Genomic DNA, 57,173 nt, shown 5'->3' on the forward strand with positions numbered 1-57,173 from the left:
TCGTACCACCTAACAGAACAGAAATAGCACTTCCTGAAGTATTATTCGCAAATGCATATGTTGCAGTTGTACTAACTCCGGTTACACCCGTTGCTCCAGTCGCTCCGGTTGCTCCAGATCCAATTGGGCCGGTTGGACCCGTGTCCCCTGTTGTGCCTTGTGCACCCGTTGCTCCCGTTGCTCCGGTTAAACCTTGTGCACCCTGTATGCCCTGCGGACCTTGAATTCCTTGGGGACCTGTCGCTCCAGTCGCTCCCGTTGGACCTTGGATTCCTTGCACTCCTTGGGGACCTTGTACTCCGGTTGCTCCTGTATCCCCTGTTGGACCTTGGGGACCTTGTAACCCTTGCACTCCTTGGGAACCAGTTGGACCTATTTCGCCTTGAACGCCTTGAATTCCTGTTGGGCCTTGTGGACCGGTCGGACCCTGTATACCTTGTATCCCTTGAATCCCCTGTGGACCTTGTGCTCCGGTTGCTCCGGTTGCTCCTTGAATCCCTTGGGGACCTTGTTCCCCTTGGATTCCTTGGGGACCGGTTGGACCTTGGATTCCTTGTGGACCTTGAATCCCTTGCGGACCTTGTTCTCCTGTTGCCCCCGTTACTCCTTGGATTCCTTGCGGACCTTGAACTCCTTGTGGGCCGGTTGGACCTATGTCACCTTGCACTCCTTGAATTCCTTGTGGGCCTTGCAACCCCGTAACTCCGGTTGCTCCCGTTTCTCCTGTCGCTCCTGTCACTCCAGTTGAGCCCGTCGCTCCGGTATCTCCTGTTACTCCTGTCGAACCGGTTGCTCCTGTCGGGCCAGGTGGTCCACCTGATGGACCTGTCACTCCCGTCGGACCTGATGGACCTGTTGGGCCAGTCGGTCCGGCGGGTCCTCCAGAAGGACCAGTTATCCCTGTTGGACCTGTTACTCCTGTTGGGCCTGTAGTTCCTTCCCCTGTCGCCCCTGTTATACCGGTATCTCCAGTTACTCCTGTTGGACCTTGGACTCCTTGAATTCCCTGCGGACCCTGGACTCCTTGCGCACCCGTCGGTCCTTGTATCCCTTGAATACCTTGAACTCCCTGTGCTCCCATTGGACCTGTTGGACCTATGTCACCTTGCACTCCTTGAACCCCTTGCGGACCCTCTGGACCTGTTGCTCCTATATTCCCTTGAACACCTTGAATTCCAGTTGCTCCTTGTGCTCCGGTTGCTCCTGTTACACCTTGAATCCCTTGTATTCCCTGTATTCCTTGCTGGCCTTCTGGTCCTGTCGCTCCTACCGGCCCTTGTATTCCCTGTATTCCTTGCTGGCCCTCTGGACCAGTTGCTCCAGCTGGTCCTGGCACTCCTTGTATTCCTTGCGGACCCTGAAGTCCTTCTGGCCCTTCTGGACCTGTTGGTCCTATCTCACCCATCGGACCTTGTATTCCTTGAACTCCTTGTGGTCCCGTTTCTCCTGATGGACCCCGTACTCCTTGGATTCCTTGTGGACCTTGATCTCCAGTCACTCCTGTTGCACCTTGAGGTCCTATAGCCCCCTGAATACCTTGTGGACCTTGATCTCCAGTTGCTCCCGTTACCCCTTGAATCCCCTGAACCCCTTGGATTCCTTGCTCACCAGTTACTCCCGTCGGGCCAGGAATACCTTGAATACCTTGTGGACCTTCTGGACCTGTTGGCCCAATTGGCCCTTGAACCCCTTGGATTCCTTGCAGTCCCTGTGCTCCTGTTTCTCCTGTACTTCCAGTCGGACCTGTATTTCCCGTTACTCCAGTTGCACCTGTACTTCCTGTTGTCCCTGTATTTCCTGTTGCTCCCGTCGCACCTGTACTCCCACTCGGTCCGCCCCCCGGACCTGTCGCACCAGTTGGCCCCGTTGGACCAGGAGGTCCTCCAGATGGACCTGTTATCCCTGTTGGACCTGTTATGCCAGTCGGACCAGTAATCCCCTGACCTGTCGCTCCGGTTGCTCCCGTATTTCCACTCAGTCCTTGTGAGCCTTGTATCCCTTGAGGTCCTTGTATTCCTTGCGAACCAGTTGCTCCTGATATTCCTTGCACTCCTTGGATTCCTTGAGGTCCCTCAGGTCCAGTAGCTCCAATTGGCCCCTGTAATCCCTGTATCCCCTGTATACCTTGTGCCCCAGTCGCTCCGGTTGGACCAATCGGACCTTGTAACCCTTGCACCCCTTGAGGGCCTGTCGCTCCGGTTGCTCCTTCTGGTCCCCTCAATCCTTGTGGCCCCTGCTGTCCTTCTGGACCAGTTGCACCCATTTGTCCAACTGGTCCTTGAATCCCTTGGACACCTTGAGGACCTGTCGGACCCATCTCCCCCATCGTACCTTGCAATCCTCTTGGTCCTTGTGGGCCAGTCGGACCTTGTGGACCGGTTGGACCAGTAATCCCAATGCCAGTAAATCCCGTTGGAACAGGAGGAAAAGTAGGTCCAATAAGATTTGGTGAAATTCTGAAATTAGAGTTTAATGAATTTTGTTTATCGCGCTCTTTCACACTTCCACCACCTACACACCATCTTTTTTACATGAAACAAACCTCTTCTTAATATGTATTTATAAAAACAATCTCAAAGACTATTTTTATTTCAAATAAATAAAAACCCCCTTAATTTCTTAAGGGAGTCCTGCAGTTGAATCCATATTATCTGTATTCGGAACAGCTTGCGCTATACCCGATGTATTTACACTTTGCCCCATATTTGTTCCTGGTACAGTACCAGCAGGAGTACCCCTTGTATATGTTGTCGTCACAGAATCTCCCGGCTGTAAACAAAGCTTCGTCTCCGTCCCTATTACTGTAACAACGTCGATCCAAGTGCACCCCATCGAACCACTATACGATTTCGTAGCAGTAAATGAAGTATCGCTCAAATTATCACCGGTAAATATATTTCCAGTGTTATTCACAATAACAAACTCTTTTATATGAGCAGGCATAATCACACTCTACCTTTCCTCTATGAACCTAATGTACGTGTACTCGTTGCTAATGGCGGAAGAAACACTGATGTTCTAATCACTGCTTCTGACTGTCTTTTCCCATTTAAAAAAATAGCCGCACTCGACCCTCCAGCACCTGCATATACCTTTGCTACAGCTAAAGGTGAGATATCATAACAGTCACCAACATTAACAGCCCCTGTATTATTTATAATTTTTACTTTCCGCAAGTTAATCCCCATTTATCTATCCCCCTTTTGTACACTGTATGCAAAAGAAAAAAACTTGAAACAGACTCGTTTCAAGTTTTTAACTATTAACTATTTCGTTTCACCTTCATATTGAAGCATACCGCCCACCATGTTCACTGTTTTAAAGCCTTGCTCATTTAAATAATGACATACATTTTCACTACGCATTCCCGAACGGCAAATAAAGATATATTCATTCTCTTTATCAAAAAAATCTACTCTATTTGGGATATCGCCCATTTTAATATGTACAGCTTCTGGAATCTTTCCTGCCGCAACTTCTTCATCTTCCCTCACGTCTACTAAAAATAACGTTTCTCCATTTTCTAAACGCTCTTGCACTTCTTCTGTAGTAATTGTTTTAAATTCTGTCATATGTCGTTCCTCCTTATATACAATAAAACCTTTAGTTTCTTCTTTAAATAATCATTCCTCATCAATTTTAGCATGCGAAAGAAAGAACGCAAAGAACTGAGAATTTATTTCTCAATTTTCTCGCAAAACTTATTCTTTACAAACATAACTCTTGCATTGTATCCTCAATATACTTGTTTTATGAAAGGAGCCAATGAAAATGACACTTTTTCTTTTCATTATGGGCATCATTTTCTTAATCATTGCAATTATTGCTCTTAGTATGAAAAATAATAAAAAGATAAAATCACCACAAGAAATGTCATTCTTATTTCTATTACTCAGTATCGCATTCTTCGGTATAGCAATTGCCACATATATTTTCCGCCTACAAATCATGTAAAAAAAGGTGCCTACTACATACATTGCACCTTTTTCACATCATTTATTTTCTACGCAAAACTAGATACTTTCCGATTTAAAAACTCATGCAATTTCTTTTCAAATAAATGAATATCAAATGCTCCCGCCATATGCCCATTTATACTTTCTATCTCATACACTTCCGCATATTTCCCCTGTTTTTGCAAAATGTCTACCATTTTATAATTATAACGTGACGGCTGAAGCAAATCTTGTTTACACGGAATCATAAGTACATTTGCTTCTATATTAGAAAGAGCCTCTTCTAATGAAGAAAATCCATGCGCAATATCATGTAATAAAACTGCCTTCGCAGTGTACATCCACGAATTTGCATCTACTAACTCTATACTTCTATATGTCAGTTTGTTTATCTCTTTCTCAAATGTTGTTAATGCAGAAAACTCTTGATAAGGCGCCATTTCTATACTATTACGCGAGAATGCCGTTTCATAAAAATTCTCATCAAATGCGTTCATGAACATCATTCTATTTGCTAAATGAAGCCCCTTCATTGGCTGCTCTTCTCCATATTTTCCGCCCTTCCAACTTGGATCCAGTTGAATAGCCTCAATTGCATTTTGTGCTACATTTACTGACGTAATAATTGGATTTTGCGGATTCGTAATAACACCAATCATCCGCTCTACCATATGAGGATAGTGAATAGCCCATTGCTGCGCAATCATTCCACCAGCTGACGGTCCCGTTACAGCATATAACCTTGGGATTCCCATATCTTTTATTAACTCGTATTGCATACGAGCTACATCAAGAAATGTAAAAACCGGAAAATCCATTGCATATTCATCTCCAGTTTTCGGATTAATCGATTTCGGTCCTGTCGTAATCACATATGGGTTCTTCACCTGTACATTACAAAGATTATCAGTGCATATAACATAGTATTTATTTGTATCAATTGCTTTTCCCGGACCAATTAAACCATCCCACCAGCCAGATTCCTCATCATGCGCTGTATATTTACCTGCCGCGTGACTAGTTGCACTAAAATAATGACAAACCAAAATCGCATTTGACCTTTCTCTATTTAAAGTACCATACGTTTCATATCCCATTTGAACAGGAATTGCCCTACCGTTTTCAAATGTAAACTCCTTTAAAACAAACTTCTCTTTTTTTACAAATTGCACAGACTCGCCCTCTTCCCGTCATAGTATGTACTGCTTACTAAAGGATTTTTTCTATGCAAACTAATCTCCTCCTTCTTTTCATAAATAAATGAATAATATACAAAATTAGCCACAAAATAGCACTATATTACACAATCAAAGAGGGCATACATATGATTTGGAATTGGCTACGTAAGAAGAAAAAATCAAATACAACAGAGAAAAACGAAACAGGTAACTCGGAGCAACAACCTAGTAATCAAGAGGATGATAACAAAGAACAGACTAGAAGTATGAAACATAATAAAGATAGCAATGACGAGCAACAAAAAGAGGAAAACAAAGAATCTTCCCAGGATAAACAAGGTGACTCGACTCAAGATCAACAGCAACACTCTAAACAAAACAACTCGGATCAGGATCAGCAACAAGATTCTAAACAAGACGAATCTTCTCAAGGGCAACAGCAACATTCTAAGCAAGACGAACCGGCTCAAGATCAACAGCAACACTCTAAACAAAACAACTCGAATCAGGATCAGCAACAAGATTCTAAACAAGACGAATCTTCTCAAGGGCAACAGCAACATTCTAAGCAAGACGAACCGGCTCAAGATCAACAGCAACACTCTAAACAAAACAACTCAGATCAGGATCAACAACAAGGCTCTAAACAAGACGAATCTTCTCAAGGGCAACAGCAACATTCTAAGCAAGACGAATCTTCTCAAGGGCAACAGCAACATTCTAAGCAAGACGAACCGGCTCAAGATCAACGGCAACACTCTAAACATGAAAACTTGGCTCACGATAAACAACAACACTCTAAACAAAATAACTCGGATCAAGGGCAACAGCAAAACTCTAAAGGTAATAGTATTTATGATTTTACAAAACCAGAAAAAGACCGTATTCATTCTCTACAAAATTTAATAGAGAAGCTGAAAAAATCTAGTGATTTTGTTAATTACCATACATCTGACGATGAAACGATGCCTTATTGGATTTCTTACTATCGTCCTTCGCTTGATGGTGAAAAATTGCAAAAGTACTTAATGCCTACTCTTTTGGAACGACCTAAGGCTTCACTAGAAGAGCTGAAAGAACATATTCCGATGAGCGGCATTACAATTACGAACGATTTACAAAAAATTGAGGACATGGTTTTAAAGGGGCATGCGATTGTTCAAGTAAATCAACAAGATCAAAAATGTATGCTCGCAAATATTGCAATTGATAATTATCGTGCACCAACTCCACCTTTAAATGAATCGACTGTTATTGGTCCTCAAGAAGGTTTTGTAGAGGATATTGATACAAATATTAATTTAGTTCGAAAACGTCTTCCTGTTTTAGATTTACAAACAAAAGAAATGATTATCGGTGAGTTTTCCAAAACAAAAGTTGTCATGATGTATTTAGACAATCTTGCTGAAAAAGATAATGTAGATTTTCTCGAGGAATCATTACGCGCTCTTGAATACGATCAAATTAATGATAGTGCTTATATACAAGAATTGATGGGAGAAAAATCGATTTTCCCTCTCTATATCAATACAGAACGTACTGATAGAGTTACAAAAGCACTAATCGATGGGAAAATCGCTATTTTTGTTGATGGTTCTCCAAGTGTTTTACTAACACCTGTATCATATTTCGATTTTTTCATTTCACCAGAAGACTACAACGTCTCTTGGCTATACGCTACATTTTCAAGGATTTTACGCCTTATCGCCGTTCTATTCTCGATATGCGCTACACCGTTATACGTTGCAGTTTTAAATTATCATTATGAACTTATTCCGAGTGATTTACTTGAAACTTTGATTTTATCAAGGGCACAAGTACCATTCCCGCCTTTAATTGAAGCACTCTTTTTAGAACTCGCAATCGATTTATTAAGAGAAGCTGGCGCGAGGTTACCGATGAAAGTTGGTCAAACGCTCGGTATTGTAGGCGGTATCGTAATCGGACAAGCATCTGTACAAGCTGGTTTAACGAGTAACATTTTATTAATTATCGTTGCCTTATCAGCACTTGCTTCCTTTATTACACCTATTTATAAAATGGGTAATGCGGTTCGATTACTACGTTTTCCATTTCTTATCTTCGCGGAAATAGGAGGTCTCTTCGGGATTTCTCTTGGGTTTATCTTTTTATTTACTCATCTATTTAGACTTACTTCTTTACGCAAGCCGTACGCTTTGTTCTATCCAACAAGACAACAATCTGTTAAAGATTCTTGGATTCGTTTTCCTTTAACAATGATTGATACAAGGGATGTACAAGCAAGGCCACAACATGTAAAAAAAGCAGCGAAAGGAATTTCAACAAAACATAGATCGGACTTTGATGATTAAGAAATGAGGTGCATTCGATGAGTAAAGTTCAAGAAAAATATCAAATATCTCCTGTCTTTGTTTTCTTCTTAATTCACGGTGCACAGTTCGGTGCTGGCGTTCTTGGATTCGCTCGAATTATTGCAAAAGCTGCTGGATACGACGGCTGGATGGGAGTTTTAATCACAGGATTCTGTATCCATATTCTTATATGGATGATGTATTTTTTATTAAAAGAAACAAATGGGAATTTAATTGATTTACATCGGCAAACATTTGGAAAATGGCTAGGAAATGGCATTAGTATTATCTTTATGGCTTATTTTTTAATCGTCAGTATTTCCGTCATTCGAACATACGTTGAAATTATTCAAGTTTGGATGTTTCCTACCGCTTCAACTTGGATGTTAACACTATTTTTATGCTTAGTTAGCTACTACATTATTTCTTCTGGTTTTCGTGTCATTACTGGTATTTGTGTTATCTCTGTTGGTGGTACAATTGGGTATTTATTTCTTAGCCTATTTGTTTTGAAATACTCACATTGGGATAATATACTCCCTATATTCACACATTCTTTTTCAGATATTTTAAAATCCGCTCAACTGTCAATCTACAGTATGACCGGTTTTGAGGTTTATCTCATGGTTTATCCGTTTGTAAAAAAACCTATGCAGTCTCATAAATACGCTCAATACGGGGCACTATTTTCAAACCTTCTATATTTATTTAGTACCCTTTTAGCATTTACATTTTTTAGTGAGAAGCAATTATTAAAAACAATATGGGCACAGCTTTCCATGACTCAAGTCATTCAATTACCATTTATAGAAAGGCTCGAATATATCGCAATTTCCGCTTATGTACTCGTTATTATTACAAGTTTTATCCTTCCTTTATGGGCGGCAATGAGAGGAACTCATGAAATATTTCGTGTAAAACAAAGGGGTGTTCTAATCGCCTTTATCCTTATGACCCTCATTGTTTCACAACTTTTAACAAACAGACATGATATTAATAATTTTATTAGTAATGCATCAAAAGTTAGTTTTTGGCTCATTTATGTATACATCCCAATCCTATTTATCATTGTGTGGGTGAAAAGAAAATGGAAAAAATCAAAAGCACAAGCAAATTAATACTTATTTCTTGTATAACATTCTTCAGTCTAACTGGATGTTTACAAAAAAATATTATCGACGATGTACAGCTGATTCAAGGAACCGTTTTTGATGCAGCAAAAGATAATAAAGTAAAAGTAACATTCGTTTGTCCGGTTCAGAAAAAAGGAAATAAAGTTCAAGTTTTTGAAGGAACTGCAAATGCGGTAAAACAAGTAAAAGCAAACACATCTTTAGAGTCTTCTCAACCATTTGCTAGCGGGCAAATGCGTGTTGCTCTATATACGATAAAACTTGCCAAAAAAGGAATGTCTACTTCATTCGATACATTACTTCGAGATGTGAACATAGGGAACGCTTTATATGCTGCTTTATTAGAGGGGAATGGTACTGAACTTTTAAAAGGCAAATATTCGACTTCATACAACGTTGCAATTTATATAAAAAAATTGCTAGAACATAATATGGAGACCGGTCCTTTACCAAGAGATAATCTGCATGTAGGAGCATTCCGTTATTATCAAGAGGGGCAAGACTACTATATTCCAATTTTAAAGAAACATGGTGATAAAATAAAAATCACCGGAATTGGTCTTTTTAAAAAAGATAAATATATCGGTAAAATTGCGCAAGAAGATATGTTCATATTTAAAGGACTATTAGAGAAACATAAATTAGATTCACATGAATTTAAAACGGATTCAGCGTACGTAATGATTAATAATATTCGTTCTGTTCCAACTTACGATATAAAAATTAAAAACGGGAAGCCTTCTTTTTTCATTCACGTTCATCTTGATGCACGTATTCAAGAACTATCAAAACAAATTAACTTAGAAAATAACAAGAACACAAAAAACATTCAAAAGGATGTCCAAAAACAATTAGATATACAAGCAGCTAAATTAATTAAGCAGTTTAAATCTCTAGGCGTTGATCCCCTGGGACTAGGAGCAAAATATAAACACCATTATCGCCCATTCAAATTAGAAGAATGGAGACGAATGTATAAAGATGTTCCAATTCATATAAAATACACCGTAAATATTACAAATTCTGGTGTGATTGAATGAGAAATGATTGAACTCCTCTCTCCAGCATGATACAACGGAAAGAGGAGTTTTTATTTTAGATAGAGAGAGAAGATATTTATGGGGGAGCTTATGTCTAAAAAATTAGTAAAGCCTATTTTAAATGGTATTTTATTTCTCGGCGTCTTTTTATTTGCTCATACATACTTAAAAAATGTTTCCTTCACACGTTATTTACTTGTCGTTATACCAATGTTGCTCGTTGGTATGTTTGGCATCGACCTTATTTTATCCATTTTTATAAAAGAAGAAAAATAACGAGCAGGGCCGTCCCAAAAGTATTCCGGGATGGCTTTCTTTTATTAACAGGTTATGTCATGTTTTGTCGTTAAGTTGATATAGTCTTTTACTATCGCTATCTTAACTAAAAGATAAAACTTTTAGACAGTCCCTTTTCATTTCATAATCACCCTATGTTACAATGAGATTCGGACAAAGCGAGAAAGGATGAAACAACATGACAAACGAAAAAGGTTTAGATAAAGGATACGAACTTGTTGCAAAAATGCATGAAGAGTTCGGACATCCTGTGACAAATACTCCAACAAAACTAACAGAAGAGCGTGCAAAAATTCGTGCTAGCTTTATGCAAGAAGAGCTAGAAGAATTTCTAGAAGCAACGACTGTTGAAGATCAATATGATGCGCTAATTGACCTTATTTACTTTGCATTCGGCACGTTTGCCGAAATGGGCGTACGTCCTGATAAAGGGTTTGAAATTGTAAATAACGCAAACATGGCAAAACTATTCCCTGATGGAAAACCTCGATTCCGCGAAGGCGACGGCAAAATTCTAAAACCAGAAGGCTGGCAAGCACCAGAGCCACAACTTCGTGCTGAAATCGAACGTCAACGCCAAGAAGCTGAAAAAAACTGCTAGGATTTCCTAGCAGTTTTTTATTATGTCTTTTTTTCTGCCATTCATTAATGACCCACGTGTCCAGCGTGCCCTGCTGCTCCACCAATGCTAGCTGCTCCTGCTGCTGCCCCTGCTCCTCCTGCTCCAATTCCACCTGTCCAAGGAGAAGATTGTTGTTGATATTGTTGATATTGTTGGTGCTGTTGACCATGGTGGCCTTGATGACCTTGATGGCCTTGGTGACCTTGGTGGCCTTGGTGACCTTGGTAGCCTTGGTGACCTTGGTGACCTTGGTGGCCTTGGTGACCTTGGTGACCTTGGTGACCTTGGTGGCCTTGGTGACCTTGGTGGCCTTGGTGACCTTGATGGCCTTGATGACCTTGATGACCATGGTGACCTTGATGACCATGGTGACCTTGATGAGTTTGATGAGTTTGATAAAGAACAGCCTGTGGATGTATATGATGATGACCGTGGTGATGTACTTGTTGTTGATGATGTCCATGATGACCATGGTGACCTTGATGGTGGTGATGTCCATGATGTCCATGGTGACCTTGATGGTGGTGATGTCCATGATGATCGTGGTGACCTTGATGGTGGTGATGTCCATGATGTCCATGATGACCGTGGTGGCCTTGATGGTGGTGATGTCCATGATGACCATGAACAACTTGCGGAAACCCACCTATCCCTCCTGCTACAACACCTACTCCTGGTACCGGAAATCCTGTTTGTACTCCTCCAACGAAAGATGGGAATGTAGTTGGTGCTCCTACTGGAATCCCTGTCTGTACGCCAGCTACTGATGTTGGAAAGCCTCCTGTTACTGTAGGCATTCCAGCCCCTGATGTCGAAAAACCTCCCATTGATGTAGGCATTCCAGTTTGCATGCCAGCTACCGATGTTGGGAATCCTCCTGCTGCTCCGCCCATCCAGCTCGGAATTCCGCCATATCCTTGTTGACCTGCCCCTCCCATTAACATCATTTGTTCATAACTATCCGATCCACCTCCGAAAAATCCGTGTGGTGCATTATTGTCCATCCCTTTCATTCCTTTCACCTCTTCTACTCAATTTAGCCTACCTTTTTTATCATATTTCCTATAGAAAAATAGGTGTTTGTCTGTATTGGAATTCCGCTCCTTTTTCTTCATTCATGGTAAAATTAATTAACTGAATATTTTTTCTAGGGGGTGTTTCTATTGAAGAACGTAACAAAAGCTTCTATCAATGATTTAGATTCAATCGTACATATAGATATTGATGTAATCGGAAATGATAGCAGACGAAATTATATTAAGCACACTATTGATGAGGGACGATGCGTCATCGTAAAAGAAGATAATTTTATTTCCGGTTTTCTAACATACGATACAAGTTTCTTTGATTGTACTTTCCTCTCATTAATCATTGTTTCGCCAGTAAAAAGAAGGCGAGGCTATGCAAGCTCGTTACTCTCATATATGTTAAGTCATTCTCCTACTCAAAAAATATTTTCTTCAACGAACGAATCAAATGAAAGTATGCAAAAAGTTTTTAGTGCGAACGGTTTTATACGTAGTGGCATAATTGAAAATTTAGATGAAGGTGATCCAGAGATTATTTTCTACACAAAAAAGCTCAGAGCATAAATACTCTGAGCCTTTATTTAGAATGAATTAGTTTGCAACAACGTTAACAAGTTTGCCAGGAACAACAATTACTTTACGAACTGTTTTCCCTTCAATTTGGTCTTGAATTGCTTCAAGTGCAAGTTCTTCCATTTCGTCTTTTGATGCATCTTTACTCATTGTTAGTTTTGCGCGAACTTTGCCCATAATTTGAACAACGATTTCAACTTCATCTTCTACAAGTTTAGACTCATCAAATGTTGGCCAGCTTGCATATGTGATTGTTTCATTGTAACCAAGCTTGCTCCATAGCTCTTCCCCGATGTGAGGTGCAACTGGTGCAATCATTTTTACGAAACCTTCTACATATTCTTTCGGAAGTGTTTCAGCTTTGTATGCATCGTTGATGAATACCATCATTTGAGAAATCGCTGTGTTGAAGCGAAGCTCTGCATAGTCTTCTGTTACTTTCTTCACTGTTTGGTGGTAAGCTTTTTCAAGCTCTTTATTTGGTGCATCAGTAATTTTCTCGCTTAATTCACCGTTATCTTGAACAAATAGGCGCCATACGCGGTCTAGGAAACGACGAGCTCCGTCAAGACCATTTTCAGACCAAGCGATTGAAGCATCTAATGGTCCCATGAACATTTCGTATAGACGAAGTGTATCTGCACCGTGGCTTGCTACGATATCATCTGGGTTTACAACGTTACCTTTTGATTTACTCATTTTCTCGTTGTTTTCACCTAGAATCATACCTTGGTTGAATAATTGTTGGAATGGCTCTTTCGTCGGAACTACACCGATATCGTATAATACTTTATGCCAGAAACGAGCATATAGTAAGTGAAGTACAGCATGCTCTGCACCGCCAATATAAATATCAACTGGAAGCCATTGTTTTACTTTTTCAGGATCTACAAGTGCTTCGCTATTGTTTGGATCGATGTAACGTAGGTAATACCAGCAGCTACCAGCCCATTGTGGCATTGTGTTCGTTTCACGACGACCTTTTTTACCAGTCTCAGGATCTACAACATTTACCCACTCGTCAATGTTAGCAAGTGGTGATTCACCAGTACCTGAAGGACGGATGTTTTCTGTTTTCGGAAGAACTAATGGTAATTCTTCTTCTTTCACAGCTGTCATTGTGCCATCTTCCCAGTGGATTACTGGAATTGGCTCACCCCAGTAACGTTGACGGCTGAATAACCAGTCACGTAGACGGTATGTTACTTTTTGATTTCCTGCGCTCGTTACTTCAAGCCATTCAATCATTTTTGCGATTGCTTCTTCTTTATTTAATCCATCAAGGAATGCTGAGTTTACGTGAGCACCATCACCTGTGTATGCTTCTTTCGTAATGTCTCCGCCTTTTACAACTTCCTTCATTGGAAGGTTGAACGTTGATGCGAATTCATAGTCACGCTCATCGTGAGCTGGAACCGCCATTACAGCACCTGTTCCGTAAGTTGCAAGAACGTAATCAGCGATCCAGATTGGCAATTTCTCACCATTTACTGGGTTAATTGCGTAAGCACCAGTGAATACACCAGTTTTTTCTTTCGCAAGTTCTGTACGCTCTAAATCACTCTTCATTTTTACAGAATTAATGTAAGCTTCTACAGCTTCTTTTTGCTCAGCAGTTGTAATGTCAGCAACAAGTGCATGTTCTGGAGCAAGTACACAGTAGCTTGCGCCAAATAGTGTATCAGGACGCGTTGTGAAAACTGTGAATTTCTCATCTGTGCCATCGATGTTGAAGTGTACTTCTGCACCTTCAGAACGACCGATCCAGTTACGTTGCATATCTTTTAAGCTTTCTGGCCAATCAAGCTCATCTAGATCTTCTAATAGACGATCTCCGTAAGCTGTAATTTTTAACATCCACTGTCTCATCGGACGACGCTCAACTGGATGCCCACCGCGCTCACTCTTACCATCAATGATTTCTTCGTTTGCAAGTACTGTACCAAGTGCTGGACACCAGTTTACAGGTACTTCATCAACGTAAGCTAATCCTTTTTCAAATAGTTTTAGGAAGATCCATTGTGTCCACTTGTAGTAGTTTGGATCTGTTGTATTTACTTCACGGTCCCAATCGTAAGAGAAACCTAATGATTTAATTTGGTTACGGAACGTATTAATATTATGCTCTGTAAATTCTGCTGGGCTGTTTCCAGTATCAAGTGCATATTGCTCTGCTGGAAGACCGAATGCATCCCATCCCATTGGATGAAGAACGTTATATCCTTGCATACGCTTCATACGAGATAAAATATCTGTCGCTGTATAACCTTCTGGATGTCCTACGTGTAGACCTGCACCTGATGGATATGGGAACATATCTAGTGCATAAAATTTTGGTTTTTCTGTTTCATCTGGCGTACGGAATGTTTTATTCTCTTCCCAGTACCCTTGCCACTTCTTCTCAACTTCTTGATGATTAAAGCTCATGAGATACCCTCCTTGAAATTTCATTTATTTTCACCGCCCAAAATACAAAAAACCTCTCATCCCTAGAAAGGGACGAGAGGTTATAGATTCCCGCGGTACCACCCTAAATTAATGTACAAAAAATATACATTCGCTTAGATCCGTAACGTGGATTAACGGCAATTGCTACTACTAGTTTCACAACCGCAACTCAAAGGCGAGTTCATAACGAAACGTGGATTGACTTGCACCGACCGTCAACTCTCTAAACCAGCTTCTATTACTACTACTCCTTCTCACTGTTATTACAAATATGAGTGAATGTGAACTACCCTCAACTTCGTATCTCATAAGAGCTTACTTAAAGCGGGGCTTCTCGGTTAATCGTTACTCTTAATAACGAACGAATTCGTCTTAAGACAGCCGAGCTATCTCCCTTGTCCCAAAGGTTGTTTTATTTAAATATATTCTAAAACATGTTAACATGTTCCGTCAAACTAAACTGCAATTTTTTCTTCAACTGTTTCTTCTACTTTTACTCGTTTATCATAAATGCTCGTTGCTATAAGCGCTACTACAAGCATTACCATGATTGCTATAAACAATACTTCCATATTGTATAAATCAACAATCGCTCCGCCAACGACTGGTCCGAACATTTTCCCTACAGTCGCCGCACTATTTACAATGCCTTGATAAAAACCTAACTTATCTTTTGGTGCAAGTATATTTGCAATTGTCGGCACTGCTGGCCAAACAAATAACTCACCAATTGTTAAAGTTACCATCGCAACGAGGAACATCGTAAATTGCTGCGCTTGGCTTAGCACAATGAATGACGCCGCAAAAATGAAAATCCCAATCATAATTTGTTGTTTTAAGGAACGCTTCATCCAGCGAATTAACATACTAACTAGCGGCTGCGCACAAACAATCATCGCTCCGTTTATCGTCCACAATAAACTGTAGTGACGAAGGCTAATGTTTAATTCTTGCATATGTGTTGCAATTGCCCCTTGCCACTGTACGTATGTAACCCAGCATAAAGCATATGCTACACATACGATAAGAAGTGCTTTGAATCCTGGCGTAAGTGACCAGCCTTTTTCCGTTTCGCCTTCTTTTTGCGCTCCTGGCTCTTTCTTGTCTTCCATACCACGGAATCCAATAAAAGCAATTAAGAAGAAAACAAAGTATAAAATAAAGTTCGCTAAGAAAATATAATCAAAACGATACGATGCAACTAATCCACCACACGCTGTTCCGATCGCAATACCAACGTTTTGTCCAACATACATCGCATTAAATGCTCGTCTTCCGCCCTCTGGCCAAACCGTACCAACCATCGCATACATCGATGGGAAGACCATTCCAGAACCAAAACCGATTAACGCTAGCCATACAACGTATAAAGGCCAACCGTGGAAGAACACAAGACCTAAAATCGATACAAGTGTAATCACAATCCCTACTAAAGTTGATTTATAACCGCCCCATTTATCAAATAAAACACCGCCGAGCAAGTTTCCGATTACACCAGTAAGCGAGTTGATCATTAATACCATTCCGGCCACAGATAAAGATTTCCCTAGGTGATCATGCAAATAAATTGTATTAAAAGGCCATAAAAAAGAAGCACCCGTGACATTAATAATCATCCCAGCTACTAATAGCCATACTTTCCTTGGCATAGTCTCCCCTCCTATTCTATTTTTTTCGTTCATCTATAACAGTAAAATTGTAGTCGTTTTTAAATAGGAAGGCAACTGATTAATAGTTGATGAAATTCAGATAATGGTTTGTTAGTAAATGAAATGATATTGATTGCCGTTTGAAAATATATCAGCGATTTTGGAAATATATCGACTGCAACTCAACATATATCAGCGATTATCAAATTATATCGGCGCAACTCAACATATATCAGCGATTATTAAAATATATCGACTTACCGGCAAAAAAAACGCCAACAGTAACAATATATAAAAAAGAAGAGACTGCATGAAGTTCATGCAGTCTCTCTTATTTATATTATCCAACTTCTTTTTCTCGCTTTGCACGTTCTTTAGCACTCCATTTAAATATTTTATCTAGTAAGGAGTATATCCTACCAGATTCTTTCGTTAACAAAGGTCCTAACGATGCCAATATTAAAACATATAAAGCCGAGAACGGTTTGATTGTTGCCAGTAAGCCGCCTGCAATTCCAATATTCGCAACAATAATGGAGAATTCTCCGCGTGATACGAGTGTTAAACCGATATTCGTAGAAGCCTTATGGGATAACCCGGCTTTACGTCCCGCAATCATTCCAGCAGTAAAATTACCGATTAGAGTAATGAAAACTGCTCCTAATGCCAACCACACTGCTCCTCCAAGCGAAAATGGATCTATACTTAAACCGAAGCTGAAAAAGAATATGGCTCCAAAGAAATCACGGAATGGGACGACGAGCTTCTCAATTCGATCACTATGCTCCGTTTCAGAAAAGACGAGTCCTAATAATAACGCTCCAATCGCCTCAGCAACGTGAATCGTTTCTGAAAATCCTGCTACGAAGAATAAAATAGCAAATATTACGATAATGAAAATTTCGTTAGACGAAATATCTAATACTTTATTTAAAAACGGCGTAGCTTTTCTAGCGATCACAAAGAATAGTAGCATATACCCTACTGCGAGTAGCACCGATGTAAGAGCACCTACAAATGATGTTGCCCCACCAAGTACTAAACCTGAAACGACTGATAAATATACAGCTAAAAAAATATCATCAAACATAATGATTCCTAATATTAATTCAGTCTCTTTATTACCAGATCTTCTTAAATCAACAATGACTTTTGCAACAATTGCACTTGATGAAATCGTAATGATTCCAGCAATAATTAACGTTTCTAGTAAGGGGAAGCCCATCACATATCCATAAAGCAAACCTAATATGAAATTAAGTGATATGTGGACAGTCCCCCCGAAAGCAATTGATTTTCCTGATTTAATTAATTTTTTTATTGAGAATTCTAAGCCTAAATAGAATAGGAGGAATATGACGCCAACACGTCCGAGGAAGGAAATAACTTCTCCGCTTTCAATAAATCTTAAATCGATAAGTCCTAAATCTGGGGCATGAGGCCCCACTAACATACCGAGTATAATAAGAAACGGAATAATCGAGAACTTTAACTTCGCAGCGAGGATAGCTGCAAAAGCGACTAATACTAACGCAGTTCCAACTTCAAAGATTAAAGTATCCATCGATTATGAATCACCTCCTGCTGAAAGCAATTCATTAATAATTCTTTTCACTTCATGTCTTTCACCCGATAACACGAGCATATCGCCAGCTTCAATAATAGAGTCTGGACCTGGATTAAAGAATTTCTTCATATTCTTTTTTAAAATAGCAATAATCGTTACATTATACGTTTTTCGTACATGTAAGCTACCAATTGTTTTTTGTACGACTGGTGCGTTATTTTCCACCTTAAACCATTCAATTGATAATCCTTCAAAAGCCATCTCAATTGTGTCTAATGCTTGTGGTCTATATACCATTCCGCCTAATATAGCCGCAATTTGTCTCGCTTCAGAATCACGAAGAGAAATGCTTGAAATACTCTCATCATGATCCGCATCAAAATGATACATTTCTCTTCGGCCATCATCATGAATAACGATAACCAGCTTTTCATTACCTTTTGTAATTACTTCAAATTTACATCCAATGCCCGGTAATTCACTCTCTCGAATATTCATATTTTCCGCCTCCTAAAGTTTTTAGTTACGGCTTTTACAAATCTACATCAATCTCTGTTTTAAATTCTTCATCTTTTGAGATTCCCAAATATTTTAATGTCTCTGAAGGTGTCGCATGATGAAAATGTTTTTGCAATAGCGCAATCGCTATCCCTCTTTTGTACGCATGAAATCCAAATGTTTTTCTCATTGAGTTCGTTCCGATTTTACCAACAACCCCAACTGCTTCAGCAGCATTATGAATTACACGATACGCTTGTTGACGCGTAATTGAATTTGCCGTTTTATTAGATTGAAATACGTAGTTTTCTCTTTTCACATTAATAGATTGTACGTACTCTAAAAGTGCTTCTTTTACTTTTGTATTTAAATAAATATCTTGTTTAAACTTTTCATCCTTCACAGGAAGAGAATAAAACTCTTTAACAGTTCCATCTTCATTTAATACCTCTTCAAATTTCATGCTAAGTAGCTCAGTAATTTTTAATCCTGTGTTAATTCCAATAACAAATAAAAGATAATCTCGCTGCGAGTGCTCTTTTAAATACTTTTTCATAGCCTCAATTTGGCTTATATCTTTTAATGCCTCTACAACTTCCATACATGTATTCTCCTCATCTTATGAACGGTAATTTTCTCATCATGTTGTCCATTTTACCTTATCATGCTAGGGGATTTCCATGTATTATCCATTATTTTTTAATATACTTTTAGGTCCGAAAATTTTTCGTTTGGAAATTTATAATTGTGCAAATACAGTGGGGTAGGAAAAATAGGGGGATACAAGTTCAGCCTCTTTCTACAGATCGGATTCCTCCTTTCATTATCCAGCTGCTTCTACTTTAATATTATGTTACTTATTTATATTATATTATATATTTCAGTAACATTAAAGTATTTTTTCTGAAAATAATAAAAACCGAGCAGTTTCGCTCGGTTTTTTTATTAATCTTCCTTAGGTAGTACAATTCCTTTATACAATTGAACTGTAATGAAGTAATAAATCGTGTAAATAACTACGAAAATTACAATTGGTACCCAAATACGGAAGTACGGATCGATTAAAATAAATCCGAAAATATTCATACCAACTAATACGTGTGCAATACCTACAATTGCTGGGAATAAGAATACTAAGAATAATTCTTTATACATGGATTTCGTTAATAATTCACGGCGCACACCGATTTTACGAAGCATTTGATAACGCGTAATATCTTTTGATGCACCAGAAAGAATTTTAAACATTAAACAACTTGCCATCATTGCTAAGAATGCAATTCCAAGGAAGAATCCCATAAACACTGTTCCGCTCGCAACGCCGTAGAACATGTCGTAAGCTTGATATTTACTATTTAATCTTTCAGCTGCTACATTTTTATATTTATCTAGTTGCAACTCGTCAAGTTTTTTCCATTCTTTTATGTGTGCTTCAAAATCATCTGTTTTTCCAGTAAATACGATTCCTTCTTTACCGTTTACAGTATCGTACATTTTTTGATCTACAATTTTAATTGCATGATCTTCATGTACGTAGAATGGCTGGATTGTTCTGAAAGCCTCGTCCCATTCTTCTGGAAGTTCTTTAGCGTTCGCATCTTTTTCATTCATTTCTCGAGAAACTGCACCTACTGGCAGGTCCGCTGAAACTTTCTTTGTATTCATTAAATCCTTCATCGACTTCATATTTGACATATCTTTTACTAAAGGACGATTTTTCTCTAAATCTTCTTTTACATAGTAAACGTATTTATTATCAACTTTGTAACGATATTCATTTTTCTCTTTAAATGTAATACCATTTAAGACTTTCTTTTCTTCAGCTGTTGGATTATGAACAACTGAATCGTAAATTACTAAACCATCAACCATTTTTATAACGTTATTTTTAAACGCCATACCACCTGAAATTGCACCAGCTCCAAGAGCAACTAACATCGCTACTGTTGCAAGTACTTTCGTTAAACTATTAATACGGAAATTTAATTGTGCAAATGTAAAAGCGTTAAGCCCTTTTTCACTACGCTTTTTATTACCTTTTAACTTTTTAATAATAACCGGAAGAAGTGATCCAAATAGCATGTAAGTACCAGCTGTCGTTGTAATTAATGCAATAAGGATTCCCATTTCCCTTAGTTTTTCCATGTAAATCATTGATGCATAGCCAATACCTAATAAAATAACTGCAAGGAATGCAACTACACCTGTCATTTTTCCTTTTACTGCAACACGTTCTGTTTGTGCGTCTGCATGTACAAGTTGCAGTACAGAAATACGTGATAATTTAATACTGTTCATAATTGCTGATAATACAAATAGTGCAAAGAAGAAGATGCACGTAACAGTCATTGATGGTAAATAAAATGCTTTATAGCCTTTACCAGCAAATTCTAATTGTTTCATTAATAACTGTCCAATACCTTCTGCAAGTCCTACACCAACTATAATACCAATTGCAAGAGACGCAGCGCCTAATACGATTGTTTCGATAAACATAAGTAATGTAACTTTATGCTTTTTTGCTCCTAACATCATATACATACCAAACTCTTTTTGACGAAGAGATAGTAAGAAAGAGTTCGCATACAAAATATAGAAGAACGTTATAATAGCGAGTAAAAATGAACCTGCTTGGAATACAAATCCAATTTGACCAATAGTAGAATTTTCCTTAAGGAAGGCTTCGTTTAACGCTAACGTTTGAAACATATAAAAAATTGAAATGGACATGACAAGACCAACAAGTAAGACGATATAATCTTTCAGCTTACTTTTTAGTCCTGACATGGAAAGTTTAAATAACATGCCCTAGACCTCCTTTCTTACGCTTTTTGTGTGCCTAAGTCTGCAAGCACATCTAAAATTTCTTTATAAAACTCTTCACGTGTACCACCACGATGAATTTCTTTATATAGCTCACCATCTTGAATGAATAAAATACGCTGACAGTAACTTGCACTATACGGATCATGTGTAACCATCATAATAGATACGCCTTGATCTTTATTTAAGTTTGTCATCGCATCAAGTAAACTCGCTGCATTTTTAGAATCAAGCGCTCCTGTTGGCTCGTCCCCTAAAATAATTGCTGGCTCATGTACTAAAGCGCGCGCTGCTGCTGAACGCTGTTTCTGTCCACCAGACACTTCAGATGGGTACTTTTGAAGAATAGCTGAAATTCCTAACATATCTGCTACTTTTTCTACTTTCGGTCCAATGTTACGTGATGAAACACCTTGAAGTGAAAGTGGCAATGCAATGTTTTCGTAAATAGATAAGTTCTCTAATAAGTTAAAATCTTGGAAGATGAATCCTAATTTTTGCGAGCGGAAATCAGAAAGCTCACCTTGCTTCATTTTCGTAATATCCGTTCCTGCAATTTCAACAACTCCGCCCGTTGCTTTATCAAGCGTTGAAATTACATTTAGTAATGTTGTTTTACCAGAACCAGATGGTCCCATAATCCCAACAAACTCACCCTCTTGAATTGAGAATGATACACCTTTTAATGCGTGTGATTGATTCTCACCTTTTTTACCGTACACTTTTTGAACGTTTTTCACGTCTACAACTGGTTTCGTCATATATATCCTCCTACACTTGTTTTTCCATTACCTATTCTGCGCTTTTTGGAGCTGAACTGCTATTTGTTAACATTACAATTACCTTACACTTTTGTAAGATAAAAAAGGTGTGCTTGTAAGCTTAGCCTTTTCCTTTAAATACAAATTCGTTCACTTTTTGAAATGGTACGTCGGTAAATGAAATTACATCGACTTACCGACAAAAGCTAAAAATAAAAATAGGCTGTTCCACAAAAGGAACAGCCTACTTCACTCTTTATTTCTTTAAAGGCGTTACCGTCCAGTACGTAATAACACGCCAAATCCATTCTAGTGGACCCATCTTAAAGATTTTCATCCAAATTACACTAAACACAATTTGAATTGCATAAATTGCAATACAAACATATAAAGTCTGCATATACGTTAAGTTTTCTGCGAAGTTAAATACACTGCCTGCAATTAAAATCATTGCAGTTTGTCCGATATAATTCGTTAAAGCCATACGACCGTAGTATTTGAGTGGTGCTAACAATGTTTGAACTGGTTTTAATTGAAGTAATAAAATTAATGCCCCCACATAGAAAGCTGAAATGACTGGTCCAACTGTAACACCAATTTTTAAAAATTGGCCTGCAGCATCCATTGTTCCGTCCTCATTCATAAGTATCATATTTACAAATGGCTCAGCAGGCACGTGCCCGTATTGATACCATACAGCTACGACACTTAAGACAAACATAATACCTGTAAAAATAGCGACTTTCTTTATGTTTTGCGTGAGATTTTCAAATACACGATATTGCCCTGCAGCAAGACCTAATAAAATTAAGCCGAGTGGTAATAGTTCTTTAATCCCCATTACACTAAAAGCAATTGTTAAAATAAGGCCAATAACTAAGTTCACTTGTTTTTTCGCTTTATAAAATGGTAAAACGATTAACCCGCAAATTGCATATAACGTTAATGCCTCTCCAGGCTGAAACATGTAATGAATCAAACCGAAAATAAATAGTGCAACTACCCGGCGTAGAAATAGAACATATCCATTCTTTCCTTTGGCAATTGCTCTCGTTATAAAGATATAGAATCCTACTCCAAATAAGAATGAGAAGATTGAGAAGAAACGACCTTCTACAAATAAGTATAGAAACCTTTGATAACTTGCATCCACTGTATTAGGATCTGGAATTTTAATATTAAGTAGTGCAAGAATATTTACTAAAATAATCCCCAGTAGTGCGAAACCACGAATGTAATCTAACTCATCAATTCGTTTGTTTGTAATATTGTTCCCCATAAAGCAACTCCTTGTCCAAAATTTAATCCTCCCTTACTCTACTGGAGAAGTAGGCTTATAACTATCGGTAAACCTTACAGTAATCTTACATTATTGTCATATAGTAAAATAAAACTTTAATTGATATGTTAACTGTTCATCTCGCACTACTCATCCATTTGCAGTGCAAAATAAAACCAGGTCATAATGCGACCTGGTTTACTCTGATTGCTTCGATTTTTGAGGTTGTCCTTTTTTACTGTTACGCTGTTTTACTTGAACAATCGGATCAAGTTCATTTGAAAACTCAGCGTTATGTCCATTTTGCGTTTTTTGCTCTGGGTTATTTTGATCTGAACGTTTCGCCATTACATTCACTCCTTATTAGTGCGGTGTAATAATCATTTGATGTTGCAGTTGGCGAATTGCCATACGTGCTCTATTTAATTGCTCACGTTGCTCATCATTCGCATGTTGTTGCATCGTTTGTAAATCGTTATACGCTTGTTCTAATTGTAACTGCGCATCTGAATACTCCATCGTATTGTAATGCTCTTGTCTCATACCAAGATCTAATTGTTCTTTCGCATATTCCACCGCTTGTTCCGCTTGTGTAATATAAGATTCAAGTGATTGACGCTCTGCCATAATTGTCCCTCCTTGCTTCAATTCCCCTTTAGTGTGTCCCTTCCATATGAACCTTATGAGTATGTTATAATGGATTTTGTTTCATTTTGACTCGGCTTAGGAGGGAAAGTAATGAAGGTTCAAAACCCTTTTCCATATACGAACGACAATAAACGTTATCATACATGGAATTACCATTTACGAAATGAATTTGGAGAAAAAATCTTTAAAGTTTCATTAGATGCTGGCTTTGATTGCCCAAACCGTGACGGTACAGTTGCTTATGGCGGTTGTACATTTTGCAGTGCTGCTGGATCTGGTGACTTCGCTGGCGATCGCCGCGATGATGTTATCACGCAATATCATGAAATGAAAGAAAAAATGCGCTCAAAGTGGAAAGACGGAAAATGTATCGCTTATTTCCAGGCGTACACAAATACACATGCACCACTTGAAGTGTTAAAAGAAAAATTCGAACCGCTTCTAGCAGAAAAAGACGTTGTCGGTCTTTCTATTGCGACTCGTCCAGATTGTTTACCAGACGATGTCGTTGAATATTTAGCGGACTTAAATAAACGCACGTACCTTTGGGTTGAGCTCGGACTACAAACTGTTCATGAACGAACTGCAAATCTTATTAATCGTGCTCACGATTATCCTTCTTACGTTGAAGGCGTAAATAAATTACGTAAACATGGCATTAGAGTTTGCTCTCATATTATTAACGGTCTTCCTCTTGAAGATTACGACATGATGATGGAAACAGCTCGTGAAGTAGCGAAGCTTGACGTACAAGGAATTAAAATTCATTTACTTCATTTATTAAAAGGAACACCAATGGTGAAGCAATATGAAAAAGGACAATTAGAATTCCTTTCTCTTGAAGATTATGTAAGTCTCGTTGTTGACCAACTTGAAATTATTCCAGAAGACGTAATTGTGCACCGCATCACAGGTGACGGTCCACCTGATTTAATGATCGGCCCAATGTGGAGCTTAAATAAATGGGAAGTATTAAATTCCATCGATGCAGAATTTGTACGCCGCGGAAGCTGGCAAGGAAAATATGCAAATGAGGAGAAACAAAAATGAAATTAGAACGTGTATTACCGTTTGCTCGCACGCTGCTGCAAACGGCAGTAAAAGAAGGCGATTATGCTGTAGATGCAACTTTAGGAAACGGTCATGACACTTGCTTCCTAGCTGAAATCGTTGGAGATAACGGAAAAGTATTTGGATTTGATATTCAAAAAGAGGCAATTGAAAGCTCGACGACTCGTCTAAAAGAAAAAGACCTATTCGAACGTACTGTTTTAGTTCACGATAGTCACGATACACTTCTATCCGTATTACCAGAAGATGCAAAAGGAAAAGTGACAGGCGCGATCTTCAACTTAGGTTACCTTCCAGGCGGAGACAAGCATATCGTCACAAAACCGAACTCAACAATCTCGGCAATCGAGCAATTACTAGACGTAATGGCACCTGAAGGTATCATCGTCCTTGTCATTTACCACGGACATCCAGAAGGACAAGTAGAACGCGACGCTGTACTTAAGTTTGCCGAAGAACTAGACCAAAAACAAGCACACGTACTGCGATACGGCTTCATTAACCAACAAAACAACCCGCCATTTATTGTAGCGATTGAGAAACGATAAAATATCGACAATTTTTCAATTATATCTATCGTAACTTAAAATATATCAACGATTTTTTCGATATATCGACGATTCGACACAACATATCGACTTATCGACAAAAGATAACAAAAAAGACGTGCACTCACTGCACGTCTTTTCGTTATTCTCCTATATAATGGATATATACAATATTTAAAGAAAGAAGGATAGAACTTTGCTAGTAGAACTAAGGGGAATTCAAAAGAAGTATGGCAAATCACTTATACTAGACAACATTGATTTATCCATTCCAGAAGGAGAAGCACTCGCTATTGTTGGCGGGAACGGGACTGGAAAAAGTACGCTACTCAAAATAATTGCAGGCTTTATTTCACCTACGACAGGGACGATTCAAAGGAAAGAACATATACAAATCGGTTATGTACCTGAACATTTTCCTGAAGGGATTCGTTTTACATTAGAAGATTATTTATATCATCTCGGCTGCATTCACGGTTTATCAACAGCATATGTAAGAAATAAAATTCCGATGCTCCTTGAATCTTTTCATTTACTTCATGCAAGGCATTCCGTTGTACGAAACTTTTCAAAAGGTATGAAACAAAAAACAGGCATTATGCAAGCATTACTTACAGACGTCCATTTATTAATTTTAGATGAACCTCTTTCTGGGCTCGATCCTAACTCTCAGCAAGAATTAGAACATATTTTACTCTCATTCAAACAACAAGGTATATCTATACTCTTCACATGTCACGAAAAACAGCTACTAGAAAACTTCGCCGATAGAATTGTGACGTTAGCAAATCATACAATTGCAGAAAATATCTCTGTACAAAAAGGAGCAGAACAAGTCTATATTGAGGCAATCGTTCACGAAACATTTTCAGCGATAGAACTACAGAAACAATTAGGATTTATACACGTTGCACACAATTCAAATCAAAATCTTATTCAATTACAAATCGAAAAAGAATATACAAATGACATACTTCAGTTTTTATTACATAAAAAAGCATCTATCACACTGCTACAACCTAACTTTTAAATCGAAAGAAGGTTTATTATGTTCGCGCTTATTCGTTACCATTTTCTCGACTATACAAAATCATATAAGTACATCCCTCCTATTGCGATGTACTTTATAAGCTTGCTTTTTGTATATACATATAAACCGACTCCTATTGTACCGACATATTTAGAAACAGCACTCGCACTTTATTTATTATCTGCCTGGATTACGGTCACAATTTTTCATACCGAAGACCCTGTACAAGAGCAAATCACTATTTCACACACAAATAACATTTCCGCATTATACGTTGGTAAATATATTACAGCTCTTCTCATTTGTACTGTGTTATCTTTTATATCCGTAATCTATCCCATTATTTTGCAAATGTTTAATGAAAAAATGACAGTTTCTTTATTTCTAATCGGATTTCTCTCTCACATATCTTTCTCTATACTAGGGATTTCAATCGCAACATTATTTACAAGAAATATAATTCAAAAAGCAGGCACTGCTTGGCTTAGCCTTACATTTATATTGCTTATAACGATCGCATCTATCCAGTTTAAAAAAGAGTTACTATGGTTTTTACCACCTGTCGAAAGCTTTCTAATGCTTGGACAGTACAAATATAATATACTGACTCACACGCTATGGCTGACAGCTTGGGCTATCGTATATTCATTTTTATTATTTACTTTATTTCTTTTTATCGTTCGCAAAAAACGTTTTTAATTACATATTAAAGGAGACGAAACAATGATCGGAATACTAGCAGGAATGGGGCCAAAATCAACCGGACCGTTCGTCGATACAGTTGTAGCAGAATGCCAAACAATATACGGAGCAAAGCATGATATGGTTTTTCCTCATATGATGATTTACTCGTGCCCAACACCGTTTTACATGGATCACCCTATTGATCACGAAGCAATGAAAAAAGCGATTATTGAAGGGGCGCAAAAGCTTGAAAGTACTGGTGTAGAATTTATCGCTATGCCGTGCAATACAGCGCATCTTTATTTTGAAGAATTACAGCGATCTCTTTCTATTCCTATTTTGAATATAGTTGATGAGACGTTAAAAGCAATTCCTGAAACTGCCAAAAGAGTCGCTCTTCTCGCAACGGAAGCAACTGTTCAAGCTGGAATTTACCAAGATGGGATTGTAAAACGTAATATAGAGTACATTCATCATGAAAAATGGCAAGAAATGATTAATCAAATTATTTCTTGTATTAAAGGCGGAGAAATTGAAAAAGCTCGCGAATTGTGGAATGAGCTCGTTTTACAGTTGGAAGTTGAAGTAGATACTGCAATTATCGCATGTACCGATTTGAATGTGATCGCGAGTGAGGATTTTGTTGATTCCTCTCAATGTCTTGCTGAGGCGGTTGTTAAGATGTATCTATCAAATACAAAGAGATCTTCATAAACATAGAAAACATCCCTTTTGAAATGTGTTTTTTGTTTGATAAAAATCCCCAAAACTTTTAACTTTCTTCACAATTCTTTCAAAGTAATCACACTTAATCTCGCTATATTAAATAAGTAGTTATTCATATAGGGAAGGTTAGGGGAACTGAAAGTATGAAAGTAAACCGTTCGCTTCATTACATTTTTTGGCGTTGGCATTTTTATGCTGGGCTTTTTATTACGCCGCTTCTTATTACGTTGTCACTGAGCGGAATTGGGTATTTATTTCGGGAGGAAGTTGAAGATTTCATCTATAAAGATTTATATTTTGGGAAGAGCGCCCAAACAGAATCTATTTCGATGTCTGATTCTATTTCCTTAACAGAGAAACAATATCCGCATTATAGTGTGGCAAAAATTAGTGAGTTTCATGAAGATTATAATACGAGACTTACCATTGCAAATGAGTATACTGGACAACAAAAATATGTGTATTTAGATAGTAATAATCAAATTGTTGGGGATCAAAACGCAAGTGAAACGTTTGCCAATATAACGAGGGAATTACATAGTTCTCTTTTAGTTGGTGGCACTGTCGTTAACTATATTGTAGAACTTGCGGCATGCTGGACAATCTTTTTAATTGTAACCGGATTGTATATGAGTATACGCCAATTCAAAAACACACCGGCCTCCAGTAAACGAGAAAAAGCAAAACGACGTCATTCTATTATCGGTATTATATTTACAATTCCTCTCGTTTTGTTAGTCGCATCTGGATTGCCTTGGTCAGGATTTATGGGTAACCAAATTTATAAAATCGCATCGTCGAATGAATCGCTCGGGTATCCAAAGTTGTATATGGCACCACCTGAATCGAAGGTAAAAGAATTGCCGTGGGCAACTAGAAAAGAAGCTCCTCCTGAATCTAATTCGAATGAACCGAAAGCAATTTCTGTCGATGAATTGCAAAAAGGGATTGAAATAAAGAAACCGTATGTTATCTCACTACCAACTGATCCGAAAGGTGTATTCACCGTTTCGAAATCGAGTGGTTCTGGTATTACAGGTATGCACGTCGCACCAAATGAAGAAATAACAGCTTATTTTGATCAATATAGCGGCGAACTTATTTCCAAAACGGACTATCGTGATTATGGCTTATTTGCACAATGGTTCACTTACGGTATCCCGCTTCACGAAGGTCATTTATTCGGATGGCCAAATAAAATATTATGCTTACTAACGACATTATCTTTATTACTTCTCATTTATTACGGAATAAAAATGTGGTTAGCAAGAAAGCCGAAAGGAAAATTAGCAGCACCTCCTAAGCAAAGAGATAAGAAAAGCATACTCGTTTTCTTTATCATGATGGTTATACTAGGCGCTGTCATGCCTTTATTCGGACTATCTGTGTTAGTTATTTTTGCGATTGAGCTTCTTATATATGCATTTGCAAAAATACGTTCATAATAAAAAAGCGTTTGTACTACCGTGTACAAATGCTTTTTTATTTACTATTCGTTTGTTTTTTTCTACTACTTATTAAAAAGACAATATCTACTATAATAATTGCGCCAATTATTACTTGTGGCACATAATCCATCATAGTAGGACCACTTGGCCTATTCATCATCATATACATTCCAGTTACAAATGAAATTGATAATAAGACTAAGAGTGTTACTTCAATGTGATCATATAGCTTTTGAAAGACATACTTCATTTCCGCCACCACCTTTACCATATTATAACAAAAAAAACCACTCTATATGAGTGGTTTTCTTCATCACTGCGCCGTTTTCTTTCGGTACATCTTCCCGTTCCAATAGAAGAATCGTGAAGTGAGGCCTCCGTATTTTACAATGCGCCGTGCCATTTTGTGCATATTCTTTTGTGCTGATACTTTTTGATCTGATAAATAAATACCAAGTAACCCTCGGCTTATAAGACGATGAAACTTCGCATGAGGCAAATCACCAATGCTTTTCTCTGCTTCTTCTACAAAGTGTTTCATACGATCTAATATAGCTTGCTCGTTTTCATAATAACTACAGAAATTCAAATCCCCGCCGGCGCGGTCTTCTTCTTGATCAATGAAATAATCAAGTAAGATATGAAGCCCTTGCACGTAAGGGAAATATCCTTGTCTAATTTTCGCAATATCTTCATGATGTAATTCATCATGAAATGCATATGCTACAAGACAGAAAATTCCAAGCGTAGAACCGGCACATGCTGAAAATTCAAACCAACTCATCTCAGGTAAGTTTTCTTTATGCGCTTCAAACCACTTTTGTAATCGTGGTTCTCTTTCTTCTAACTTCACGTGTTTATGAATTTGCAAATCACAATAATAACAAGCAAGTTCATGAAGAACAGGAGCAATTTTGTCATAGTGCTTCGTTTTCTTTAAAACATCTTGGCACGTTTCAACAAGTTCATCTAAATAACCACCATCATCTTGATCATCACGATAACGATAATAATTACCGCCACCTTCTACTTCAGGTGATAATGCCATTAACATCGATTCATGCAACGCGGCAAAATCATTTGGATCAAGTGATGTACTGCGATCACATAAATTATCTAAGTAGTCACTAATCGTTTGATATGCGACGATAAAACGAATACATTCCTCACGGTGTTCATTCGCTAATAGCGCTAAAATACCACCGCCTTCGCAATGAAACGTTTTATGCTCAATACTTGCGATTGCCTGACTATGAAGCTCATCATTCGGAATATGGTAGGCACGCTCTTTCCACATCGCTAGCTCATGGTGTACAACCGGAAACACATCACGGTATACTTTCGCCATGAGCGTTATGGGATTACTCGGTACGTTCACTTCTTCCTTCATCTCCTCTATTCAATGTACAAATAATTTACTTATTTGTTTCTATTATGTTATTGATGCGTATTTCAGTAAATGACTGAATATAATTCAAAATTTCATCACGCTCATACTCATTTAATAACTCATGATAACAATTCGGCCATTCTTTAAAAGCCTTATCACTCATTTTAACATTATCAAACCACATGCGGACACGTGTTTTATCTACAAGTTTATCCTCACATGCTTGCATTAGCAAGAGTGGAACGTCTGGAAAATCACCTATTTTTTTATGAGCAATTTCAATAGACTTAATTAATTCACTATACCAACGTACTGATACTTTGCGCAAGAACAATGAATCATTCTCCATCGCATCTCTCACTTCATGGTTACGTGTTGACATTTCCACTGTAAGATTTGTTGCAAATTGCAATTTTGGAGCAATAATATTTAATATTTTTGAGGCAGCTTGAAGCGGTGCAGAAGGTGCAGCTAATACGCCTAAACATGGCGAACTTAAAATAATGCCGTCTACATCTTCTCTCTTCGTTTCTTGCATCATACGAATGACGATAAGACCACCCATACTATGACCAAATAGAAAAATAGGTAATCTGTACTTTCTTGCCTCTTTCACCCATAGTTTAACTTCCTCTATGTATTCATCAAACGAATCAATATGTCCTCTATTTCTTGAAGTCGTTCCATGTGACGGAAGGTCCCCCATCACGACGTGGTAGCCGATATGATTCCACATTTCCGCAACGGCTTCATAACGTCCGTGATATTCCATTGCGCCGTGTACAATAACGATTACAGCTTTCGCTTCCTCTGCTTCATAATTCCACATACGGCTTCTCCTCCATTTCACTCTTTCTCATAATTTGATACACTGAAACTAGTCTCTAGGAAAGGAAGGCTTTACATGATATATCCTTACAAAGAAAAAAATCCGAAAATTGCGAGTAGTGCTTTTATCGCTGACTATGTTACCATTACAGGCGATGTTTCCGTTGGCGAAGAATCAAGTATTTGGTTTAATACAGTCATACGCGGCGATGTATCACCAACAATCATTGGAGATCGTGTAAATGTACAAGACCAATGTACACTTCACCAAAGCCCACAATATCCTCTTATTTTAGAAGACGATGTAACAATTGGGCATCAAGTGATTTTACATAGTTGCCATATTAAGAAAGATGCTTTAATTGGAATGGGATCTATTATATTAGATGGTGCTGAAATTGGCGAAGGAGCCTTTATCGGTGCTGGAAGCCTCGTTTCACAAGGAAAGAAAATCCCGCCAAACACGTTAGCTTTCGGTCGTCCAGCGAAAGTCGTTCGTGAATTAACAGAAGAAGACCGTAAAGACATGGAGCGTATCCGCACACAATATGTTGAAAAAGGTCAGTACTATAAATCATTACAGAAATAAAATTCCGCTGCCATAAGATTGGCAGCTTTTTTATAAAAAAACTAACTTTTTCTTTACAAAACATTATTACTCCCTCAACAAAATCTTATTAAAATAAAAGCTAATATCTCCATATATATGTAAACGAGGGAGGAGAATTTTCATGAAGGCCAGCGGACTGTATAAAATAGAATGTTACATTTTCAAAGGAATTAACCGATATTTTGATCAAAAAACGTTAAATATCTTTTTCAGCAATATTACTCATATCGGTGGCGCGACTTTCTCCATCGCACTCACACTGTTCTTTTTAATTTTCGCAGGTGGAACTTTGCACCAAGCTGCAATTGCAACTGCTATTTCGTTAGCAATTAGCCATATCCCTGTGCAAATATTAAAAAGGTGGTATCCGCGAAAACGTCCTTATTTAACAATTCAGGATGCAAAATATCCAGTCCATCCATTAAAAGACCACTCTTTCCCGTCTGGTCATACAACAGCTGTTTTCTCTGTCTTTATTCCATTTATTTGCTATAATCCAAGCTTATTTGTTTTTCTATTACCGTTAGCATTATGCGTTGGTATTTCTCGTATTTATTTAGGGCTTCACTATCCGTCTGATGTATTCGTCGGTATGTGCCTCGGCACTTGCTCTGGCATCATCTCTTTTTATCAATTCATCCCACTTTTCACATAAAGGAGTGATATGATGAGAGTCGCCATATTTACCGATACTTTTACGCCACAAGTGAACGGGGTTGCGAAAACATTAGAACGATTAACACGTTACTTTCAGAAAGAAAAAATCGCCTATTCTGTTTTCGCCCCTCAGCATACGGCTGAAGATAATTTCGTGGCTAATGTGAACAAGATGAGAAGTATCCCGTTAACAATATTATATCCAGAATGTCGTTTTTCTTTTCCTACTCCGCGCATTAAACGAGAACTTCTTTCCTTTAAACCTGACATTATTCACATTGCCACGCCTTTCAACATGGGACTTTGTGGATTGTATTATGCAAAAAAATTAAACATCCCAGTTGTCGGTTCTTATCATACTGATTTCGATGCTTATTTACGCTATTACAAAATCGAATTTCTCTCTAATATGCTTTGGAACTATTTAAAGTGGTTTCATAGTCATATGCAAAAAAATTTTGTACCCTCTCCTGAAACATTACATCAATTAAAAAATAAAGGCTTTCAGGCTCTCTCTATTTGGGGACGGGGTGTAGATTGCACACTCTTTCATCCATCTTACAATACAGACCTATTCCGAAAAAAATATAATATTACAGCGAAGTACGTCCTTTCCTATGTTGGACGGATTGCCCCTGAAAAAGATATTGATACGTTGCAAAATCTTATCGTTAAATCAGCGCATACTCGAAACGATATTCATTGGCTTATAGCAGGAGACGGTCCTCTAGCAACAAATTTGCGTGAAGCTGTCCCAAAAACAAATGTAACCTTTACTGGATATTTACAAGGTGAAGATTTAGCTGAAGCCTATGCTTCTTCCGATCTAATGGTATTTCCATCTGCTACTGAAACATTTGGGAACGTTGTACTTGAATCGCTTGCATGCGGTACACCTGTCATTGGTGCAAATAGTGGCGGGGTTAAGAATATTATTACAGATGGAAAAACGGGAGTTCTTTGTCCACCCAAAAATGAGGACGCATTTCTATCATCCATTTATCTTTTATTGCAAAATGAAGAAAAACTTGAGCAGATGGGAATAGTAGCTTCATCTTATGCGAAATCAAAAAGCTGGGATGAGATCTTTCGTGGCTTACTTAACCAATATGAAGAAGTCCTTCAGCATAACGCATCAGAGTTGCTTGCTTAAATAGAAAAACTCCCTTCAAAAAAAACGAAGGGAGTTTATTACACAGTTGTAAACTTTACTTAAATAAATGATACACAAGGTGAAATATCATATTATTTCTATATTCATTACAACAAAAACAAACAGACTTGTAATAAAAACCCATATAAATAAATATATGGTTATACAGTATTTTAACTGTATAGTGATTTTAAGAATTCCCCTTAAAATCAACTTACTCACATACCTTTATACAGTAATTGTTCCCCAATTTCTGTATATCAAAAAAACCTTTCATTCATTTGAAAGGTCTTTTTGAGCCTGCACATATTCTTCTTTCGTATTCACATTCATAAACCAATCCGCATTCGCTTGTACATCTTCTCCAGCAACATATTTCACATTACATTGTGATAAAAGTTGGCCCATACTTCTTTTTTCTTCTTGAAGCAAAGCATAAATCTTTTCTTTCACACGGTTATGATATGCTGCAAGTAATGGTTGTTTTCTTCCATTAATAATAGGTACGACTGCATCATATTCATCACTCGTTTGCTCTAATAAAATGGTAAACCACTCATGCGAAACATTTGGCGCATCGCAAGGCATAATAGCGTACCAATCTGCTTCTATGTATTCCATACCTGATACAATCCCAGCAAGTGGTCCGTTTCCTTTATAGTGCGGAATATCTTCTATAACAGGAACTTGTACGATTTGCTCTACTCGCTCTTTTATATCAGAATGACTAATGACTACAACCTCTTGGAGCGTCCTTGTCATCACTTTCAAAATATGCTCAATAAACGTACTCCCTTGCCAGCTCGCTAACGCTTTCGGCTCACCGAATCTACTCGACATACCGCCCGCTAATACAATTCCAGCCCATTTACTCATTGGCGATACAGCTCAAATGTAATATGACCTAATTCTGGTAAAATTAGCTTATTCATCGCAAGGCGAACTGCTCCGCTAGACCCTGGCATTGAAAAGACAACTTTTCGCCCAATTGTGCCACCGATCGCTCTACTTAACATTGCACTACTTCCGATATCTTCTAAATAACTAATCATGCGGAACAACTCACCAAATCCGACAATTTCTTTATCTAATAGCGCTGATACGGCTTCAATTGTGACATCACGTTTCGTAATACCAGTACCACCATTTGTTAATACAACATCTACGTCTTCCCTATGATAACCAGCTAACACTGCTTGCTGAATACTCTCTTTATCATCTTTTACAATTTCATAAGAAGTCACTGTATGTCCTGCTTCTTTTAACAATTCATGTAATAATTGTCCACTCTTATCTGTCTCTTCCGTACGTGTATCAGAAATCGTCACGATCTTACATCGCACTTCTTTTGGAGCTTGTTTTTTATGTTCATTGACACTCATTTTTCCTCTTCCTTTCTTAAAGACTTTTCTTCATTTTATCATACATATCTTTACACAATTATGTATGAAGCCGATGATGCATCATGATACAATATAAGTATACTAATCCACAAAAAGGAAAATAAAAAACATTCTTTCTTATCCCCCTAGACTTCACATCATTAGCTAACCTTTAACTTTTCTTATATTTTCTACATAGTAGAATTCAGTTTTTAAAATTGCACTACCAAATAAATCGGAGGTCTACATATTATGGAACTATATAAAAAATTAACAACAACATTCATCCTCTTATTTGTTGCTTCCATCACTGTCGGTTTTTCTCTAAAAGGCGCAATCCCATACGCTACATTAGTAAGCATTATATTCGCAACGCTATTTTTACTGAGCAGTGCATTTTGCGCAGGAAAAGCACGTCAAATGAAAGGTTAATTTCACATGTTTCAAAAAAAGCCAACTGTTTGTAAATCATGCCAAAAAGAAATAAAAACATATGAAAAAGCTTGGATTCATATGCCATTTCTGGCAAATGGCATGACGAATATAAAAAAGTATATTGAACTAGAAGGCGAAGTGTATTGCAGTTCATGCATTCAAATTATAAGTAAAACGAAATAAAAAAAGCTTTGCGCTCACTGCGCAAAGCTTTTTTTCATATATTATAGACCAGCTTGCTCTTTTAAAGCTGCAGCTTTGTCTGTACGTTCCCATGATAGATCTACATCAGTACGTCCGAAGTGGCCGTAAGCTGCTGTTTGTTTGTAAATTGGGCGACGTAAGTCTAGCATTTTAATAATACCAGCTGGGCGAAGATCGAAGTTGTTACGAACTAGTTCTACTAGTACGTCTTCAGATACTTTACCAGTGCCGAATGTATCAACTGAAATTGATACTGGTTGTGCTACACCGATTGCGTATGCAAGTTGTACTTCTGCTTTATCAGCAAGACCAGCTGCTACGATGTTTTTCGCAACATAACGAGCCGCATATGCTGCAGAGCGGTCAACTTTTGTTGCATCTTTACCAGAGAATGCACCACCACCGTGGCGAGCGTATCCACCGTAAGTATCAACGATGATTTTACGTCCTGTTAAACCAGCATCACCTTGTGGTCCACCAATTACGAAGCGACCAGTTGGGTTAATGAAGAATTTCGTTTCTTCATCCATTAATTCTGCTGGAACTACAGTCTTAATTACATGCTCTTTTAAATCGCGATCGATTTCTTCCCATGTAACATCTGGATGATGCTGTGTAGAAATTACAATTGTATCTACACGTACAGGTTTACCATTTTCATCATACTCAACTGTAACTTGCGTTTTTCCATCCGGACGTAAGTATGATAATGTATCATCTTTACGTACTTCAGTTAAACGGCGAGCTAATTTGTGAGCAAGCGAGATTGGAAGTGGCATTAATTCTTGTGTCTCATTACATGCGAAACCAAACATTAAACCTTGGTCTCCTGCACCAATTGCCTCAATCTCAGCGTCAGTCATTTGACCTTCGCGTGCTTCTAGCGCTTGGTCAACACCCATAGCGATGTCAGCAGATTGCTCATCGATAGATGTTAAAACTGCACAAGTTTCTGCATCGAATCCGTATTTTGCGCGTGTGTAACCAATGCCTTGAATTGTTTCACGAACGATTTTTGGAATATCTACGTAAGTAGAAGTCGTAATTTCCCCCGCTACCAATACTAAACCAGTTGTTACAGTTGTTTCACAAGCTACACGTGCATTTGCGTCTTTTGATAAGATCGCATCTAAAATTGAATCAGAAATTTGGTCACAAATTTTATCTGGATGTCCTTCAGTTACAGACTCAGATGTGAACAGATGACGTTTTTTTGTCATGTGGTAAACCTCCCTACAGTAATTGTATATATTGTACGGAACTCATCCTTAATTTGCCACAAACTGCGACATACATTTATTCTCCCACAAGCATACAGAAAAACCTTTCCTACTTTACATAGAGGAAAGGTTTAATTTGCTACTTGCATACTGCTTTTTGCCCTTCGCTCTTATCGTTCGAGACCTGTAGCCTCGCACAGGTTTTAGCACCTATTCACCTGTATTTACCACTACAAGTGAGGTTGCTGGGCTTCATCGGGCCTGTCCCTCCGCCAGCTCGGGATAAGAGAGTATCCGTCCCAACCTATACTAAAGAAATGATATTCATTTGTCAATTAATATTCACATTTTCCTGAAAGTTTTTCTCAATGCGCCTAAAATGAAATATTAATAAGGAAATAATGTATTCACACAAACAAAAAGAAATAAATAGTATACATTATTTATATAATTGTGTTATACTCTTGTTGGGGATTACGAGAAATATTTCATTAAATGAAAAGGATGGTATATAAATATGAGTACTGTGAATGTCCAAATTGGTTTACACGAATTATTGAACGGAAGCAATGCACAGATTCAACTAAGTGTTCCGCAATTAGTGGAAAAAGTATTAATGCGAAATGAAGGGAAATTAACTTCGACTGGTGCCGTTTCTGCTTCAACAGGAAAATATACAGGACGTTCTCCTAAAGATAAATTTATTGTGAAAGAAGCATCGGTTGCTGACAAAATTGCTTGGGGAGCTGTGAATCAACCGATTTCTGAAGAACATTTTAATAAATTATATACTAAAGTTTTAGAATACTTAAAAGAAAAAGAAGAGTTATTCGTCTTCAATGGATTTGCAGGCGCTGACCGCAATTACCGCCTACCAATTCAAGTTATTAACGAATATGCATGGCACAATTTATTTGTACATCAATTATTCATTCGTCCAACTGAAGAAGAATTAACAACTCATGAATCAGAGTTCACAATTGTTTCTGCGCCGAATTTCAAAGCTGATCCAGCTGTTGACGGTACAAACTCTGAAGCATTCATTATGGTTTCATTCGAAAAACGTATCGTACTAATTGGTGGTACAGAATACGCTGGAGAAATGAAAAAATCAATCTTCTCTATTATGAACTTCTTACTACCTGAACAAGATATTCTTTCTATGCATTGCTCTGCAAACGTAGGTGAAGAAGGTGACGTAGCACTATTCTTCGGTTTATCTGGAACAGGTAAAACAACATTATCTGCTGATCCAAACCGCAAATTAATCGGTGATGATGAGCATGGTTGGTCTGATAACGGTGTATTCAATATTGAAGGCGGTTGCTACGCAAAATGTGTAAACCTTTCTCACGAGAAAGAACCACAAATTTTCGATGCAATCAAATTTGGATCTGTTTTAGAAAACGTTATCATTAATAACCAAACGCGTATCGCAGACTATAACGATACTACTTTAACAGAAAATACTCGTGCTGCATACCCTATGCATGCGATCGATAATATCGTACTGCCAAGTGTTGCTGGACACCCAAATACAATCATTTTCTTAACTGCTGATGCATCTGGCGTATTGCCTCCAATCAGTAAGTTATCAAAAGAACAAGCTATGTATCATTTCTTAAGTGGTTACACTAGTAAACTAGCAGGAACAGAGCGCGGTGTTACATCACCGCAAGCAACATTCTCAACTTGCTTCGGTTCACCATTCTTACCACTTGATGCATCTCGCTATGCTGAAATGCTTGGTGAAAAAATCGAGAAACACGATGCGAAAGTATTCTTAGTAAACACTGGCTGGACTGGTGGCGAATACGGCGTTGGAAAACGTATGAACTTAGGTTACACTCGTGCAATGATTCAAGCGGCATTAAGCGGCGAACTTGCGAAAACTGAAACAGCTAAACATAACATCTTCGGTCTTGAAGTTCCACTTCACGTACCAGGTGTACCTGACGAAGTGTTAATGCCTGAACAAACTTGGGCTGATAAAGCTGCTTACAAAGCAAAAGCAATCGAGCTTGCAAATGAATTCAAAGAGAACTTCAAAAAGTTCGACAGCGTATCTGAAGATATTATTAACTTAGGCGGCCCAATCGCTTAAGAATAAACTTTCTGTTGGAATAACCCTTTTACTCATATGAATAAGTGTCGTGTAACCGTAAAGTTCCGCGTACTCACCGACAAAACCCAATGCGGCTTAACGGTTACACACACTTACATAAAAAAGAAGCTTACGTTTTTGCGTAAGCTTCTTTCTATATCTTATATAAAATGAAACATTAATCTCTTCATCTGTGGCTTAGTTTGGTTAATTTACAGAAATTTCACTTTATATTTATTTAATTTTAGTTTTCCATGATACAATTTACATATATAGGAAGGGGTGAAACCTATGAAAATTTTTTCTCGTACAGGAAAAATTTTATTCAGTTATGGAGCGATCCAAATGTTTTGGGGACTTGTGATGCTTAACGTTAATTTATTTGAGCATACAAGTGAAACAATAAAATATATTATTCTAATTACCGGGATAGCTTTTTGTATTATATCCAACTTTTTTAAAAAATCTAAGAGTCATACTAATACGTGATTTCATGTTAACTTATTGGAAGCGGAAACCTGTATTTTATGCAAAGTTACGCTTCCTGCCGTACTATCCATCACTGAATCACTTATCCCAGAGTAAGCCCATTTCAACAGAGACAAATTACGGCTTCGAATATATAAATTATATCCCTACTCACTACATCTATCTGGTTTCACATCGCATGGGGCTAAAAAAGGCTCTGGCCGTTTCTATCCGTGGCTGGATCATCTATTCCATCTAAAAAGAAGCTTTTTATCTTTTTAGCTCTTCGTTAATTCTTTCTCATCTTTCATGCTATAATATCCTAAATTAACAACAATTAAGAAATAGCCGCCCATAATCCCTACTGCAAATGCCCACATCACCATGTGGTGCTCAATTTCGTACATAATAATAGCACCTAAAATAGCAGCGGCAAAACGATTAAACATACCGAGCGTCGGTGCTTTCGTTTTCTTTACGATACTATCTCCAAGCTTCTCAATTCGTCTTCCTAAAAGCCAAACGCAATACATACTTACAATAAGTCCAATTCCAGCGCCTAAAAAATGTGCTGAAAACGGTGTTAACATCCATCCTATTAACAAAATACCTAGTATATAATACGATTGAATTTTAAATGACCTTAATGACATACTAATCATGCTGTTCTCCTCTTCAGTAATTTTTATCTATCCAACAAAAAATTTCTTTCAAGTTTATACTGCTTACATCCATTTCAATCAAATTAAAAACAACATAAACGATATGTTTACGTTGTTTAAATGTTTTTAGGAAATAATATTATACAAGATTTCAAACATCATATTCTTATAATTTGTGACGTTTTTCCAAACATTTTTCGTCCATTTATGAAAAAAATGATATCAATCTATGAACATACGGATATGATGTAATAAGCACACAAATAAAGGGGGCGTCTAATGATTTATTTTTTAATGGCTCTCATTCACCTTATTATCCCTGCACTTATTGGACTTTCATTGTATTGGTACACGAAAAATCATAGTATTTTCTATGCTGTCCTCGGTGTTCTTCTTCCAGGTATTATTCTTATCACACTCTTCCGTATTCCATTTTTAAACTTAATTCCACTTATTACTGCTATCTTATTTCTCGTCTTCTTACCAAAAATAAAAAAATAGGAAAGCAGATCATAGGTGATCTGTTTTCCTATTTTGATATAGGTTCCCCACAGTAGAGTGCACTTTTACTTTCTCCGATTTCACAAACCATAAACCGAAGAAAATAATAATCCCACCAATTATTTGTTGAAACGATACATATTCATCTGCCCATACAGCTGCAAATAAAACAGCTACAAGCGGCGTTATATACATATATACCATCGTATGTGACGCCCCAATTTTTTGAATCCCAACATACCACATAACTAAACCGAATACTGTTACAAAGAAAATAGAATATAGTAAAGCAAATAGTGTCATTCCATGTGTAATGTGAAATGGCATTATAAATATGTATGATCCACTTAAAAGTAAAAGCGGCATCGCGCCAACTAGTGCTGACCATGCGGTGACACGTAGTGCTGAATATTTTTTAATTAATGGACCAGCTAAAACAGGATAAAGCCCCCAGCATATTGATGTAATTAGCCCAATTCCATTTCCATAAAAAGAACTAGCAAGTGAATGCCCTGCTACTAAAACTAATGCTGCACCACTAAAGGCAATGATAGAACCGATGAACTTTCGAGAAGAAAACTTTTCTTGTTTCAAGAAAATAGCAAATACAGTTGTAAAAATAGGTGAAATAGAAATAAGTAAAGAGGCATTTGTAGCGGATGTATATTTGACAGTTTCCATAAATAACGTTTGATACAGTACAATACCTACAACGCTAACGATGATTAATCTAGGTATATCTTTTCTCTCCATATAAACCGACTTTTCAATAAAAAAGGTAAGGAGTAACATAAGCGGTGCCGCCGATATCATACGAAGTGCAGTAAACTCAATTGCTGTAAATTCTAAAAGTCCATATTTCGCAATCGTAAAATTAATCCCCCAAATAATAACAACTGCTAAAATTAATAACTCAATTCCCCATCTTCTCATGCGTATCCCCTCCGCAAATAAGATTATACAGAAAATTCAATTACATGTACATTTCATTATGTGAAAAAAATCTTTGTATTGTATGCAACGTTTTGGTACAGGAAATTATATCGGCAATTTTCTGAAAATATCAGCGCAACTCCATTTATATCAGCGATTTTCCAACTATATCAGCGCAACTCAAATTATATCGGCGATTTTTTAAATATATCGACTTATTAACAAAAAACGACAATAATAGCGACTTATACAATAAAAAAAGGTGATTCCAAAATACATTTTGGAATCACCTTTCCTTTACTACACTCGAACGTGTAACTTCATATTTGGATTATAAAATTGGCTTGGGCTCTTCAGCTGAAAAGTTCCTCCACCTTCATGCCAATCAACTGTTAACTTATCATCCATAAATACAAGCTTTGTGCGATCTGCGATAAAGCTAAACTGGCTTGATTCAATATCCACATCGCGCTCATCTTTTTCTGCTACAGCTACTAAATCGATAATTCCGCTCATTACACAACCGCAACCTTCGTTATCGTAAAATAACTTTATATATTTCGCTTCATTTGGAATCGTATCCATAATCTTTTTATATGCTGCTTCTGTTACAGTAACGTACATATGTTAATGTTCATCCTCTCTCGTATCATTCATATATTGTACCACCTTTTTTCTCAAAAAATATATACAGAAAATTATGACCAATATACAATATATGTAATAAAGGAAGTTGTATCACTTGTGCTCAAATTACTGCGATACCCATCTTCTTAGGTCTACTCGGTAGTTTTTTTATTTCTAGCGGGATGGTATTACAACCTATACTTCCCTATTCTCCTTCTATTGGTTGGATTCTAAGCTTTATTTGTTTCCTAACCGCTTCTTATTTTGCTATGAACAACAAAAATAATTAATTGAAGACGAACCAATAGTCGAAACATCCACAGAAGTACTCCAAAAGCATCTAAAAAATCTCTTCCATATATTAATCCTATTTTTACTATAAACGCTATGTATTCTATATTTTTAATAACAAATATATATCCATTTCATTTTCAAAAAATGCCCCAATAATTGGGGCCAACAAATAGAAATACAAATAAATTAAAACAACTAACAGACAAGCTCATTTTATACTATCATTGTAAAAATATCCATATTTTAGTTTTTAAATTATATATACTGTACGAATGGTGTAAATACTTTTGAATTTTTATTCATAAAAAGGGAAATCGCTCTCAAGTAAGTGATTTCCCTTTTAAAAATACTTTTTTATTGTATCGGCAACATAACCTTCACCGTCGTCCCAACCCCAACTTCACTTTCAAAACTCATTTTACCGTTGTGATCTTTAATAATTTTTTCTGTAACTACTAAACCTAAACCTGTTCCCGTTTCTTTCGTTGTGTAAAAGGCTTCATTTAGCTTCGGAATTTTGTCTTTTGGAATACCGCAACCCTCATCCTTAACTTGAATAATGATTGCATCTTCTACAGTCACTTTAATCGTAATCGTTCCGCCAACTGACATTGCCTCAATCGCATTTTTAATTAAATTAAAAAACACTTGTTTTAATCGTTTTTCATCGCATGTAATCGATGGTATGTCTTTACTATAAATACCTTGTATGTGCACTCCTTGCTTTAAAGCAGGCTTCCCCATAACTCGAATAACATAAGCGATAATTTCTTCTATACTATGAATTTCTGATTCTAGTGATTTAGATTTCTCAAATCCACTAAGTTCTGTTGCGATTGTATGTATTCGTTCCACTTCCTGTTTCATAATATCACTATATATTTTATCCTCTGGATATTTATTTGCTTGCTTATTCACAAATTTCTTCAAATTCGCTAGAGGTCTTCTAATTTTGTAACCAATAACTGTTGCCATTTTTCCAACAGTTGCTAGCTTTTCTGTTTGTTGTATTTCTTTATCCATCATCTCAAGCGTACGAACGTAAGATTGAAACCGCAAAAACATAATCCAACATATGACAGTAAATACGCTATATAATGCCATCGGGATTAAAACGAGTGAAGAGTGAATAATGATTCCTATAAGAGCGTATTTTCCAACAAGTATGCTCGGAACTAACCAAAAATATCTTTTATTCACAAAAAGTGGGGCAAATAAAATAAAAAATCCTTCTACTATATTCCCACCATCAAACTCAGCATCACTACCGTAGTAAATCATAAAATTATGGATAAAATCTAATAGGTTATATCCAATTAGTATAATATACTTCACTGCAAATGGATTCTTCCATTTCATGAAATATACTCCAATACAAAATAAGATCACCATCAGAAAATACAGCCATAAACCTAAACCATCTTCAAATTGTCCTACTCCTTCTTGCTCACCTCCTATTAAAGGTACAATAAATTCGTAGGCAAGATCGTATACAAAAAATATAATAAAAAATAAACTTAAAAATATTTTCAGTGCCTTCATTTCTTCATTTTTAAATATATCGTCTTTATTCATATGGTAACTCCTAGCTTTTCTCCCACTTGGATTTCACTATTTCCACGTTGTTTCGGGAGCATGATATCTATTCTAGTTCCAATATCTCTTTCACTTGAAATATGTAATTCACCAAGATGCTGCTCAGTAACAAGCCGATGTGCTACCGTAAGTCCCAGGCCAATTTTATCTTGTTTCGTTGTATAAAAGGATTCTGTAACACGAGCCAAATTTTCCTTCTTAATACCGTAACCATTATCGATTACACTTAGCATTACATAATCTTGTCCTTTATTTTCTAACCGTAACTCTAATGTGCCACCTTGCTCCATTGCCTCCAGAGCATTTTTTATGATATATAGAAAGACTCCTCTTATTTTCCGCTCATCACATTCAACTTCTAATATCTTTTCTTCGATATTAGAAATAAGCTGAACATTGGATTCATTCATTTTTTCTCGAAGAATTGTTACTGCTTGTAATGCAATTTCACCTATATTATGTTTCTTATAAATAGAGGGTTTACATGTAGCAACCTCCATCAATTCACTTATCATATTATTCATATTTTCTATTTCAAAAATCATCTGTTTGTAAATAGGGTCCTCTCCATGCTTCTCTCGTTGTAATTGCGTAAACCCTTTTAATGAAGCAAGTGGATTTTTAATTTCATGTCCCACTGTCGCTGCCATTTTTCCGATTACTGCTAATTTTTGTGATTCACTAGCAATCTTAATACTTTCCTTTACCGCTGAAAGGTATTGTATAAATCGATTTAAAATGATGTATGCCGCTATTAATACGAGTGTATACATAATGAGAAACATAAATCCTTTTACTTCCTTTAATACAAATAAATAAATCATATATTTCCCTACAATAGTTGAAAGTACAAACACAAAATATTTTTTATTTAAAAATATAGGTACAAAGAAGATGAGAATAATTTCTATTATATTTCCCCCATCAAATGCCGCCTTATTATAAAGCATATACGAAAGTATATTAACGATTTCTATTCCTATGTATGCAAATACACATGCATATTTAACAAGGTTCGCTTTCTCTTTTTTTATTAAGTATACATTCACACCGAGTATTGCTGTTCCGCAAATAACTTGCCATAGTATGCTATGTCCCTTATCCGTTAGCGATTTATTCTCTAATACGATTGCGTAGAAAATTTGGTATGAAACTACAATGCCATATAGCACCCACAAAAGGATTTTTGCATTCTTTTCTTCTTCTTTATATGATAGAAAACTTTCTTTCACTTCAACACCCCTTCAAAGTAATATCTCGAAGAATACCATTTATTATAATAAATGATTTTCATAAACAAACAAAGATAAATCGAACATTTAAGGAAAATCATCCCAATGTCACGATATTTTCAGACTATATGCATTCATAAAAACTATAAACAATAATACGTATATTATGTAGGGGGTAGAAGATAAAAAATAAAGTGAAACTTTAATCAGCCCTTACCAATCAGGCTTTTACGGGCCATTGATAAATGGATAAATCACTGAAATCTTTCACACTTAAAAATGAAAGAACACCTGGTGTCTTAATAGAACAAAACCCTACGCTCCTGGCGAATGAATTTATTAAGGCTATGACGAAACAACGTTTTTGGGATAGAGCTTATGTATAGGATAGGGGGATAATTTATGTTTGTTACCGTCGAAAAAGATGTGCATATTTTTGTGCAAGACGTGAATCCCGGCCCCGGTAGTAAAACCGTGTTCTTCGTCCATGGCTGGCCTTTAAATCATCAAATGTACCAATATCAGCTCAATGTGTTGCCACAGCATGGTTTCCGCTGCATCGCTATGGATATACGCGGAAACGGGCAATCTGATAAACCGTAGACGGGTTACACATACGATCGTTTAGCAGACGATATCGCCATTGTTCTAGAAGCACTTCAAGTAGAAAATGCTACATTAGTTGGTTTCTCAGTAGGTGGTGCTCTTTCTATTCGGTACATGTCTCGCTATAATGGTCATCATATTTCTAAACTTGTATTAGTCGATGCTGTTTCCCCCTCTTTCGTTAAAAATCAAGAATCTCCCTATGGTGTCCCAAAAGAACAAGCAGATACCCTTATTAATCAAATGTATGCCAATATGCCTAAATTTTTAAATGACGTATCTTTATCATTTTTTAATAGAAACTTAGGATCTGCTACGTTAGAATGGTTTTCTTATCTCGGTATGCAGTCTGCTTCCTACGCTCTCATCAAAATATTACAAGCAGCCGCAAATGAAGACGTAACGAAAGATTTAAGTAAAATTAACGTCCCAACAAAAATATTCCACGGTATTCACGATCAACTTATCCCTTACAAAAGCGCTGAACTCACACAAAAGCGGATTAAAAACTCTCAGTTACAGCCTCTTACAAATAGTGGTCACGGTTCTCCAATCGATCAAGCGGATGAATTAAATGAAGAACTTATAAAATTTTTACATTCATAAAAACCTATGCCAAATCGTGTTGATATGAACGCAGTTTTTGAAAAGATTAAAATTCACACATTTCTCACAAATCAATCAATAAAACGATTATATTTTCATTTATACTAAATGTACAGGTAATACTCCCTAAACCCAGCTTGTCTGGTTACCCCGTTAAATACTATAAAAAAAAGAACTTGTATCGTTATACAAGTTCTTTTTGTTTTTCTATTTAAAAAGTATATCTTTACTATACTGCTTTCCAGCAAGTAAATCATATTGGAGCATTTTATATTGCTCTAACATTTCTTTTTGTTCTTTTGTTAAATCTGTTATCTCTTCCCCATCTTTATTAACCTTTAACTCATCTCTCAGAACCGGTATTTCTTTATGCATTTCCGATAGAAATTGATAAAATGGTGATTGATTTAATCCTGCATAATCAAAAACAAGACTAGAAAAATAAATTGGACTTACTAAACCTAAATTGTCATTTGGTAAATCGAAATTCGCATACATTAACAATGGTGTTTCTGACATAATTAATCTTTCTCTTACCGTCTCTTCATTTTCTATATATCCTGCTTCTTTATAAATAGATTTATTAGTTCCTAACATAGGTAAATGATCTCCAAAGAAGACTAATAAAGTAGGCCTGTCTAACTCATCAAGCTGCTCAATTAAATATTGTAGCGCTTCATCAGACAGTCTTACCCCTTCTGTATATGCTTCTAATTCCGCTTTCGATTCCTTTTCTGTTAATCCACTAATTTCTATTTTATTTTCACCAAACATATTTGGTGTATATGGAAAATGATTTTGCATCGTCACCGCATGAATAAATGTAGGTTGTTTTCTCTTTTTTAATTCATCTATTATTTCTTTACTCATAGATAAATCACCAATATTATCTCCAACCACTTCTGTATTTTTCATCGTGTCTTCTGCATTAAAATTATCGAATCCTAATGTTTTATATACATCTTCCCGTTTATAAAACGATCGATTAAAGGCATGAATTGCACTTGCATAATACCCTTGCTTTTTCAATTCACTTGCAATAGATGGAACTTCTTTCTGACTTGGAATAGCTTGTTGATACGGTATAGAACCTGGCATTAAGAGGCTCATCGAGTAACTCGTTAATGCTTCAAATTCTGTATTCGCTGTATTCCCTCCAAATGTAGGAGCTATCGTTTGTCCCCCTGGGAAATTCTCTGTATAACGATGTAAATTCGGCACTGGATCTTCGCTAAATGAAAGATTCGTTAATTTTGTCGGATCCCAAAATGCTTCACTCATAATATATATAATGTTCGGCTTCTCTGCCTTTTTTTGCGCTTTTACTTTACCGCCATATTGCTTTTCTATATCCTTTGCAATTTGCTGCATATTTTCCTTTGAATATTCCTCTGGCTCTTTTATGACTGTCGTATCTAAATTACTTAAAAACCCTATAACAAAACCATTCCCCTTATAATTTGAAGCTTGATTCCATGCGCGGATGTCTACCCCAGCTTTTGTAAATATATTATTCATAAAGGTAGTAGGGTAGTTACTATATGCATACAACATAAACGCAGAGCCACATATTAAAATTATCCTTATAATAATATGTGATTTTATAACTGGAATGTATTTTCTTATATACATAACTATAAATATAAGTAAAACAATACTAACAATCATCAGAAACATATTCCAAAAACTGAAATAATCCATAACCATCGGTATAACGGAATTCATATGGCCAATCTGTGTAAAATCAGACGGGTAGAATGGCTCCCCTCTAAAAATGAGCTTAAAATGGTTCACCATCACAAAAATAATCAAAACTAAGCTAGTTATCGTTGTACTTAAGAAAACTTTTCCGATCAAATTATATGCAAAAACGTATACCATATAAATAAATAATAGGCTTAATATATACTGTCCATATTGTAAATACACCCATGTATTTACTACTATAAGATTCATATCTTCCTGTATCAGGATATACATCCAATTCATTGTATGAGCAATTAAAAATAATACGACATAAATTCGAATAGCTGGCCTAAGCTTATGACTGATACCTTTATTTAAATGAATGATGTATAGTAGTACACTCCACAAAACAATAATGAGTATACTTAGCTGGATTTTCCCATTAAAAAATTCTTTAGTTTTCTCGAATTCGAAAGACCTTAACATAACAAAAAACAGCGTTTCTAAACAAATCGCCCACATTCCACTAAGAATGATAGAAATTAGTAGGTTCTTCCTCGGCTCCTGAGGAGAAAAACTAAGATAAAATTCATCTCTTCTTCGTTGTTGTGTTAAAACATTAAAAAGCAATTTATTCCCTCTTTCCTTTACCCCTTCGTCTCGCATCAAAAAACATATTGTCCTATACAAAATAACATATTTGTATGCAGTTAGTCTCCCTATGTGTTTGTATTATACACGTATATCCTTAATTTCCCCTTAAAAAATACAACTTCTTCATCTCTTCTATATTCTAGTAGCATAATAAATGAACTATGCTTCACAAAATTTTTATCATAAAAAAAGAACCTATCAACACTGACAGGTTCTCCTTCATTTTAACAGAAATAAGCATATTTATTATACAAGAGGATACATCCATACTTTCCATATAATACATACAAGTACGATAACTACAAAATCAAAAAGATCTAATCTCGGACCTTTTTTCATCGTCATATCTAACCACATATGAACCCATTTTATCCCCTTGTATTTATGAATATTTTTCTTTGCAAATTGGTAAGTAAGAAATTGCATAATGAAAAATCCAACTACAAACATGAACAATAGAATGAGAAAATCAATCACGAAATTCCTCCCTATTTTTGCAGCGATTTTTCTACTATATGATTTCTCAAAACCCACTCTTCAAATTGAGCACTTCCAAATTCCCAGCTAAGATCACGAGCATGTACAGAAAAAACGTAATGACCAGCATATTCATCCATAAATCTACCCGTCTCAATCTCATCTTTCTGAAGGCCATATGCTCCAAAATTAAAATACACATCCCACACGTCTTCATTCCTCCGCTTATAAGCAATCGATTCCATATCACATTCTGTTCCGAAATAATCAAGATGTAAATGTACGCTATCATCATATTCGTACTCCATTTTATCACCCCTTATATTTGTACTTCTTTATCACCAAAAAAATTCCTGCTATCTACACTCACATATGGGCACTTACCTACATATCATGCTTGTAGAGTGACTTCTAGGAGGTGTTATATAGTGAAAAAATTAATATCTGTTTTTTGCATCATGTTACTAGCTGTTTTCACATTCGCTGCTTGCAGTAGTAAAAAAGAAGGTACGAAAGAACAAACTCAAAACATTCGCGTCGGCGAAGTTACCCATTCTCTCTTCTACGCCCCGTTATATGTCGGGATTGAAAAAGGATTTTTTAAAGATGAGGGATTAAATATTGACCTCCAAACAACAGCTGGCGGAGATAAAACGATGACCGCCCTGTTATCTGGCGGCATTGATATTGCTCTCGTTGGTTCAGAAACGTCTATTTACGTTCATCAACAAGGCGCAAAAGACCCTGTCATTAACTTCGCACAGCTTACACAAACAGATGGAACATTTTTAGTTTCACGTAAAAAATTAGACTCTTTTAATTGGAATGATGTAAAAGGTGTTACATTTTTAGGACAGCGTAAAGGCGGCATGCCGCAAATGGTTGGAGAATACGTTTTAAAGAAAAATGGCATTGATCCTCACAAAGATACAAACTTAATTCAAAACATCGAGTTTGCTAATATTGCAAATGCCTACGCATCTGGTACGGGAGAATTTGTACAGCTCTTTGAACCGACTGCAAGTATCTTCGAAAAAGAAGGTAAAGGTTATATCGTCGCTTCGTTCGGAAATGAATCTGGTACTGTTCCTTATACATCGTTCATGGCAAAAGAAAGTTTCTTAAAAAAGGATAAAGTTGCTGCTGAAAAATTCACACGTGCTCTCTACAAAGCGCAACAATGGGTTGATACTCATAGTCCAGAAGAGATTGCTGATGCAATTTCTCCGTTATTTAAAGACACTTCAAAAGACATTACAGTAAAAGTAATTGAGCGGTATAAAAAGCAACATTCTTATGCGACAAATCCGCTATTAGATGCGGAAGAATGGAAACAGCTCCAAACGATTATGAAGGAAGCTGGCGAATTACAAAAAGAAGTTCCACATGAAGCGCTCGTCAATACAAAAATTGCCGAAAGCGTTATTAAGAAATAGAGGCGAATTGTATGAGTTTTTTACAAATACGTAACGTTTCTCACTGCTTTTTCGCAAAAGAGAATGCCAAACTGATTCTCGAAGATATGAGTTTACAAGTGGAGGAAGGCGAATTCATTTCTATACTCGGTCCAAGTGGTTGCGGCAAAACGACACTCCTCTCCATTATTGCCGGGCTGCTTGATCCAATTGAAGGTATCGTCTTTTTAGATGGTGAGCCCATTACAACGAAAACTCCATCTATGGGGTATATGTTGCAGCAAGACTACTTGTTTCCTTGGAAGACAATTGAAGAAAATATTATGCTTGGACTTCATATCCGAAAAATTTACGATCAACAGACGAAAGAACATACTTTACAACTTTTAAAACAAGTCGGCCTACATGACGTAGAAGAGCAATACCCTCGTGAACTATCCGGCGGTATGCGTCAACGTGCCGCCCTCGTTCGAACGTTAGCGACCGATCCGAAAATTTTATTGCTAGATGAGCCATTCTCAGCGCTCGATTATCAAACGAAATTGAAACTAGAAGATCTTGTTTTCAGCTTACTACGCAAATATAAGAAAACTTCACTACTCGTGACACATGATATTGAAGAAGCAATTGCGATGAGTGATCGTATTTATTTACTACAAGCGAATCCTGGAAAAATAGCAAAAACATTTATCGTCCCAGAAAGCATCCGTTCCTTATCACCGTTAGAATCACGCCATCACCATGACTTCCCATCCCTCTTCCAAGATATATGGAAGGAGCTGGAACGCCTTGGATAATATAAAGCAACTACATGAACAGTTTCGGAAGAAAGAACGCAGACGCGCATGGCTAGCCAGGTCTTTACAACTTTTACTGCTCATTCTTTTCTTTGCACTGTGGGAAATAGCTAGCAAAAAAGAGTGGATTGACCCTTTACTCTTTAGCTCTCCTTCAAGCATTTGGGATCTCTTCCTTAGTAAATGGCTTGACGGTTCGCTTTGGGTCCACATATGGACGACATTACTTGAAACGGGAGTAGGCTTCATTCTTGGAACAGTGCTCGGAGCCATTATCGCTACTTTCCTTTGGTGGATACCACTTCTCGCCCGCGTACTTGATCCATATCTCGTCGTCCTAAACGCCATGCCAAAAGTGGCACTTGGTCCTATTATCATTGTAATCTTCGGTCCAAATATTTCTTCGTCGATTGCAATGGGAGTAATCATTTCCATCATCATTACCATTCTCGTTATTTACAGTGCATTTCAAGAAGTCGATTCTAACTATATAAAAGTGATGGACACATTCGGCGCAAATAAATGGCAATGTTATAAGCAAGTAGTTCTCCCTGCATCCTTCCCAGCCATTATTTCAACGTTAAAAGTAAACGTTGGTTTATCATGGGTCGGCGTTATATTCGGCGAACTACTCGTCTCTAAACAAGGTCTTGGCTACTTAATTAGCTACGGATTCCAAGTATTTAATTTCACGCTCGTCTTACTGAGCGTACTACTCACCTGCGTCCTCGCCACACTTATGTATGTGTTTGTTGAGGCGTTTGAAAAACTTCTAATTGGGAAACGAAAAAAAAGCTGACTTAGGACGATAAACTATAGTCAGCTTCTTTCTTTTACTTTTTATCACACATCTTTGTTTCATTTTTAACGTTTCCATCCGCAACCGTAACTGTATGGAAACAGTCTTTCACACGTACTGTAACGACATTATCTTTTCGATCTATCACATGATAATCATTAAACTTTTTATCCAATGCACTACGAATTTGCTCCCCTTCAAAAATCGGAAAACCGTGAGACATTACCCAAATGAGACCAGCAACAGCAAGAATCGTTTTCATACGTTTCATTACCTCCTCGAGAGTAAACTTATAGCCCCTACAACACGCGCATTATAATTGTGTCTAAATTGTGACATTTTTATACTAATTCTATTTTATAGTGATAGTTCCTTCTTCTTTTTAATAAAAAAGACAGAATCTTCAATTTTATCAATATGAAAAACGCAAAGAACTAAAATTCTTTACGTTTTCTTGGCTAAAATATACAACTCGCATTAATGTCCACTTTATTGCTCTATCGTTTTCGAAACATCATATAATCCCGACAACACTTCCGCTCTCATTCTTACAAGCTCAGGGAACTGATAAAAGAACGCAATTTTTTTATACTTTAACTCCGATCCTTCTTTCACCTTTTTGGAATCTTGCAAAATAAACGCTGTAAACGTATCAGCAATATCTTCTGCTACATTTGTCGTTCCATACTGTGAGACAAACTCATCTTGCTTTTCTTTAAAAAATTCAATTTGAGTTTCTTCACTTTCTTCTACTTTCTTTTCTGTCCACTCCTGCTCAATAGGCTTCCAGAAAGCGTTATAAAATTGATTAATATAAGATTTTTCCTTCGCACATCCCTCTTGTAAGAAAAGATTTCCACATTTATTTCGGTACGTTGAAATATCTTTATCTTCTTCAAAAGCCTTTACATAGTTTTCATCTACTGGTATTTGCTTATACCCGAGCGTCAACACGTGAGCCGTCTCATGAATTAATGTTTTCATCACTTCATCGATATTTACCGCAGAATCAAGCGTATCTAGGCTAAGAGTCCAGTCTTTCGGATTCTCCATACTCGGCATAACATGGGCAACAACACCGTCATAACCATCCGTTATTAAATCAAATTCTGTTATATTACCGCGATATTTAGCTGGAATGAGTGTACGATACATATCCCATAAGTCTTCATGATAACCTCTATCTTGACGTTGTTGCAGCACCTCTTCTTTCGCTTCTTTATCTTCAGCGAATACTTTATTTAAACGTTTCCGTTCTATCTTTTCAAAATAAGGATCTACAATTTCATCACCATCGATATAATAAGAAGCTAAAAAGAAATAACTTTCATCATCGTCTTTTTTCTGCTCTGCCTCTTTCATATCTGCACTTCATGCTCTTCTATATCATAATCTTCTACTGCCTCAAGCTCAGATAATCCATCTATTTTTTCATATACTTTTTGAAGTGTATTATCTCCTATTTCCACGCATTCTTCTTCTGTTTTACACACTTCTTTTTCTTTCACACTCTTCATAGAACTATCGCATCCTGCTAGTAAGCCGATTGCAACAATCCCCCCCACTAACTTGCCATACAGTCTCTTCATACAATCCTCCATTATTCCATTCTACAAAAATATAATAATCTCTTTTTAACGAATATACGATAATTAATTATATAAACTGTAAGGAGGTTTCCCATGATTCGAGCAGTCTTCTTCTAAAAAATTATATCAGCGATTTTTCGAATATATCGAACACAACTTGAAATATATCAGCGATTTTTGAAATATATCGACTGTAACTCAAATTATATCGGCGATTTTCACAATATATCGACTTATCTACAAAAACTGACAAACAAAAAAGAAGCCGTCGTTTAAAAACGCCTCCTCTTCCTTACTTACTCATATACTGTAAACTGCGGCTTACTCGGATGATCCTTAACTAGCGCATCATCTGGAAACTTTGAAACTTTTTGATATAAGGCAATGTCACCGATACAACTCGCTGTTAGTAAAATTCCTAAAAATGAGAGTGGCTCCAGATTCATAACTAATCCCAATACAATTGGCAAAATTCCAGTCGGTAAAAACGGTAACATTAACACTTTCTTCATTTGCTTTACTGTAATTTCTTTTTTAGAATGAGCGTATGCTACACCTAATTTCCAATTGACGCCCCATGTTAGTTCACTCCACGGAACACCTCCGATATAACGAAATCCAATTAAATGTATTGCCTCATGAATACAAACGAAAACAATCATTCCAATAATCAAAAGAAACATAACGGGCAATGTAAATTCAAATTGAACCCCGCCTGAAAGAAATATATGCAAATAACCAATTCCAAACGCCAAAGCGAATATTATAAGAAATGCATAGATATTTAATTTAACCATCGAAACAGTAACAGTTGTTTTTTTTCTGTTATCCATCTTCCCCTCCTAAAATGTAAATATATATTTACAAAATTGTATAATATACCCAAAATAATGTAAAGATATATTTACATTTCACACACAAAAAAAGAAACCGGCCACTTTACTTCGTAAAACAGCCGATTTCTTCTATATGTTTCATCGTACGCGCCAATACATCGTCGCGCATTATAAAGCTAAATTTTCTATCCGTTTTAATGTTGTCAGGAATGTCTGTTAATAAAACAGATCCTTTCGTTTCTTCGTAATGCGTATGTGCTTCTACCGCACTAATTGTTGCAAAATAAATGTTTTTAATGATTATTTTGTCTTTTCCAGATACTTTATATTGTCCTAAGTAAGTTAAATCAGAAACTATGCCGCCAGTTTCTTCATGAACTTCTCGAACTGCCGCTTCTTCCGGTGTTTCCCCTAGTTCTACTTTACCACCTGGAAATTCAAGACCGCGACGTAAATGATGTGTTAATAACCATTGATCCCCGTACCGGCATACAACCCAAACATGCTTTGGCTCAGGAGAAAATGGATAACGTTCAAACGATAATTGTACAGTGTTGTGGTAATAATCTTTAAATTTGTACATGCCATTACTCCCCTATTGATGGTTACAAGTTTTTCCTACCACAAATTGTAGCATATTCTCGCTTTTCTGCATAATATTATCCAATTATAATCCATTGATTATTCCCATTTGCGCGACTAATTCTTTCGTCTCATGATTTCCCAAATCGTAAATCATTTTATATGCTTTTTGTAGTTGTTCATCATATCGGTCATTATTAGAATCGTGATGATACTCAACAAATGGAACGTGGGAGCGTACAAATGAACCTAAATCCTCTACATACGCTTGATCGAAATACTCTCTTAACTCCGTAATTTCCTCATCACTTGCGGAAATCTCAAAATTATACGTATCCGCCGTCTTCACTTGTGAAATTTGACTGTTTCCTATTGATATATAATATGTTTTTTTCTGTTCCATGTAACGCCCTTCTTTCATCCTTTTTATTTCTATTGTTTTCATCAATTACAAAATTATGTAAAATAAAGAAAAGGAGGGATTCCATGTTCAAAATATTAATTATCGGTATTATCATCGTCCTAGTCATATTAGTACTCTCCGTCATGACGATTAATAAGGGGTATGCTTATAAACATTCTATTGATAAACCAGAAGATAACCCGTATACAAAAAACAGCAAGAAGAATTCATAATACGCTTCGTATACTACTTATTTTAATCGTACTCAATGTCATCCTCATATCTAGTATTACTTTAACGACAGTTCAAAATACCTTTCTACCACTTTCACAATTTCTATTAGGAGCTTCACTATTCCTCATTGCCCTTGAACAAATAAAGAAAAAAGATTCAAGAATCGGATTTATTTAGATTTTCCTCATCATTAGCTATATAAAATAACAGGGGGGATATATATGCTAAAAGGATTACAGATTACTTTTGCACTCATTGCATTATGCATAGTAATCTACGGATATTTTACTGGTAATAGAGAAATGACGCCTTATATGTTCATTTTCTTAGGATTAATGGCTTTCACTATAGGACTAGGAGAAATAAAACAAGACAGAAAATCTAGTGGTATATTTGCTTTCATAGCTGGTGCTGGTGCTTTATTTCTTAGCTTCTCAGAACTATTCCGATAAATAGTCTATTTAAAGGAGGTTATATGTTTAAAAACATTCGAATTATACTAGCAACGATTGCCCTCATCCTCGCTATATTTAGCCTCTTTGCAAATATCTCTATACTTTTGTCATTCGTATTCATTCTTTTGAGTATTATGTTTATCCTTTTTGGAATTGATGAAATAAAGAAACAGGAAAAAGCAAAAGCATTTGTTTATTTTCTCGGTTCTGCCTTTGTTTTATATGTTGGGGTGTCTAGTATATTTTCCTAAAAAAGAGGCCGTCCAATACATATTTTAGACGGCCTTTTCTTTTTATTCGCTTCATACCCTTGTCAATTTTTGTCAGTAAATCGATATCCAGTGTCGAAACGTCGATATATTAAAAAAATCGTTGATATATTTCAAGTTGCGTTCGAT

62 protein-coding genes, 2 pseudogenes, 1 riboswitch and 1 other annotated feature (1 of these 66 running past the window's edge) are annotated in these 57,173 nt (G+C 36.8%); of the genes and pseudogenes, 29 read left to right on the plus strand and 35 right to left on the minus strand.

Features of this window, described 5'->3' with window-relative positions; translation table 11 throughout:
- From V7S50_RS08340 to V7S50_RS08355, 4 genes are all read right to left on the minus strand, one after another.
- Nucleotides 1–2,500, minus strand: partial view of a BclA-related collagen-like exosporium protein gene (locus V7S50_RS08340; RefSeq protein ID WP_336375985.1) — the 5' portion only. Its footprint begins 338 nt before the window's first position; the window shows 2,500 of its 2,838 coding nt (coding positions 1–2,500); it begins with the start codon at nucleotides 2,498–2,500; its stop codon lies beyond the left edge, outside the window.
- A 119-nt stretch (nucleotides 2,501–2,619) separates the two neighbouring features.
- Nucleotides 2,620–2,943: a hypothetical protein gene (locus V7S50_RS08345; protein ID WP_063222423.1), complete on the minus strand. Its 324-nt coding sequence runs from the start codon at nucleotides 2,941–2,943 to the stop codon at nucleotides 2,620–2,622.
- A 20-nt stretch (nucleotides 2,944–2,963) separates the two neighbouring features.
- Nucleotides 2,964–3,188: a spore germination protein gene (locus V7S50_RS08350; protein WP_000512464.1), complete on the minus strand. Its 225-nt coding sequence runs from the start codon at nucleotides 3,186–3,188 to the stop codon at nucleotides 2,964–2,966.
- A gap of 78 nt (nucleotides 3,189–3,266) precedes the next feature.
- Nucleotides 3,267–3,572 (minus strand): rhodanese-like domain-containing protein, encoded by a 306-nt coding sequence (locus V7S50_RS08355; protein WP_242252422.1) that lies wholly within the window; start codon nucleotides 3,570–3,572, stop codon nucleotides 3,267–3,269.
- A gap of 199 nt (nucleotides 3,573–3,771) precedes the next feature.
- Here V7S50_RS08355 and V7S50_RS08360 point away from each other — a divergent pair, with 199 nt between their 5' ends.
- Nucleotides 3,772–3,954, plus strand: coding sequence for a hypothetical protein (locus V7S50_RS08360; RefSeq protein WP_063222421.1), 183 nt, complete (start codon nucleotides 3,772–3,774; stop codon nucleotides 3,952–3,954).
- Nucleotides 3,955–4,003: 49 nt separating this feature from the next.
- Here the strand turns inward: V7S50_RS08360 and V7S50_RS08365 are convergent, their stop codons facing one another.
- Nucleotides 4,004–5,128: an alpha/beta fold hydrolase gene (locus tag V7S50_RS08365; RefSeq protein ID WP_242252421.1), complete on the minus strand. Its 1,125-nt coding sequence runs from the start codon at nucleotides 5,126–5,128 to the stop codon at nucleotides 4,004–4,006.
- A gap of 152 nt (nucleotides 5,129–5,280) precedes the next feature.
- Here V7S50_RS08365 and V7S50_RS08370 point away from each other — a divergent pair, with 152 nt between their 5' ends.
- The 5 genes from V7S50_RS08370 (at nucleotide 5,281) to V7S50_RS08390 (ending at nucleotide 10,538) form a co-directional block, all read left to right on the plus strand.
- Entirely contained in the window at nucleotides 5,281–7,467 is a 2,187-nt protein-coding gene (locus tag V7S50_RS08370; RefSeq protein WP_336376893.1) for a spore germination protein, read from the plus strand.
- 17 nt (nucleotides 7,468–7,484) lie between these two features.
- Nucleotides 7,485–8,585, plus strand: a complete 1,101-nt coding sequence (locus V7S50_RS08375; protein WP_242252418.1) for a spore germination protein — start codon at nucleotides 7,485–7,487, stop codon at nucleotides 8,583–8,585.
- Nucleotides 8,555–9,640: a Ger(x)C family spore germination protein gene (locus tag V7S50_RS08380; protein WP_242252416.1), complete on the plus strand. Its 1,086-nt coding sequence runs from the start codon at nucleotides 8,555–8,557 to the stop codon at nucleotides 9,638–9,640. Before V7S50_RS08375 ends, V7S50_RS08380 begins: the two co-directional genes overlap by 31 nt.
- Before the next feature lie 90 nt (nucleotides 9,641–9,730).
- Nucleotides 9,731–9,916 carry a hypothetical protein gene (locus V7S50_RS08385; protein WP_048562050.1) on the plus strand — a complete coding sequence of 62 codons (186 nt, stop codon included), beginning with the start codon at nucleotides 9,731–9,733 and terminating at the stop codon, nucleotides 9,914–9,916.
- A 199-nt stretch (nucleotides 9,917–10,115) separates the two neighbouring features.
- Nucleotides 10,116–10,538 (plus strand): hypothetical protein, encoded by a 423-nt coding sequence (locus V7S50_RS08390; protein ID WP_000180547.1) that lies wholly within the window; start codon nucleotides 10,116–10,118, stop codon nucleotides 10,536–10,538.
- Nucleotides 10,539–10,582: 44 nt separating this feature from the next.
- On the opposite strand, the gene V7S50_RS08395 is transcribed toward V7S50_RS08390, so the two are convergent.
- Complete coding sequence (locus tag V7S50_RS08395) at nucleotides 10,583–11,572, minus strand: hypothetical protein (protein ID WP_242252414.1); 990 nt, start codon at nucleotides 11,570–11,572, stop codon at nucleotides 10,583–10,585.
- A 150-nt stretch (nucleotides 11,573–11,722) separates the two neighbouring features.
- On the opposite strand from V7S50_RS08395, the gene V7S50_RS08400 reads away from it, so the two are divergent.
- Nucleotides 11,723–12,151, plus strand: a complete 429-nt coding sequence (locus tag V7S50_RS08400) for a GNAT family N-acetyltransferase (protein WP_242252413.1) — start codon at nucleotides 11,723–11,725, stop codon at nucleotides 12,149–12,151.
- Between the two features lie 27 nt (nucleotides 12,152–12,178).
- Here V7S50_RS08400 and leuS read toward each other — a convergent pair whose 3' ends face one another.
- The 10 genes from leuS to V7S50_RS08450 all read right to left on the minus strand — a co-directional run bounded on the left by leuS (nucleotide 12,179) and on the right by V7S50_RS08450 (nucleotide 23,812).
- Nucleotides 12,179–14,587 carry a leucine--tRNA ligase gene (leuS, locus tag V7S50_RS08405; RefSeq protein WP_242252411.1) on the minus strand — a complete coding sequence of 803 codons (2,409 nt, stop codon included), beginning with the start codon at nucleotides 14,585–14,587 and terminating at the stop codon, nucleotides 12,179–12,181.
- A gap of 65 nt (nucleotides 14,588–14,652) precedes the next feature.
- Nucleotides 14,653–14,875, minus strand: a binding site (T-box leader).
- Between the two features lie 188 nt (nucleotides 14,876–15,063).
- On the minus strand, nucleotides 15,064–16,257 hold the full coding sequence (locus tag V7S50_RS08410) for an MDR family MFS transporter (protein WP_242252409.1): 1,194 nt from the start codon (nucleotides 16,255–16,257) through the stop codon (nucleotides 15,064–15,066).
- 340 nt (nucleotides 16,258–16,597) lie between these two features.
- Nucleotides 16,598–17,821, minus strand: a complete 1,224-nt coding sequence (locus V7S50_RS08415) for a cation:proton antiporter (protein ID WP_242252407.1) — start codon at nucleotides 17,819–17,821, stop codon at nucleotides 16,598–16,600.
- Nucleotides 17,822–17,824: 3 nt separating this feature from the next.
- Nucleotides 17,825–18,322 (minus strand): cation:proton antiporter regulatory subunit, encoded by a 498-nt coding sequence (locus V7S50_RS08420; protein WP_242252405.1) that lies wholly within the window; start codon nucleotides 18,320–18,322, stop codon nucleotides 17,825–17,827.
- Between the two features lie 34 nt (nucleotides 18,323–18,356).
- Entirely contained in the window at nucleotides 18,357–18,923 is a 567-nt protein-coding gene (locus V7S50_RS08425; RefSeq protein WP_063223605.1) for a tyrosine-type recombinase/integrase, read from the minus strand.
- A gap of 344 nt (nucleotides 18,924–19,267) precedes the next feature.
- Nucleotides 19,268–21,127: an FtsX-like permease family protein gene (locus tag V7S50_RS08430; RefSeq protein ID WP_242252403.1), complete on the minus strand. Its 1,860-nt coding sequence runs from the start codon at nucleotides 21,125–21,127 to the stop codon at nucleotides 19,268–19,270.
- A 17-nt stretch (nucleotides 21,128–21,144) separates the two neighbouring features.
- A complete protein-coding gene (locus V7S50_RS08435; protein WP_071771094.1) occupies nucleotides 21,145–21,906 on the minus strand; it encodes an ABC transporter ATP-binding protein in 762 nt (253 codons plus the stop codon).
- A 256-nt stretch (nucleotides 21,907–22,162) separates the two neighbouring features.
- Nucleotides 22,163–23,185 carry a DUF418 domain-containing protein gene (locus V7S50_RS08440; protein ID WP_242252402.1) on the minus strand — a complete coding sequence of 341 codons (1,023 nt, stop codon included), beginning with the start codon at nucleotides 23,183–23,185 and terminating at the stop codon, nucleotides 22,163–22,165.
- 198 nt (nucleotides 23,186–23,383) lie between these two features.
- On the minus strand, nucleotides 23,384–23,533 hold the full coding sequence (locus V7S50_RS08445) for a hypothetical protein (protein WP_001129340.1): 150 nt from the start codon (nucleotides 23,531–23,533) through the stop codon (nucleotides 23,384–23,386).
- A gap of 15 nt (nucleotides 23,534–23,548) precedes the next feature.
- Nucleotides 23,549–23,812, minus strand: coding sequence for a YtzC family protein (locus V7S50_RS08450; RefSeq protein WP_000840865.1), 264 nt, complete (start codon nucleotides 23,810–23,812; stop codon nucleotides 23,549–23,551).
- Nucleotides 23,813–23,923: 111 nt separating this feature from the next.
- Between V7S50_RS08450 and V7S50_RS08455 the strand changes: the two genes are divergently transcribed.
- The 6 genes from V7S50_RS08455 (at nucleotide 23,924) to V7S50_RS08480 (ending at nucleotide 29,337) form a co-directional block, all read left to right on the plus strand.
- Nucleotides 23,924–24,883 (plus strand): TIGR01212 family radical SAM protein, encoded by a 960-nt coding sequence (locus V7S50_RS08455; RefSeq protein WP_000868033.1) that lies wholly within the window; start codon nucleotides 23,924–23,926, stop codon nucleotides 24,881–24,883.
- Nucleotides 24,880–25,452, plus strand: a complete 573-nt coding sequence (locus V7S50_RS08460; RefSeq protein WP_242252400.1) for a class I SAM-dependent methyltransferase — start codon at nucleotides 24,880–24,882, stop codon at nucleotides 25,450–25,452. Before V7S50_RS08455 ends, V7S50_RS08460 begins: the two co-directional genes overlap by 4 nt.
- A 196-nt stretch (nucleotides 25,453–25,648) precedes the next feature.
- The gene (locus tag V7S50_RS08465; RefSeq protein ID WP_242252395.1) at nucleotides 25,649–26,482 is read left to right on the plus strand and encodes an ABC transporter ATP-binding protein; all 834 of its coding nucleotides are present in this window, start codon (nucleotides 25,649–25,651) and stop codon (nucleotides 26,480–26,482) included.
- An 18-nt stretch (nucleotides 26,483–26,500) separates the two neighbouring features.
- The gene (locus V7S50_RS08470) at nucleotides 26,501–27,181 is read left to right on the plus strand and encodes an ABC transporter permease (RefSeq protein WP_242252394.1); all 681 of its coding nucleotides are present in this window, start codon (nucleotides 26,501–26,503) and stop codon (nucleotides 27,179–27,181) included.
- A 24-nt stretch (nucleotides 27,182–27,205) separates the two neighbouring features.
- Complete coding sequence (locus V7S50_RS08475) at nucleotides 27,206–27,880, plus strand: aspartate/glutamate racemase family protein (protein WP_242252393.1); 675 nt, start codon at nucleotides 27,206–27,208, stop codon at nucleotides 27,878–27,880.
- Nucleotides 27,881–28,035: 155 nt separating this feature from the next.
- Nucleotides 28,036–29,337 (plus strand): PepSY-associated TM helix domain-containing protein, encoded by a 1,302-nt coding sequence (locus V7S50_RS08480; protein WP_242252392.1) that lies wholly within the window; start codon nucleotides 28,036–28,038, stop codon nucleotides 29,335–29,337.
- Nucleotides 29,338–29,374: 37 nt separating this feature from the next.
- Here V7S50_RS08480 and V7S50_RS08485 read toward each other — a convergent pair whose 3' ends face one another.
- The 3 genes from V7S50_RS08485 to V7S50_RS08495 all read right to left on the minus strand — a co-directional run bounded on the left by V7S50_RS08485 (nucleotide 29,375) and on the right by V7S50_RS08495 (nucleotide 31,559).
- A complete protein-coding gene (locus V7S50_RS08485; protein ID WP_063223614.1) occupies nucleotides 29,375–29,590 on the minus strand; it encodes a hypothetical protein in 216 nt (71 codons plus the stop codon).
- A 63-nt stretch (nucleotides 29,591–29,653) separates the two neighbouring features.
- Nucleotides 29,654–30,718, minus strand: coding sequence for a tetraprenyl-beta-curcumene synthase family protein (locus V7S50_RS08490; RefSeq protein WP_242252634.1), 1,065 nt, complete (start codon nucleotides 30,716–30,718; stop codon nucleotides 29,654–29,656).
- A gap of 37 nt (nucleotides 30,719–30,755) precedes the next feature.
- Nucleotides 30,756–31,559 (minus strand): alpha/beta hydrolase, encoded by an 804-nt coding sequence (locus V7S50_RS08495; RefSeq protein ID WP_242252391.1) that lies wholly within the window; start codon nucleotides 31,557–31,559, stop codon nucleotides 30,756–30,758.
- Nucleotides 31,560–31,634: 75 nt separating this feature from the next.
- Between V7S50_RS08495 and V7S50_RS08500 the strand changes: the two genes are divergently transcribed.
- The 3 genes from V7S50_RS08500 (at nucleotide 31,635) to V7S50_RS08510 (ending at nucleotide 33,978) form a co-directional block, all read left to right on the plus strand.
- Nucleotides 31,635–32,147, plus strand: coding sequence for a gamma carbonic anhydrase (locus V7S50_RS08500; protein WP_000640207.1), 513 nt, complete (start codon nucleotides 31,635–31,637; stop codon nucleotides 32,145–32,147).
- 142 nt (nucleotides 32,148–32,289) lie between these two features.
- Entirely contained in the window at nucleotides 32,290–32,823 is a 534-nt protein-coding gene (locus V7S50_RS08505; protein ID WP_242252390.1) for a phosphatase PAP2 family protein, read from the plus strand.
- Between the two features lie 12 nt (nucleotides 32,824–32,835).
- The gene (locus tag V7S50_RS08510) at nucleotides 32,836–33,978 is read left to right on the plus strand and encodes a glycosyltransferase family 4 protein (RefSeq protein WP_242252389.1); all 1,143 of its coding nucleotides are present in this window, start codon (nucleotides 32,836–32,838) and stop codon (nucleotides 33,976–33,978) included.
- Between the two features lie 273 nt (nucleotides 33,979–34,251).
- Here the strand turns inward: V7S50_RS08510 and V7S50_RS08515 are convergent, their stop codons facing one another.
- Both V7S50_RS08515 and V7S50_RS08520 read right to left on the minus strand, forming a co-directional pair.
- Complete coding sequence (locus V7S50_RS08515; RefSeq protein WP_242252387.1) at nucleotides 34,252–34,854, minus strand: molybdenum cofactor guanylyltransferase; 603 nt, start codon at nucleotides 34,852–34,854, stop codon at nucleotides 34,252–34,254.
- A complete protein-coding gene (locus V7S50_RS08520; protein ID WP_242252386.1) occupies nucleotides 34,851–35,360 on the minus strand; it encodes a MogA/MoaB family molybdenum cofactor biosynthesis protein in 510 nt (169 codons plus the stop codon). Before V7S50_RS08520 ends, V7S50_RS08515 begins: the two co-directional genes overlap by 4 nt.
- Nucleotides 35,361–35,612: 252 nt before the next feature.
- Here V7S50_RS08520 and V7S50_RS08525 point away from each other — a divergent pair, with 252 nt between their 5' ends.
- Both V7S50_RS08525 and V7S50_RS08530 read left to right on the plus strand, forming a co-directional pair.
- On the plus strand, nucleotides 35,613–35,792 hold the full coding sequence (locus tag V7S50_RS08525) for a hypothetical protein (protein WP_000424805.1): 180 nt from the start codon (nucleotides 35,613–35,615) through the stop codon (nucleotides 35,790–35,792).
- Between the two features lie 6 nt (nucleotides 35,793–35,798).
- Entirely contained in the window at nucleotides 35,799–35,978 is a 180-nt protein-coding gene (locus tag V7S50_RS08530; protein ID WP_242252385.1) for a hypothetical protein, read from the plus strand.
- Nucleotides 35,979–36,019: 41 nt separating this feature from the next.
- Here V7S50_RS08530 and metK read toward each other — a convergent pair whose 3' ends face one another.
- On the minus strand, nucleotides 36,020–37,219 hold the full coding sequence (gene metK, locus V7S50_RS08535) for a methionine adenosyltransferase (RefSeq protein WP_242252384.1): 1,200 nt from the start codon (nucleotides 37,217–37,219) through the stop codon (nucleotides 36,020–36,022).
- Nucleotides 37,220–37,386: 167 nt separating this feature from the next.
- Nucleotides 37,387–37,508, minus strand: a riboswitch (SAM riboswitch).
- Nucleotides 37,509–37,736: 228 nt separating this feature from the next.
- On the opposite strand from metK, the gene pckA reads away from it, so the two are divergent.
- Both pckA and V7S50_RS08545 read left to right on the plus strand, forming a co-directional pair.
- Nucleotides 37,737–39,323, plus strand: coding sequence for a phosphoenolpyruvate carboxykinase (ATP) (pckA, locus tag V7S50_RS08540; protein WP_063223624.1), 1,587 nt, complete (start codon nucleotides 37,737–37,739; stop codon nucleotides 39,321–39,323).
- A 291-nt stretch (nucleotides 39,324–39,614) separates the two neighbouring features.
- Nucleotides 39,615–39,812, plus strand: coding sequence for a hypothetical protein (locus tag V7S50_RS08545; protein ID WP_242252383.1), 198 nt, complete (start codon nucleotides 39,615–39,617; stop codon nucleotides 39,810–39,812).
- 257 nt (nucleotides 39,813–40,069) lie between these two features.
- On the opposite strand, the gene V7S50_RS08550 is transcribed toward V7S50_RS08545, so the two are convergent.
- On the minus strand, nucleotides 40,070–40,453 hold the full coding sequence (locus tag V7S50_RS08550; protein WP_060632637.1) for an ATP synthase subunit I: 384 nt from the start codon (nucleotides 40,451–40,453) through the stop codon (nucleotides 40,070–40,072).
- Nucleotides 40,454–40,732: 279 nt separating this feature from the next.
- On the opposite strand from V7S50_RS08550, the gene V7S50_RS08555 reads away from it, so the two are divergent.
- Nucleotides 40,733–40,954 (plus strand): hypothetical protein, encoded by a 222-nt coding sequence (locus V7S50_RS08555; protein WP_000639043.1) that lies wholly within the window; start codon nucleotides 40,733–40,735, stop codon nucleotides 40,952–40,954.
- 9 nt (nucleotides 40,955–40,963) lie between these two features.
- Here V7S50_RS08555 and V7S50_RS08560 read toward each other — a convergent pair whose 3' ends face one another.
- The 4 genes from V7S50_RS08560 to V7S50_RS08575 all read right to left on the minus strand — a co-directional run bounded on the left by V7S50_RS08560 (nucleotide 40,964) and on the right by V7S50_RS08575 (nucleotide 45,636).
- On the minus strand, nucleotides 40,964–41,887 hold the full coding sequence (locus V7S50_RS08560; RefSeq protein ID WP_242252382.1) for a DMT family transporter: 924 nt from the start codon (nucleotides 41,885–41,887) through the stop codon (nucleotides 40,964–40,966).
- A 300-nt stretch (nucleotides 41,888–42,187) separates the two neighbouring features.
- A complete protein-coding gene (locus tag V7S50_RS08565; RefSeq protein WP_000289563.1) occupies nucleotides 42,188–42,511 on the minus strand; it encodes an iron-sulfur cluster biosynthesis family protein in 324 nt (107 codons plus the stop codon).
- A gap of 651 nt (nucleotides 42,512–43,162) precedes the next feature.
- The gene (locus V7S50_RS08570) at nucleotides 43,163–44,383 is read right to left on the minus strand and encodes an ATP-binding protein (protein WP_242252381.1); all 1,221 of its coding nucleotides are present in this window, start codon (nucleotides 44,381–44,383) and stop codon (nucleotides 43,163–43,165) included.
- Complete coding sequence (locus V7S50_RS08575; RefSeq protein ID WP_242252380.1) at nucleotides 44,380–45,636, minus strand: two-component system sensor histidine kinase NtrB; 1,257 nt, start codon at nucleotides 45,634–45,636, stop codon at nucleotides 44,380–44,382. Before V7S50_RS08575 ends, V7S50_RS08570 begins: the two co-directional genes overlap by 4 nt.
- A gap of 402 nt (nucleotides 45,637–46,038) precedes the next feature.
- Here V7S50_RS08575 and V7S50_RS08580 point away from each other — a divergent pair.
- Nucleotides 46,039–46,848 (plus strand): annotated as a pseudogene (locus tag V7S50_RS08580) (alpha/beta fold hydrolase).
- 207 nt (nucleotides 46,849–47,055) lie between these two features.
- Here V7S50_RS08580 and V7S50_RS08585 read toward each other — a convergent pair.
- From V7S50_RS08585 to V7S50_RS08595, 3 genes are all read right to left on the minus strand, one after another.
- A complete protein-coding gene (locus V7S50_RS08585; RefSeq protein WP_242252632.1) occupies nucleotides 47,056–49,200 on the minus strand; it encodes an LTA synthase family protein in 2,145 nt (714 codons plus the stop codon).
- A gap of 234 nt (nucleotides 49,201–49,434) precedes the next feature.
- The gene (locus V7S50_RS08590; RefSeq protein WP_242252379.1) at nucleotides 49,435–49,665 is read right to left on the minus strand and encodes a hypothetical protein; all 231 of its coding nucleotides are present in this window, start codon (nucleotides 49,663–49,665) and stop codon (nucleotides 49,435–49,437) included.
- Between the two features lie 11 nt (nucleotides 49,666–49,676).
- Nucleotides 49,677–49,973 (minus strand): DUF3986 family protein, encoded by a 297-nt coding sequence (locus V7S50_RS08595; RefSeq protein WP_242252378.1) that lies wholly within the window; start codon nucleotides 49,971–49,973, stop codon nucleotides 49,677–49,679.
- A 120-nt stretch (nucleotides 49,974–50,093) separates the two neighbouring features.
- Between V7S50_RS08595 and V7S50_RS08600 the strand changes: the two genes are divergently transcribed.
- The 3 genes from V7S50_RS08600 to V7S50_RS08610 are packed head-to-tail and all read left to right on the plus strand — an operon-like array spanning nucleotide 50,094 to nucleotide 52,676.
- Nucleotides 50,094–51,101 carry an ABC transporter substrate-binding protein gene (locus V7S50_RS08600; protein ID WP_242252376.1) on the plus strand — a complete coding sequence of 336 codons (1,008 nt, stop codon included), beginning with the start codon at nucleotides 50,094–50,096 and terminating at the stop codon, nucleotides 51,099–51,101.
- An 11-nt stretch (nucleotides 51,102–51,112) separates the two neighbouring features.
- The gene (locus V7S50_RS08605) at nucleotides 51,113–51,877 is read left to right on the plus strand and encodes an ABC transporter ATP-binding protein (protein ID WP_242252375.1); all 765 of its coding nucleotides are present in this window, start codon (nucleotides 51,113–51,115) and stop codon (nucleotides 51,875–51,877) included.
- Entirely contained in the window at nucleotides 51,870–52,676 is an 807-nt protein-coding gene (locus tag V7S50_RS08610; RefSeq protein ID WP_016135516.1) for an ABC transporter permease, read from the plus strand. Before V7S50_RS08605 ends, V7S50_RS08610 begins: the two co-directional genes overlap by 8 nt.
- A gap of 34 nt (nucleotides 52,677–52,710) precedes the next feature.
- On the opposite strand, the gene V7S50_RS08615 is transcribed toward V7S50_RS08610, so the two are convergent.
- The 5 genes and pseudogenes from V7S50_RS08615 to V7S50_RS08635 all read right to left on the minus strand — a co-directional run bounded on the left by V7S50_RS08615 (nucleotide 52,711) and on the right by V7S50_RS08635 (nucleotide 56,086).
- A complete protein-coding gene (locus V7S50_RS08615) occupies nucleotides 52,711–52,938 on the minus strand; it encodes a hypothetical protein (RefSeq protein WP_000849109.1) in 228 nt (75 codons plus the stop codon).
- 227 nt (nucleotides 52,939–53,165) lie between these two features.
- Nucleotides 53,166–54,265 (minus strand): annotated as a pseudogene (locus V7S50_RS08620) (recombinase family protein).
- Between the two features lie 296 nt (nucleotides 54,266–54,561).
- A complete protein-coding gene (locus V7S50_RS08625) occupies nucleotides 54,562–55,098 on the minus strand; it encodes a DUF3267 domain-containing protein (RefSeq protein WP_242252374.1) in 537 nt (178 codons plus the stop codon).
- 106 nt (nucleotides 55,099–55,204) lie between these two features.
- A complete protein-coding gene (gene mutTA, locus V7S50_RS08630; protein ID WP_000276383.1) occupies nucleotides 55,205–55,684 on the minus strand; it encodes an antimutator 8-oxo-(dGTP/GTP)ase in 480 nt (159 codons plus the stop codon).
- 84 nt (nucleotides 55,685–55,768) lie between these two features.
- Nucleotides 55,769–56,086, minus strand: a complete 318-nt coding sequence (locus tag V7S50_RS08635; protein WP_242252373.1) for a hydrolase — start codon at nucleotides 56,084–56,086, stop codon at nucleotides 55,769–55,771.
- A gap of 83 nt (nucleotides 56,087–56,169) precedes the next feature.
- Between V7S50_RS08635 and ytzI the strand changes: the two genes are divergently transcribed.
- The 4 genes from ytzI to V7S50_RS08655 are packed head-to-tail and all read left to right on the plus strand — an operon-like array spanning nucleotide 56,170 to nucleotide 57,026.
- Complete coding sequence (gene ytzI / locus V7S50_RS08640; protein ID WP_071710957.1) at nucleotides 56,170–56,319, plus strand: YtzI protein; 150 nt, start codon at nucleotides 56,170–56,172, stop codon at nucleotides 56,317–56,319.
- On the plus strand, nucleotides 56,312–56,497 hold the full coding sequence (locus V7S50_RS08645; RefSeq protein WP_242252631.1) for a hypothetical protein: 186 nt from the start codon (nucleotides 56,312–56,314) through the stop codon (nucleotides 56,495–56,497). Before ytzI ends, V7S50_RS08645 begins: the two co-directional genes overlap by 8 nt.
- A gap of 44 nt (nucleotides 56,498–56,541) precedes the next feature.
- Nucleotides 56,542–56,772, plus strand: a complete 231-nt coding sequence (locus tag V7S50_RS08650) for a YczI family protein (protein WP_060632651.1) — start codon at nucleotides 56,542–56,544, stop codon at nucleotides 56,770–56,772.
- 23 nt (nucleotides 56,773–56,795) lie between these two features.
- On the plus strand, nucleotides 56,796–57,026 hold the full coding sequence (locus tag V7S50_RS08655; RefSeq protein ID WP_242252372.1) for a YczI family protein: 231 nt from the start codon (nucleotides 56,796–56,798) through the stop codon (nucleotides 57,024–57,026).
- Nucleotides 57,027–57,173 lie beyond the last annotated feature (147 nt).

Origin of the sequence: Bacillus sp. CCNWLW194, from assembly GCF_037120585.1 — a bacterium.
Lineage (GTDB): Bacteria > Bacillota > Bacilli > Bacillales > Bacillaceae_G > Bacillus_A > Bacillus_A basilensis.

Bases quoted from the DNA above. Each gene is read 5' to 3' on its own strand.
- V7S50_RS08375 (WP_242252418.1), top strand. From the start codon at position 7,485: ATGAGTAAAGTTCAAGAAAAATATCAAATATCTCCTGTCTTTGTTTTC.
- V7S50_RS08475 (WP_242252393.1), top strand. From the start codon at position 27,206: ATGATCGGAATACTAGCAGGAATGGGGCCAAAATCAACCGGACCGTTC.
- V7S50_RS08410 (WP_242252409.1), bottom strand. From the start codon at position 16,257: ATGCCAAGGAAAGTATGGCTATTAGTAGCTGGGATGATTATTAATGTC.
- V7S50_RS08435 (WP_071771094.1), bottom strand. From the start codon at position 21,906: ATGACGAAACCAGTTGTAGACGTGAAAAACGTTCAAAAAGTGTACGGT.
- V7S50_RS08550 (WP_060632637.1), bottom strand. From the start codon at position 40,453: ATGATTAGTATGTCATTAAGGTCATTTAAAATTCAATCGTATTATATA.
- V7S50_RS08450 (WP_000840865.1), bottom strand. From the start codon at position 23,812: ATGGCAGAGCGTCAATCACTTGAATCTTATATTACACAAGCGGAACAA.
- V7S50_RS08615 (WP_000849109.1), bottom strand. From the start codon at position 52,938: ATGAAAACGATTCTTGCTGTTGCTGGTCTCATTTGGGTAATGTCTCAC.
- V7S50_RS08655 (WP_242252372.1), top strand. From the start codon at position 56,796: ATGTTTAAAAACATTCGAATTATACTAGCAACGATTGCCCTCATCCTC.
- V7S50_RS08500 (WP_000640207.1), top strand. From the start codon at position 31,635: ATGATATATCCTTACAAAGAAAAAAATCCGAAAATTGCGAGTAGTGCT.
- V7S50_RS08440 (WP_242252402.1), bottom strand. From the start codon at position 23,185: ATGGGGAACAATATTACAAACAAACGAATTGATGAGTTAGATTACATT.
- V7S50_RS08420 (WP_242252405.1), bottom strand. From the start codon at position 18,322: ATGAATATTCGAGAGAGTGAATTACCGGGCATTGGATGTAAATTTGAA.
- V7S50_RS08605 (WP_242252375.1), top strand. From the start codon at position 51,113: ATGAGTTTTTTACAAATACGTAACGTTTCTCACTGCTTTTTCGCAAAA.
- V7S50_RS08635 (WP_242252373.1), bottom strand. From the start codon at position 56,086: ATGGAACAGAAAAAAACATATTATATATCAATAGGAAACAGTCAAATT.
- V7S50_RS08415 (WP_242252407.1), bottom strand. From the start codon at position 17,821: ATGGATACTTTAATCTTTGAAGTTGGAACTGCGTTAGTATTAGTCGCT.
- V7S50_RS08485 (WP_063223614.1), bottom strand. From the start codon at position 29,590: ATGAAGTATGTCTTTCAAAAGCTATATGATCACATTGAAGTAACACTC.
- V7S50_RS08430 (WP_242252403.1), bottom strand. From the start codon at position 21,127: ATGTTATTTAAACTTTCCATGTCAGGACTAAAAAGTAAGCTGAAAGAT.
- V7S50_RS08345 (WP_063222423.1), bottom strand. From the start codon at position 2,943: ATGCCTGCTCATATAAAAGAGTTTGTTATTGTGAATAACACTGGAAAT.
- V7S50_RS08555 (WP_000639043.1), top strand. From the start codon at position 40,733: ATGATTTATTTTTTAATGGCTCTCATTCACCTTATTATCCCTGCACTT.
- V7S50_RS08370 (WP_336376893.1), top strand. From the start codon at position 5,281: ATGATTTGGAATTGGCTACGTAAGAAGAAAAAATCAAATACAACAGAG.
- V7S50_RS08385 (WP_048562050.1), top strand. From the start codon at position 9,731: ATGTCTAAAAAATTAGTAAAGCCTATTTTAAATGGTATTTTATTTCTC.
- V7S50_RS08395 (WP_242252414.1), bottom strand. From the start codon at position 11,572: ATGAAAGGGATGGACAATAATGCACCACACGGATTTTTCGGAGGTGGA.
- ytzI (WP_071710957.1), top strand. From the start codon at position 56,170: ATGTTCAAAATATTAATTATCGGTATTATCATCGTCCTAGTCATATTA.
- V7S50_RS08380 (WP_242252416.1), top strand. From the start codon at position 8,555: ATGGAAAAAATCAAAAGCACAAGCAAATTAATACTTATTTCTTGTATA.
- V7S50_RS08585 (WP_242252632.1), bottom strand. From the start codon at position 49,200: ATGCGAGACGAAGGGGTAAAGGAAAGAGGGAATAAATTGCTTTTTAAT.
- V7S50_RS08505 (WP_242252390.1), top strand. From the start codon at position 32,290: ATGAAGGCCAGCGGACTGTATAAAATAGAATGTTACATTTTCAAAGGA.
- V7S50_RS08560 (WP_242252382.1), bottom strand. From the start codon at position 41,887: ATGAGAAGATGGGGAATTGAGTTATTAATTTTAGCAGTTGTTATTATT.
- pckA (WP_063223624.1), top strand. From the start codon at position 37,737: ATGAGTACTGTGAATGTCCAAATTGGTTTACACGAATTATTGAACGGA.
- V7S50_RS08425 (WP_063223605.1), bottom strand. From the start codon at position 18,923: ATGGAAGTTGTAGAGGCATTAAAAGATATAAGCCAAATTGAGGCTATG.
- V7S50_RS08455 (WP_000868033.1), top strand. From the start codon at position 23,924: ATGAAGGTTCAAAACCCTTTTCCATATACGAACGACAATAAACGTTAT.
- V7S50_RS08520 (WP_242252386.1), bottom strand. From the start codon at position 35,360: ATGAGTGTCAATGAACATAAAAAACAAGCTCCAAAAGAAGTGCGATGT.
- V7S50_RS08495 (WP_242252391.1), bottom strand. From the start codon at position 31,559: ATGTGGAATTATGAAGCAGAGGAAGCGAAAGCTGTAATCGTTATTGTA.
- V7S50_RS08515 (WP_242252387.1), bottom strand. From the start codon at position 34,854: ATGAGTAAATGGGCTGGAATTGTATTAGCGGGCGGTATGTCGAGTAGA.
- V7S50_RS08510 (WP_242252389.1), top strand. From the start codon at position 32,836: ATGAGAGTCGCCATATTTACCGATACTTTTACGCCACAAGTGAACGGG.
- V7S50_RS08390 (WP_000180547.1), top strand. From the start codon at position 10,116: ATGACAAACGAAAAAGGTTTAGATAAAGGATACGAACTTGTTGCAAAA.
- V7S50_RS08570 (WP_242252381.1), bottom strand. From the start codon at position 44,383: ATGAATAAAGACGATATATTTAAAAATGAAGAAATGAAGGCACTGAAA.
- V7S50_RS08525 (WP_000424805.1), top strand. From the start codon at position 35,613: ATGGAACTATATAAAAAATTAACAACAACATTCATCCTCTTATTTGTT.
- V7S50_RS08355 (WP_242252422.1), bottom strand. From the start codon at position 3,572: ATGACAGAATTTAAAACAATTACTACAGAAGAAGTGCAAGAGCGTTTA.
- V7S50_RS08360 (WP_063222421.1), top strand. From the start codon at position 3,772: ATGACACTTTTTCTTTTCATTATGGGCATCATTTTCTTAATCATTGCA.
- V7S50_RS08545 (WP_242252383.1), top strand. From the start codon at position 39,615: ATGAAAATTTTTTCTCGTACAGGAAAAATTTTATTCAGTTATGGAGCG.
- leuS (WP_242252411.1), bottom strand. From the start codon at position 14,587: ATGAGCTTTAATCATCAAGAAGTTGAGAAGAAGTGGCAAGGGTACTGG.
- metK (WP_242252384.1), bottom strand. From the start codon at position 37,219: ATGACAAAAAAACGTCATCTGTTCACATCTGAGTCTGTAACTGAAGGA.
- V7S50_RS08595 (WP_242252378.1), bottom strand. From the start codon at position 49,973: ATGGAGTACGAATATGATGATAGCGTACATTTACATCTTGATTATTTC.
- V7S50_RS08350 (WP_000512464.1), bottom strand. From the start codon at position 3,188: ATGGGGATTAACTTGCGGAAAGTAAAAATTATAAATAATACAGGGGCT.
- V7S50_RS08445 (WP_001129340.1), bottom strand. From the start codon at position 23,533: ATGGCGAAACGTTCAGATCAAAATAACCCAGAGCAAAAAACGCAAAAT.
- V7S50_RS08565 (WP_000289563.1), bottom strand. From the start codon at position 42,511: ATGTACGTTACTGTAACAGAAGCAGCATATAAAAAGATTATGGATACG.
- V7S50_RS08530 (WP_242252385.1), top strand. From the start codon at position 35,799: ATGTTTCAAAAAAAGCCAACTGTTTGTAAATCATGCCAAAAAGAAATA.
- mutTA (WP_000276383.1), bottom strand. From the start codon at position 55,684: ATGTACAAATTTAAAGATTATTACCACAACACTGTACAATTATCGTTT.
- V7S50_RS08625 (WP_242252374.1), bottom strand. From the start codon at position 55,098: ATGGATAACAGAAAAAAAACAACTGTTACTGTTTCGATGGTTAAATTA.
- V7S50_RS08650 (WP_060632651.1), top strand. From the start codon at position 56,542: ATGCTAAAAGGATTACAGATTACTTTTGCACTCATTGCATTATGCATA.
- V7S50_RS08480 (WP_242252392.1), top strand. From the start codon at position 28,036: ATGAAAGTAAACCGTTCGCTTCATTACATTTTTTGGCGTTGGCATTTT.
- V7S50_RS08460 (WP_242252400.1), top strand. From the start codon at position 24,880: ATGAAATTAGAACGTGTATTACCGTTTGCTCGCACGCTGCTGCAAACG.
- V7S50_RS08470 (WP_242252394.1), top strand. From the start codon at position 26,501: ATGTTCGCGCTTATTCGTTACCATTTTCTCGACTATACAAAATCATAT.